The sequence below is a fragment of the Brucella anthropi ATCC 49188 genome (assembly GCF_000017405.1).
GTDB classification, from domain to species: domain Bacteria; phylum Pseudomonadota; class Alphaproteobacteria; order Rhizobiales; family Rhizobiaceae; genus Brucella; species Brucella anthropi.
Genome location: NC_009669.1, coordinates 1 through 56,571, shown reverse-complemented (window position 1 = coordinate 56,571; position 56,571 = coordinate 1). Strand labels below are relative to the sequence as shown.

Below are 56,571 nucleotides of genomic sequence, written 5' to 3'. Positions count from 1 at the left end.
CCGGGCCATCTTGTTCGCCAAGGCGACGGCCGCGACCATGCGAGGCTTGCGCCCGACAAGCTGTCCGAGCCAGTTGTCCGGCATGACGCCCTTTCGAATGATCCAGCGAATCCGGCTCATGGCACCGACGATCAGCAGCTTACGGATATCAGTCTGGCCCATTTTGCTCACCCCGCCATGGCGCTGTTTGCCGCCCGTCGATCGCTGCCGCAGCACGAGGCCGAGCCAGGCGGCAAAGTTCCTGCCGCTGGAGAAGGTCCGGAGATCGGGAGCAAACGCCATCACAGCACCGGCCGTCACCGGTCCGACACCTGGCACCGTGCACAGACGCCGCATCTTAACGTTTTCCTTCGTAGCGTCCCTCAGCTTGAGGGACAGGGCGTCGATCTTCGCCGTAAGAAGATCGATCTGATCTAGATAGAGTTGAGCCATCTCCTTGACGGTGTCGGGGATCTCGGTCGTCCCGTCCTCCAACAGGGCCGCTGCCTGTTTGAGATGGGCCGGCCCTTGCGGGAAGACCAGACCGAACTCGGCCAGGTGGCCCCGCAGCGCATTGATCAGCTGCGTGCGCTGGCGGACGAAGCACTGGTGGGTTCGGAATGTCACCGCTCGTGCCTGATGTTCGGCGCTTTTCACCGCGACGCAATGCATGTTCGGGCGCAGCACGGCTTCGGCGATCGCCGCGGCGTCTGCCGCGTCGTTTTTCTGCCGCTTGACGAACGGCTTCACATAGATGGGCGGAACGAGCCGGACATCGTGGCCGCTGCTCTGCGCTACGCGCCCCCAATAGTGGCTGGTCGCACAGGCTTCCATCGCCACGATGCACGGCTCCTGCGCGTCCAGCATCTGCATCAGCTTTGCGCGGGAAACCGTGCGATTGAATAGAACCGCCCCACCCCGATCGGTGCCACAGACCTGGAAGCTTCGCTTGGCGAGGTCGATCGCCAAAATATGCACGTCTGACATAGTGTCCTCCTTCGAATGTGCCGCAGCGGCGAAGATGGCATCATACGACGCCGCTCGAAGGGGCATCCACCGCATCAGTTCAGTTTGTGAGATAGGCTGGTGGCTATGAAGGCCGCATCTGCACGTTACAAGCACCACCGTTTCCCATCTGAGATCATCGCGCACGCTGTCTGGCTGTATTATCGGTTCCTGCTGAGCCTCCGTATGATCGAGGAAATGCTGCTGGACGAGGCATTTCAGTTTCCTACGAAACGGTCCGGCGCTGGGGCAGGAGGGCTTATGCGCGTGACCTGCGCCGCAAGCAGCCATCTGTCGAGCACTGGTCGCATAAGGTATTGAACAACCTTGCGGAGAATTCGCACGTGCCGCTTAGAAAGCAAGCATGGTCAATGCAGGGCTTTCGGTCACCTGGAAGCCAGCAGCTTTTCATCTCGATCTTCTCCGCTGTCCGCAGCCTTTTCGTCCCGCCTCGCTCACAGCGCTCCGCTCTCGGCATTCGCAGTCCTCGCCTGCGCGCCATGGCCGAATGGAACTCTGTAACCAGCGGCAGCTGAAAACAGCGCCACCAATCCAATCGCGTCCCGATCTCGTTAACGTGACATTGCCCAGGCCTCCAAACTGCTCAAAATCTCTGAAGACGGACACACTGATTTGAAGATTTTTCTTCTGAATATTTTAGACGATGAGGTATTTTTCTCAAAAATTTGTGTTTTCCTGCTCAGAATGCGCGCTTGTGCGGTCGAAGCGGAATTGTCTTGCTTCCGTGAATTCTGTCGAGAATATCCAAGAACACTTTTATTCTATAGCTGGGAGGGCGCAGCGAAGACGCAATCGCACAGCCAGTGTGCTGGAATTTCGGGCTGTCGAAAGCTTCAACCAGGCTGAACCGCTTCTCGATCAACTGGGCATAGTTCGTCGGCAGCAAGCCCTGATAATGCCCGGTCGCAATCATCGCAGCCACGGAGTCCAGGCCGGTTGCTTCGGGCCCCCTTTGATAGCGCCCGATCCTGAGCGTTTCTTCGACATAAGGGTGTGGCCGATAGACCAGCGGAAGATGCTCTATCTCCGCATCCTTGACCCGGTTCGAGACGAATATGCGGTGAATTTCCGTGTAGAGCGGCAAGTAGGAGAGGTCGCGATCCCCTCGATAGTTCCCGCGGATGATCAGGTCGACACGCCCGTCTCTCAGCGCGAGTTCCAGCTCGGGGAATGTCATCACGTAAATCTGAGGTTCGACATTCGGAGCCCGGTCCCGCATGGCCTCCAATGCTTCAGGCAGCCTGCAGCCTGGATGGGTCAGTGTGTGCTCCCCGAGGCCAATCGCCAGCCGCCCCGACAAGACGCCGTGTACCGCATCGATCTCCGGGCGGATGCGGCTCAACGCCTGTAACGCAGCGGAAGCCAGGTCGAGCGCAACTATGCCTTCCGCAGTCAACCGGAAGCCGCTTGGCCCGCGTTCGCACAATTTCACGCCAAGCCGCTCTTCGACCTCCCGGACATGGCGACTGATCGAAGGCTTGGACATCGCCAGCTTTTTCTCGGCAGCCGCGAAGCCTCCTGCCTCCGCCACCCCGCAGAACACCCGAAGAGACCGCAGATTACGTTCATCAAAGTCAAGTTTCCTCATATTTGGAAGGTATTGAAAAATGAAACTTAGGCAACAAAAAAATCGCTTTTCGAAATGATGATACCTTCATAACATTTCCTCGTAGCCGGCTGCTGATCGGAAGGCTGCCCCACCCTGATCGCGACTTGAGAAGTAAGTTGCGAATGAAAAGTATTCCATAGGAAGAATTCGATGGCGCATACGCGAATCCGAAAATTCAATACAAAAGAAACATACCCTGAACAGAAGATCGATAATGATCTGTGTCAGGCGGTTGTCGCTCGTGGAACCACGGTATACTTGCGTGGCCAGATCGGTCAAAATTTGGATACTTCCGAATGTGTTTGTGTCGGTGATGTCGCCGGGCAGACAGAGCAGGCAATGAAAAACATCGACATGCTGCTCAAGGAATGCGGAAGCCAGCTCGATCATATCTGCAAGCTGACCATCTACATTTCCGATCCGCGTTACCGGGAGGATGTATACCGTGTGGTCGGCCGTTGGCTGAAGGGTGTATTCCCAGTCTCGACCGGCATCGTCGTCACGGCGTTCGCACGTACCGAGTACCTGGTTGAGGTGGACGCCACGGCCGTCATCCCGGACTGAGCGCATGCCTCGGAGGAGGAGAGTGTTGCCGCAGGGATAACCTGCGGCATCGTAGCAAGACCAAAAATCAATAAAGGGGAACTTATCATGAAGACCAAACTATTCATCGCAGCCATGGCCGCGTTGGTCACCTCATTCGTGGCCGCGCCCGCGTCCGCGGATATGCTCGACGACATCATCGCAAGAAAGACGATCCGCGTTGCGGTTCCTACCGATTATCCTCCGTTCGGTTCTGTCGGAAGCGATATGCAGCCGCAGGGCATGGATATCGACATGGCGAGGTTGATCGCAAAAAGCCTGGGCGTCGAAGTCGAGCTTATCCCGGTAACGGCACCGAACCGCGTGGCCTATCTGCAGACTGGCAAGTCGGACCTCACCATCTCGTCCCTCGGAAAGACGGAAGAGCGGGCCAAGGTCATCGATTTCAGCATCGCCTATTCTCCATTCTTCGATGCCGTGTTCGGCGCCAAGAACCCGCCTATCGAAAAGCATGAGGACCTGACCGGTCATACCATCGCGGTGACCCGCGGTTCGATGCAGGACCAGGAATTGGAAGAGCTCGCACCGGGTGCCGTGGTGAAGCGGTTCGAAGACAACAACAGCACGATAGCAGCATTCATTTCCGGCCAGGTGGCGATGTTTGCCTCCGGCACGCCGGTTGCCGCCGCCATCAAGAAGCGCTCGCCCGATCTCGATCTCGAGCTGAAGATCGTTCTGGCAAATTCGCCGTGCTATGTCGGTGTCGCGAAGGGCGAAACGCGCCTTCTGGAGAAGGTGAACTCCATCATTCGCGAAGCCAAGGCCAGTGGCGAAGTCGACCGCCTGTCGCTCCAGTGGCTGGGTGCACCGAGCGGCGACCTGCCTGAATAACAGCGTTCTGGACCTGTCTCGTTTCCGGTTCTCGCAGGAATGATCGTGGCGATGAAAGCTTCCCGCAATGCTTCGGCATTGCTTGCTGAATGGGCAAGCAATGTGCGCACATCCGATATCCCCGACAAGGTCAGGGCCGTTGCACGCACCTGTGTGACGGACACTATTGGGGTCGCCATGGCGGGAACTGCTTCGCCGGTTTCGTCCCTGGCGCGACAGGTCGCGCTGGAGAATGCGGGCCCCGGCTGGGCCGATATTCTGGGGGCGGGAACGAAATGTTCGGCATCGGCGGCAGCGTTCTGCAATGGCGTTACCGCCCATGCGCTCGATTTCGACGACAATTGCTATGCTGGCTTCGTCCATGGCTCCGCCATTATCGTTCCCGCAGCGCTTGCCGTCGCCCAGGAGCGGGATTTGACGGGGGCTGACCTCGTCACGGCCATCGTTGTCGGTGCGGAATGCGAATATGCAGTGGGCGCGGCTGCCGGGGTCGATCTTTACGAAAAAGGGTGGTGGACGACCGGCCTGATTGGCCCCATAGGCGCAGGTGTCGCTGTCGGGCGGCTCCTTGGGCTGGATGCAGAGGCGATGCAGTCCTGTATCGGTTTTGCGGTTGCCGGTGCCGGCGGTACGAAAGCCTGTTTCGGAACGGATGCGAAAGCCCTGATGGCCGGGGCGGCGAGCGAAGCGGGCGTGAAGTGGGCACTTCTCGCTTCCCGCGGCGCGAATGGTCCGGTCGATGCATTTTCGCATGTGGCGGGGTTTGCCAACCTCTTCAACAATTCGATCTTCAACGTCGAGGAAGTTGCCCGGCTGGGTACCGACTGGCGCCTTGTCGAGCCGGGCATCGACATCAAGAAGTACCCGGTATGCCTGTCCTCCCACGCCGCGATCGACGTTGTTTCCGGCATTGTGAGGCGGGAGGGCATTGCCGCTGCCGATATTCAGGAAATCGTCTGCGACGTGCCGCCCGTCGTCGTGGCCAATCTCATCTATGTTTCTCCGGAAACAGTGAGGGAAGCGCAATTCAGCATGGAGTTCGCTTTGGCCGCGGCCGCGTGTTTCGGCGAACTCGGTCTCGACCAGCTAAAGCCGGAAATACTGCACAGCGAAGAGGTTCGGGCGCTGATGGCGCGCGTCCGTATGCTCAGCGGGCCCGACTGGGACCTGCCGCGCCGTATCGCTGCTCCTGAAGGAGCCTCGATCCTGCTGACGCTGAAGGACGGACGCCGGTTTTCAGGCTTTTGTTCGCATGCCCCCGGAACGGCGGCGAACCCTCTGCCTGCCGAAGAGATCGAGACAAAATTCCTAGGCGGCACGCAAACCGTCCTGGGTGCCCGTCCCGCCCGCGATCTCTTGCAGGCGCTCAATCTTCTCGATGCGGATGTACCGGTTCGCGATCTTTTAAAACCCGTTTTCCCGGGAGCACAGAAATGCGGCTGATCCAAACATGAGTCTATCGAGTTTCATCGACGTTCTGTCAGCATGGCCCAGTCTTCTCAACGGGCTGGTGATGACCATCGTTATCACGGCCGTGGCCTCCTTCCTCGGTGTTTGCCTGGGCACATTGTGTGCCTGGGGAAGCCTGAAAGCTCGGAAATTCCTGCGGATCATCATTCGCTGTTACGTCGAGTTCACGAGGAACACGCCGTTCCTGGGGCAGATATTCTTCATCTTTTTCGGGCTGCCTACGCTGGGTCTGAAAATGAATAGTCTGACTGCCGCCATCGTGGCGATGACGTTCAATCTCACGGCCTATGCCTGTGAAATCATTCGGGCGGGGATCGAGGCAACGCCTCGAGGTCAGTTCGAGGCCTCAGACGCCTTGGGGCTGAAGCCGGTTCAGACCTTCTTCCTTGTGGTGATCCCGCCCGCATTCCAGCGAGTCTGGCCAGCCATGACGAGCCAGCTCGTGATCATTCTGCTCGCTTCGGCGCTGTGCAGCCAGATCTCGGTCGCTGAGCTTTCGTATGTCGCCAACGTCATAGCAAGCCGGACCTTCAGGAACTTCGAAGCCTATATCGTCGTGACGATCCTCTATCTGTTCCTCGCCATCTTCTTCAGGAAGCTGTTGGTTTGGGTCGGGCACCAGTTCGTGTTTGGGCATTTCGGAACGGTGGGGCAACGATGATCAGCGATTTCTCGACCTGGGATATTTTCCGGAATCTCATCGCGGCTGTGCCCTGGACGCTCTATCTTTCGTTGATTGCCTTTGCCGGTGGGGCCTCGCTCGCCCTCCTTCTTCTGGTCTTGCGGCTCACCTATCCTCGTACCCTGTCCCGGCCGATCAGCCTCTATGTGAGCGTTTTCCAGGGCACGCCTCTGCTCATGCAGCTGTTCCTGGTCTATTTCGGGTTGGCGCTGATCGGGTTGCAGACAACGCCGCTTCTGGCAGCCAGCCTTTGCCTGTGGATTTATAGCAGCGCCTACCTGACCGAGACCTGGTATGGCTGCGTGCTCGCAATTCCCAAGGGGCAGTGGGAGGCGTCCTCGAGCCTCGGTTTGAAAAGCTGGCCGCAGATGCGGCTCATTATTCTGCCGCAGGCCGTGCGCATTTCGGTGCCGCCGACGGTCGGAATCCTGGTGCAGGTCGTCAAGAACACGTCGCTTGCCTCCATCGTTGGTTTCGTGGAGCTGACGCGGGCCAGCCAGATGATCGCAAACGCTACCTTCGAGCCGTTCCTGGTCTATGGCGCGGTGTCGCTCATCTATTTCGTGATCTGTTTTTCGATCTCTCTCGGCGGCAAATGGGTCGAGGAGAGGACGAAGATTGCATGAGCCGCCGCGCTTTTGAAAGCCAGTGAACAACGCAATTTTCCTGTCGGGCGGTCATCTCGACCCGCCGGGCACTGGACGACTTATGTGAGGTATTGAACCAAATGGAACCTGCTCTTGTTACGGCCAAGGCTGGCGCGCCGAAATTCCGATCGGACACCGGCGGTGCCGGGGCGGCCATAGAAATCTTCAACATGAACAAATGGTTTGGGGATTTTCAGGTTTTACGCGACATCAATCTGACGGTCATGAAGGGCGAACGCATCGTCATCGCCGGGCCGTCCGGTTCCGGCAAGTCGACCATGATCCGCTGCATCAATCGCCTGGAAGAGCATCAGAAAGGAAGGATAGTTGTCGGAGGCATCGAACTCACCGACGATCTGAAGAAGATCGATGAGGTGCGCCGGGAAGTCGGCATGGTCTTCCAGCACTTCAATCTCTTCCCGCATCTGACGATCTTGGAAAACTGCACGCTCGCCCCGATTTGGGTGCGGGGGATGTCGAAGAAGGCCGCGGCGGAAGTGGCCATGCACTATCTGGAACGGGTCAAGATTCCAGAACAGGCAAACAAGTATCCGGGGCAGCTTTCAGGTGGGCAGCAGCAGCGTGTCGCCATCGCCCGCTCGCTTTGCATGAAGCCTCAGATCATGCTGTTCGACGAGCCGACATCCGCTCTTGACCCGGAAATGGTCAAGGAGGTGCTCGACACGATGGTCTCGCTCGCCGACGAAGGCATGACCATGCTTTGCGTCACGCATGAAATGGGTTTCGCCCGTCAGGTCGCTGACCGGGTGATCTTCATGGATGAAGGCAGAATCGTCGAGGAGAATGCCCCGGCCGAGTTTTTCGACAACCCGCAGCACGAGCGGACAAAACTCTTTCTCAGCCAGATTCTTGGGCACTGAATACAGCAATGACGAGGCAGCGCGCGGTCATCGCCCTCAGCGGTGAAACGCAGGAGCCTGCCTGGACAATTCAAGGAGGAAATTATGCCGCTTACAATCCCCGCAAAGGCCGAGCACCGGACGTTCCTGTATTCGGAGCCATGTCTCGATCTGGATGCGCTCTCTGCCGATATCGCCTATCTGGGAATTCCCTATGGGGCGTCCTACACCTTCGGCGAAATCGCCAATGACCAGAGCCGCGGCGCTTTGGCCATGCGCCGGGCGACCGACAGAATCCTCCGCTCGATAGAGCGATACGATTTCGACCTTGGCGGCCCGATGTATGACCATCGACCCATTCGCGCAGTCGACTGCGGCGATGTATATGCCGATCCGCGCGAGCATGGGGATCATCTGCAGCGTGCCGAGGAGGTTGTCCGCAAGATCGTGGCTTCGGGTGCGCTGCCGATCATATTGGGTGGCGATCACTCTATTCCCATACCGGTTATCAAGGCGCTCGACACGGAGGGGCCGATCACGCTCATCCAGCTGGATCAGCACCTTGATTGGCGTGAGGAAATCAACGGCGTTACGCAGGGCCTGTCCAGCCCGATCCGCCGGGCATCCGAGATGGATCATGTCGGCGAGATTTTTCAGATCGGGCTGCACGCAACCGGCAGCGGGCGTCAGGAAGAGTTCGACGCAGCGGAAGCCTATGGCGCACATCTCGTATCGGCCTATGATCTGCATGATCACGGTGTCGAGCCTGTCCTGGACATGATCCCTGATGGCGGTCGCTATTACATTACGGTCGATCTGGATGCCTTCGAGCCTGGGGGCGCCCCCGGCGTCGCCGCGCCATGTGCCGGCGGCATGACCTTCCTGCAGGCGCGCAAACTGATCCACGGTCTCGTCAAGAAGGGCAGGGTTGTCGGGATGGATGTCGTGGAGATCACGCCTGCGACCGACGTCAATCAGATTACCTGCATAACGGCGGGGCGCTTGATCGTGAACCTGATCGGCGCGGCGGTGCGCGCCAACTATTTTGAAGGTCGCGCCGGCAAGAGCGGCGTGTGAAGGCCTGCAATCCGGACGGTCTCCTGGAGTTGGAAAACCCAAATGAACGCTGTTGAGATACTTGACCAGTTGATCGGCTTTCCGTCGGTCGTCGGAACAGGCAATGGCGACATAGTCGACTGGATTTCCCGCTATCTGGAAAGTCACGGCATCACGGCCTCGGTCCTGCCCGGCCCGGAGGGCGACAGGTCTAATCTCTTTGCGACCATCGGGCCGGCCGATCGGCCCGGTTACATTTTCTCGGGCCACATGGATGTGGTTCCCGCCGGTGAGGCGGAGTGGTTATCCGATCCCTTTTGCCTGAGAGAAGAGACCGGTCGTCTTTATGGGCGCGGTACAACGGACATGAAGGGGTTTCTTGCTGCGGTCCTGGCAAGCACCCCCATGCTTCAATCATTGAAATTGGAGCGCCCCATTCATATCGCCTTCTCATATGACGAGGAGGCAGGGTGCCGTGGCGTTCCTCATATGATATCGAGATTGCCGGAGCTCTGTGCAAAGCCCGTTGGCGCAATCATTGGCGAGCCCAGCGGCTTGCAGGCGGTTCGTGCGCACAAGGGCAAGGCGGCTGCTCGGGTGACAGTGAGGGGACGTTCCGGTCATTCGTCGCGCCCGGATCTTGGTGTGAATGCAATCCACGTCATGACCAGGGTTATGGCGAAGGCTGTCGCAGAAGCGGAGCGCCTGACGCAGGGCCCTTTCGAGGAGACCTTTGCACCCCCTTATTCCTCCTTGCAGATCGGCAGGGTGGGAGGGGGACAGGCGCTTAATATCATCCCCGAACTTTGCACGGTCGAAATTGAGGCCCGCGCCATATCTGGAGTTCGACCGGAAGAGCTGTTGCAGGCGGTTCGCGACGAGGTGGAAGCGCTTGCGGACAGCGGCATCGATATAGAGTGGACACCGCTGAGTGCTTATCCCGCACTGTTCCTTTCCCAAGACACCTCGCTGGTTGCCCTTCTGGAACAGGCCACCGGCAAGCCATCGCGCGCCGCTGTGAGCTTTGGAACCGAGGCAGGGCTGTTTCAGGGCGCGGGCATCGACGCCATCATCTGCGGCCCAGGTGACATCGACCGTGCACACAAGGCAAATGAATTCATCGAGCTGGACGAACTGATGGCCTGCCAGAGATTGATCGAGACCCTAGGCAGAACCTGTACCGGATAACGCCCGGCGTCACGAAACTATTGATAGCAGAGCTGCAGCCTTTCTGCTGCCGAAAGCAATGAAGGGAGGTGCTGTCGCAGGTCCGAGATTTTCATCCGGGCGCTCGGCGCCGCTATGGCCAATGCCAGCGCGGGCTTTTACTCCGCACCCCCACTTTATAATCGGCAAGAAAGTGCACAGGCTTTGGCCGAAAAGCTCGGCGTATGCAGACCGACACTGTATAACTGGAAAAACCAGTTACTTGGTCCGGAGGCTCCCGCAAGGCACTGCCAAGTTGTTTGATCTAGTTGTTTCCGGTATCGATGAGGCATGAAATTACCGAGTTCTTTTCCCCGGTTGAAGGGATTTCGTTTTCCGCGTGAGATTGTCGCTTATGCAGTATGGGCCTATTACAGGTTTGCGCTGAGCACGGCCGATGTGGAAGACCTGCTTGCCGAGCGCGGCGTCATTTTCAGCCGGGAAACCATTCGTCTCTGGATTAATCGCTTTGGTCGTCATTTTGCGGACTGTATCCGCAGGGATCGACCAAAGCCAAACGACAAATGGCACATTGATGAGGTCGTCATCACGATTGGGGGAAAGAAGTATTGGCTTTGGCGGGCCATTGACGCAGATGGCGATGTTCTTGATATTCTGGTTCAAACACGCCGTAACACAAAGGCTGCCAAGCGTTTTTTCACCAGACTGATCCGGCAATACGGTCAACCACGTGTCGTTGTGACGGATAAGCTGCGCAGCTATACCAAGCCAGTACAAAAAATCGCGCCAGATGCCGATCATCGTGCTCATAAAGGCCTGAACAACAGAATTGAAAATTCGCACCGCCTGAGCCGAAAACGGGAGAAAATCATGGGGCGGTTCAAATCGCCTCGTCAAGCCCAACGCTTCTTGTCAGCACACGATCAAATCAACACCATCTTCCGTCCTCGCCGCTATAATCTCACTGCTATCTCCTACCGCCATGCACGTACCGATGCATTTGCATTATGGCGTGACTACACGACCGAAATGACCGCTTGATAAACACAGGCGAAAGCTGCTCAAAGCCCTATTCAAACAACTTGGCAATGCCGCTGATTTTTATGATGGCTTGGCGGGGGAATGAGATGATGGAGGATAATACCATGACAGGCGAGCGCATTCAGAAGATTGCAGACAGTGTCATTCTCCGGGCTGTCGCTCGTGTTTCGATGGCGATGGCGTTACCTCTGGCCAGCCTGGTTGTTTATTTCGGTCTAAACTGGCTGGACAGTCGCTTTGAAAAGCAGGATACGGCAAGTCAGAATGCTATTGCGTTTCAAGTGTCGCGCATTGATCGCATTGAGAAGACGGCAACGACAGCGATTGACCAATCTACCAAGGTCAATGATCGCCTTACGATTGTTGAGACAAAGCAGGCCACGGCAGACGCCACCGCTGCCAAATTCCAGAATGATGCGCTGACAAGATTGGACCGCATTCAGGATAGCATGGTCGGAATATCGAATGCAGTAGCGGCCCTTACGGCAACCATGCAGGCGCGGGAAGATTACGAGCGACGAAAGTCGACGTCTCCACCCTGAATGATTTTCATTAAGCCCGCCCCGTCATTGACGTGGCGGGCTTTTTTAGGCTGTTACCACTTAACTCGGAATCCAGCCTGTCCCTTGAGGGAGTAGCTGTCACCAAAATTGTTGAGGCTGGTGTTGACGAGACCTTCGCCATAGATCGAATATTTGTCGTCGTTCCAGTTGTAGGAACCGCCAATTCCAAGCCCGCCCCACAGACGATCATTGCGGCTGGCAAAGCTTGTGCCCGCAACATCGACCTTCGTGCCTTCCAGGAACTCGTAATAGAGATTGGCAATGCCATAGACATGTGCACGATCAAGTTTGCCATTGGCATTCTGCCATGAGCTTTCATGATCAAGCGTCAGACCAAGACGACCTTGAAGACTGTCACCACGGTCAAGGCTGACCTGTGAGCCGAATGTATCGGCGAAGTCATCGAAATCAACGCTAGAATAGAAAAGCTGCGCCTGTGGCGTGAGCGACCATGCCTGATCGATCGCAATGCGCTTGCCACCTTCAATGGACAACGCATAGCCAAAGCCGTCATTGCCATCGACAAGGGTGCTATTAGCAAGTGTTGAGTTGAGATCGCTTCTGTACCATGTCAGTTGTGCCTGACCATCAAGGTAGAAGCCGTTTTCGCCATACCATGTCAGAGTTCCGCCAAAGCCATAGCCGTCGGTGGAGATTTCACCATCACCATGCACGGATTTCGTCTTGGTCTTGCCATGGGCATAATGCACGGTGACGCCACCGATCAGCTTACCGCTTTCGATTTCTGCCAGCATGCCATCAAGACCCGCCTGCAGCTTGAAGATGTTCTGATCATATTCGGTGGAAGAGGTGGAGAAGCGTGGCTCAATGCTGTTATGCGCGCCTTCGATACGACCCCAGACACCATTGCCCTCGATTGCCACTCCTGCTTCCTCAGGTGCGGCATAGGGCGTTCCCACCGGATCGGCACCTTGTGCAATCACTCGATTGCCATTGCTTGCCCAGAAGCGATTGCCGACACGCTGCTGCAAGGTGGGGACGCCATTCAAGCCAAGCAGCGATTGTGCATAGCTCTCATAGGTTGGAACGCCTGCTTGATAGAGTGGTTCGCTAGGAAGCGTAACAGGATCAGTTGGATCAACAGGATTGGTTGGATCGACAGGATCAACGGGATCAACGGGATCAACGGGATCAACGGGATCAACCGGTTTGATCTGTGAACGCAGATACCAGTCACCATCGGCCGGGCTGGCAACACCACCCTGATAAAGCTTGTAGGCATAGGCACCAGCAACAACAGCATTTTCACCTTCATGCACATAATCGCCTTGCAGCGAGAATGTACCATTGGATGCGCCACCAACTTCAATAATCTTGATGCCTTCAACCGTCTGCGCACCTTCGCCGCCGGCGTTGGTCACAGCGACATTTGTCGTGCCAGCAGTGTCACCCGTGATGACAAGCATGTCGGTTGTCGAACTGTCGTCACCAAGGGCCGTATCGAATGTAATCAAACCACCATTGCCGGTATAAGAGCCGTTTATTGTCAGGCGATCACCAGCCGTGCCGTCATAAAGACGAATTTCACCAGCTGTTTCCGCCAATACATTGCCCTGTAGAACGAAGTCTGACAGTGCGCCCGCTCCTGCTGTCGCATCCAGAATTGCAGCATTGGCAATATTCAACTGCGTGAATGTTGCCGTGGTTGATGGCGTTGCACCACCTTTCTCCTGCATTATCCACTGAGCGCCATCTTGTACGGTGATTTCAAGAGTGGAAGGTGCCGCTTTATTGACCAAGCCGGTGATTTTACCATCGGAGACATTGAATGTAACAGCACTGGGAGACTGTACGGTGCCATTGACATTCAAAAGCCAGCCAGCTGATGCGGCCTTTAGGTCGCTGTTTACCCCACGTATGTTGAGACGGTAATCGTTTTGATTATTGGCCACATTGATCAGGTTCGCTGTCGTGGAGGCCGTTGTGGCAACCAGATCGTTGAACGACGTCACGGTCTGAGCCGTTGCTTGGCTAGCATTACCACTGATCGTAATAGCCTCACGGCCGGCGCTGATGGTCGTGCTGGATGTATCAGCATTTGCATCCAAAACAGCCCCTTGCCATATTATGTCGATAGCTGCATCATTAGCCGCTTGAAGAGTATCGATTTCCATATGGCCGGTTGAAAAAAGCCTGCCTTCTCCGGTACCGATGCTCGCAGTCTTGCCCAGCCGGATAGCATTGGCGCGTGAGGACGTGCTTTTGATTTTGATATTGCTGTTGTTCAGGTGAACTTCTGGCACAACGCCGTTATGCTCCGAACCTGAAATATAAATTCCGATGGCGTCATTGGATGTCGCATTGATGTCGATCGCCAGATCATTCTTGACTTCGACATAACCAGCCGACCCGTTTCCGGAATTCCCTCCAGCGCCCTGAATAACCCTTATGCCGGCTAGGAGAGGATACACATTCCATCCATTATTGGTCGACTGCATCTTAATGTTCATATTGTCGAAAATCGCTTTCGACTGATAACCGTTGAACGCCAACGTTTCCGCAGCATTTACAGTTGATCCAACGACAATGCCATAATGTTCAAACCTTTGGCCGAGGCCGAACGTGCTTCCGTCGTTCCCGTTTGGCAGATTAAGCATCGTAAGATTGAGACTGCCTATCGTCATGGTTCCGCCATGGCTGACGCCGACACCCGCCTTTGCGATATTGTCGCCTATCGGCAAAGATGCGTTGGCCGTCAGGTTCTCGATGGTCAGGTTAATGGTCCTGCCGCTCGCGTCGAATGTGGAGAATGCCGTCGGCGCAGTGCCATAGACAGAAATTCCCGTGCTTCCCTTCAATGTCGTCGTGAGATCGTTCTCGATAGTCATTGTGCGGTTGATGTTCTGGCTGTACAGGAGAAAGCCCGTGTTCCAGATGGAATTGTCTCCGATAGTTGCTGCGACCGAGGCAATCGAACACCCGCCATTATTGGTAGCGTTATTGGATGTGAAAGTGCCATTGGAATTTGATGCACATGGTGCGGACCAAGCTGCAGACGTGAAAAGGCTTGCACTGATAATTGCCGTGCTGGCCAACCATAGTTTTTTCATTTAAAACTTCCCGCGCCTGTTAGGTAAGTATCTCATCTTTGTATTCTTTTTTTTCAATTTAATCAATTAGCTGAAACTAATGCTTTATTAAATTATAGGTTGTGTGATTAGATTAACACACGTAGTTATTTGGCGTGATGGAATTTCGCGCACTAGAGCGCGTCCACTTTACTCGGGATCATATACGCATGATTTGAAGTAGTTGGCGCATCTGCAGGAGGCGGCAGGTCGCCTGGAAAATAGTCGGGGCGATACTCGCATCGGCGCAAAAGGATTGCGGGTCCCAGCGGTCAGAACTTCGGAAACCGAAGCCGCAATCGCGTTCGCAAGGCGGGTGGCAACAACCATGCCTCCCATACGGTTGACGGACCTTGTGGCCGATATCGACCGGATGACGGGCTTCAGTTCCTTGTTCGAGCACCTCCAGACCGGTCGGTCACCTTCCGATCTGCGGGTGTTTTATGCGGCGCTGATCGCCGAAGCCACAAATCTTGGCTTCTCGAAGATGGCGCATGCCTGTCCCGGCATCACGCGCCGCCAGCTACAGCAGATGGCAATCTGGCATTTTCGCGAAGAGACATTCGCGCTGGCGCTCGCCAAACTGGTTGAGGCTCAACACTCTGCCCCGTTCTCAACAGTATGTCAATCGGCGTTTAAACGGGACCCCTTATCGGCGTCCAAAAAGGGCTCTGACTCATATGTGGAACGGCCCGGTTAGCAAGGTGTTGGCAGCATGAATCTCCGTCGGACGGTGCAGTCATATGTCCGGCCTGTCAGCGCGGTCACTGACCGCTGGCCACGATGAGATCCGCGATGTCGATCGCCTAATCACTTTCTCGCGCTCGAAGGCGCATTGAGTCAGACGGTCTGATCGACATCGAGGTATCGCCCCTCGGGTTCATCACGCTTCGTACCTTGCCACTTTATCCCGACTCAGTAACGCCGGGAATTCTGTTTCTATGCCTTTGCCATCGCCGGCGCTTGGTATGTGCCGCCCTTGACGAGAAGCGCCCATATTGTGCGCGCCATCTTGTTGGCGAGCGCCACGGCTGCCACTTTGTAGGGGCGACGTGCCATTAATGACACCACCCAACCGGGCAGCTTAGAACCTCTGCGAGCCTGTTTCAGGATCGACGTCGCTCCGACAATCAGTAGCGTTCGTAACTGCTTGTTGCCGCGCTTCGAGATCTTGCCGAGCCACTCCTTCCCTCCGCTGGAGTTGCTGGGTGGCGTCGCCTTAACCTGACGTAGGACGCAATCATTTCTTTGTCCTGAATTTCAGGCTTGGATCGGCAACGCGATCTCACGCCAGGTGGCGCTGGCGAGGGCGCGGAGTGGGCGATGATCAGCGGCATTCAGGTGTTTTCGATGAAGTTGGAAAAGATTGGCAATTTGGCCGTGGGTTGAGACGAAACGTTGGCATTGACCTGCCGACTTGAACCGCATCATGCGTCGCTCTCGTCGTCGAACGGGAAGGTGAGAATTTTCTGCGAGGTTGTTGAGCCCTTTGTGCGAACGGTGTTCGATCCCCAGCATGATCTCTCGCTTTGCGGCGGAATAAGAACGCAGCTTGTCTGTCACCATCACGCGCGGCGCAAAGAGCTGGCTCGGGAAATCTGCACAGCGGGGATAAGTGGAGTTTCTGCCTGACTTCGGCTTAGATGCCGGGAACAGGAGAGACCATGACGAGACGACCGCGCCGGAACCATAGCCCGGCTTTCAAGGCGAAGGTGGCACTTGCCGCCATCCGAGGTGAGCAGACGCTGGTGGAGTTGTCCCAGCAGTTCGATGTGCACGCCAACCAGATCAAGCAATGGAAAGACCAGCTCCTTGAGGGGGCGACAGGTGTGTTCGGCGATGAAACGAAAGCGGAGCCGTCGGGTCCGACCATCGATGTCAAAACGCTGCACGCGAAAATCGGCGAACTGACACTGGAGAACGATTTTTTATCCGGTGCGCTCGGCAAGGCGGGATTGCTGGGCGGAAAGAAATGATCGACCGCGAGCACAAGCTATCCGTCGTGCGCCAGGCGAAGCTTCTCGGCTTCAGCCGTGGCAGCGTCTACTATCTGCCTCGTCCGGTGTCTGACGGCGATCTGGCCCTTATGCGCCGAATTGACGAATTGCATCTCGACTACCCCTTTGCCGGAAGTCGGATGTTGCAAGGGCTCTTGAGAGGAGAAGGTCTGGAGACCGGGCGGCGACACGTCGCCACGCTGATGAAGAAGATGGGCATCGAGGCGATCTACCGCCGCCCGAACACCTCGAAACCAGCGCCAGGGCACAAAATTTATCCCTACCTCCTACGAAAGCTGGCAGTCACCCGGCCCAATCAGGTCTGGGCAATGGACCTGACCTACAGTGCGCCTCGCCCCAGTCGGGGAGGCATATGACTGGAATGCAAAAGAGAAAGGAGGATGTGAGTGTTTGCCTGTCCCCTGCTGCGAGGGGACATGAGCCCAAGCGGCGGTGACCTGCCGTCAACTGGCAGGGTGACGTAGCCCGCAGGTAAAGGGGATTGAGGCGAAGCCGTTACGCCGAGATGGTTCCCGAGGCTGAAGTATTGGAAGGTTGAGGAACACGAACCGGTTAACCCGCATCTGAGGGCTGAAAGGTCGCCTTCGCCTACACGGCTTAACAGGCGGAATGCTGATGACGCTGCCGGACACATAAGTCGGCGGCATCCGAATACGGTCGTATATGTAGGTTGGTCGTATGGGATCATGGGGAGAATGCAGCCAGACCATGATATCGGCATCGACTTGCGGAACGCAAGGGAAAAGACTGCGACCGGCAGCCTCACCAATACGCAGACGTCCAGCATATGAACGAGGGAAGGCATGATGGAATGACAACGAAGTATTGCGTCGCAAGGGAGTTGACCCTGATGTCCATCATGTTGGCGGAGTTCCCGTAGTAGTCTGCGGCAGGGAAAGCCTGCCACATGGCGAAGGGGAACAGTTCAAACTGCTTGAAATGCAAACTACCTGACCAAGCGAGGTGAAGACCTTTGATAATCAGCGAAATGCAGCACAAGCTTGCAACATGGGCCGAGAGCGATCCAAACCGGCGGTTTGATCGGCTTCTTCGGCTGATTGCCAATCGGGAATGGCTTGCCGAGGCCGCTCGGATGGTTCTTGCGTCAAGTGGCGCACGAACGCCGGGTATCGACGGAATGGATAAGCAACGACTGCAGGTCAAACTGGATCAGCATCTTGAGGACCTGCGGACAAGTCTGCTGGAGGAGAGCTACCGCCCCCAGCCGGTCAAGCGCATCTATATCCCGAAATCGAACGGCAAGCGACGACCACTGGGTATTCCGACCCTGACGGATCGAATCGTTCAACGCGCCATACTGATGGCCATGGAGCCAATCTGGGAGAGCGATTTCCATCGTTTATCCTATGGCTTCCGGCCGGAACGGAGCGTGCATCATGCCGTCCGCACCGTGAGGATACAGCTTCAGGATGGTGCCGACACGACGAGGGGCCGCTGGATCATCGAAGGTGATCTGGCCAGCTACTTCGACACGGTCCATCATCGGCTACTTCTGAGATGCGTGCGGCGACGGGTGCAGGATGGACGGTTCGTCGATCTTCTCTATCGTTTCCTGAAGGCAGGCCACATCGACCGTGGCCTGTTCACAGCCTCAAGCGAGGGCGTTCCGCAAGGTGGCGTTCTGTCACCGCTCCTGTCCAACATCATGCTCCACGAGTTTGATATGTGGCTGGAGGCGAAATACCTGAGCAACAAGGCCCGCAAGGACCGCTGGGCATGGAACTTCGGCATCAAGCAGGGCCGCCCCATTACGGTTCGCGAGAACCGGCAATGGAAACCGGCTGTTGCCTATTGCCGATACGCTGACGACTTCGTCGTGATCGTAAAAGGAACCAAGGCTCAGGCAGAGGAAATCCGTGAGGAATGCCGGGCGTTTCTGGAAGGTGAGTTGAAGTTGACGCTGAACATGGAGAAAACTCATGTCACACACGTCAATGACGGCTTCGTCTTTCTGGGGCACCGGATCATCCGCAAGCGTGGGGCGCATGGACGGATGTCCATCGTCACGACGATACCCAAGGAAAAGGCCAAGGGGTTTGTTCGCAAGCTCACCGAAACCCTTTCCGGCAATCATAGTGTCAGTACGGTCGACATGATCGCCGGCCTGAACCGCCAATTGGTGGGATGGGCGGCGTTCTACAAGTTCACTGACTTCACGGCGTACGTCTTCCGGCGCATCGACCATGTCGTGTTCTGGAAAATGGCGCATTGGCTGGGACACAAGTACCGATCGCGCATCAAACCCTTGATGCGGAAATGGGTAAGGGTCCCGGAACCGGGCAAAGCGAAAACCTGGTTCGTGTATGGCCGCAGTGAACGCGGTGACCCTGTCGGGAAAGCACTGCAACGGCTTGTCTCAAGCCCCAAGGCGCAATTCCGGTGGCGCAATCCGGAGGGAAACCCATACATCTTCCGGCTTGAAGACCGCAGTACCGTCACGTCGCACTATCATGACGTTGCTATGGCCATGGGCCAAGCTTGAACGGAGAGCCGTATGCGCTGAAAGGTGCATGTACGGTTCGGGGAGGAGAAGCGCACCCGCGCTTCTTACTCCACTCCCCATGGCGCGGGGATTTGTCTATCTGTGCGCCGTCGTGGACTGGTTCAGCCGGAAGGTCTTGTCATGGCGGTTGTCGATCACGATGGAAGCAGCCTTCTGCATCGAGGCGGTGGAGGAGGCACTTGCCCGTCATGGCAGGCCGGAAATCTTCAATACCGACCAGGGATCGCAGTTCACCTCCATCGACTTCACCGCCGTGCTGAAGAGGTCACAGATCGCCATCTCGATGGATGGCAAGGGTGCGTGGCGAGACAATGTCTTCGTCGAGCGGCTCTGGCGTTCGATCAAATACGAGGAAGTCTACCTCCATGCCTACAAGACTGTGTCCGAGGCACGCGCTGGCATCGGCCGATATCTGAACTTCTACAACACCAGACGCCCACATTCATCCCTTGACCGGCGGACGCCGGATCAGGCCTACTTCAACGCGCTGACACCAATGATGGTGGCGGCATAATCGAGGCGGAAATCCACTTAGCGAAACGCCCGAAGCTGTTCAGACAAACCGAGATGGGGTATTCGGCTTGAGCCCCGCCTTTAACGATTGCGGATTGTAGAAGGGTGCTGCGCTTCTGTTGATGGTAAAACGAGGTCATGTTTTGCAACAGCCTCAAGCATCGGAAAGGAAGCGCAGCATGAAACATTATACTGGACTTGACGTATCGGTAAAAGAGACCGCCGTTTGCATTATCGATGAAGCCGGTAAGATTTGCCGTGAGGTAAAAGTATCGTCACATCCTGATGACCTGATAGTAGTTCTGAAAGATCCCAGGTGGCATATTGAACGTGTCGGACTTGAAGCTGGCCCCTTATCGCAATGGCTGTTTGAGACTCTGGCAAAAGCAGGCGTGCCAACGATTTGCATCGAGACTCGTCACACCAAGGCGTTTCTGAAGGCACAGCCGAACAAAACTGATCGTAACGATGCTCGCGGCATTGCCCAGATGATGCGCGTAAATCTGTACAAGCCTGTACATGTGAAGACATTGACGAGCCAGAAGCGTCGCGCCTTGCTCACGGCACGTCAACTGCTTCAAGAAAAAGCCATTGCCATAGAGAATGACATTCGAGGCCTACTGCGGAATTTTGGTTTAAAGGTTGGCCTGGCCGGTAAGATCACGTTTGAAGAACGGGTCTGCGAACTGGTCACTGGCTTTCCAGAGCTTGCGGAAATCATGGACGTTCTGCTGTCAGCCCGGACCAAACTACGCGATGAATTTAAAAAGCTGCACAAGAAAGTGCTCGAGTTGACCTCCCGGGATGAAATCTGCCGACTGTTGATGACTGTTCCCGGCGTTGGCCCTATTGTCTCTCTGGCCTTTGTGAGCACGATTGATATTCCGCAACGATTTAAAAACTCTAAGGCAGTTGGGCCAATCCTCGGATTAACGCCAAAGCTGAATGAATCGGGTGAGAGTAAACGAATTGGTCGGATCTCCTGCTGTGGTGATGCAATGATGCGTTCCTTATTATACGAAGCGGCTCAGACCCTCCTGACGCTTGTCAAGAAATGGTCGTGGTTAAAGGCTTGGGCAATGAAGATTGCCAAACGAGCAGGAAAGCAAAAGGCAATTGTCGCACTTGCCAGGCGACTGGCTGTCATAATGCACCGCATGTGGAGCGACGGAACCGAGTTTTGCTGGACTAGGAATGGCTTACCCGCTGCTGCGTGAACAGTAGCTGTATAAATATCCACATCGCCGTGGAGAGATGTCCTTCGCAGGACGATGGATGAGGTAAGTTCGTAGAGGTGGCAGTGCCGGTCGCATATGGTGATCAGGACGATACCGAGATTGGATACCTCATTCTTCTAACCCCATAGTGGAAGGGCCAACGCGCCGATTCCGGAGAGAAGCAAGAACCTGCGAAAGACTTTGAAATGCGGAGATTGTGAAATATCGAAGCGCTTGACTTTAGCTCGCCGAATAGAGAAGCCACCTCTATCACAATGACGCAACAACTCGAACGTCCTGGTCGATGCTAGCGACCTCTCCCGGATTTGCGGCCTGATCGACTACGGTGACGCGCTGCATGCGCCGATCATCGCAGAAGTGGCGATCTCCGCCGCCTATCCCGGTCTAGACCATGCCGACCCGATCGGCACGGCCGCCGCCATTGCCCGCGGCTTTCATGCGGGATATCCGCTGCTGGAAGAGGAAGTCGGCCTGCTCTACGACCTCATCGCCATCCGCCTCGTCACGTCCGTGACGATCTCCGCCTCGCGCCGCAGCCACATGCAGGACAACCCGTATCTCGCCATCAGCGGGTCAATCGGCATCGTAGCGGGAGACCCCTTATCGGCTTCCGCAAAGGGCTCTGACGCAATCTTGCTGCCATTGATTGCGCAACCCAGGCAATCACGCTCGGTGCCAACAAAGCCTATGACACGGAAGACTTTGTAAATGAATTTCTCTCGATGCGGGTGGCGCCGCAAGTGTGCATAACCCGAGCGTGCGTCCCTCGGTGAGCGAGGGGCGCACGACGCGCCATGCCGGCTACGGGGTCAGCCTTCACATCCGCAGGCAAATCGCGGAGGCGTTCGGCTGGATCAAGACCATTGCCCGCCAAGACAAGACGAAGTTTCATGGCCGCGACCGCGTCTGATGGGCCTTCACCTGCGCGGCTGCCGCCTATGACCTGGTGCGGTTGCCGAAACTGATGGCGGCGTCGCCATGAGCGCCGCCCCAGCCTACCGCCTGATCGGCCACTGGCGGATCGTCGAGGGCGATTCTAGCTACCAGCCGGTAAACTGCGCGAGATTTTCTTTCGAAACGTTTGGCAAATCCCATATAGCTTGGTCCAAACGGTCGAGCGCATCATGGATTTCGTCCTCCGTTATGGTCAACGGCGGCGTCATTTCCAGGACGTTGCTGTTCATGCCGACATAGTAAAGCACGACGCCGAGTTCGTATGCACGATAGATCAGCTTCGCCGTCTCGGTGCGCGCCGGTGCGCGGCTTTGGCGGTCGAGCACGAGTTCGACGCCGCAGGCGAGGCCCCGGCCGCGGATGTCGCCGATCAGGGGATGGCGTTCGGCGAGCTGTGCGAGACCGTCACGGAGCAGCTTTCCCTTGCGGTCCGCGTCCGCGGCAAGGTCTTCGCGGTCGATCGTCTCGAGAACGGCGAGGCCTGCGGCGGCGCAGACCGGATTGCCGTGCAGGGTCTGCATGGCAAATGCGCTCGCGCAGTCGAGGATATCGGCCGGTGCGATGACGGCGGAGAGCGGCAATCCGCCGCCGAGCCCTTTGCCGAGCACCAGAATATCGGGCACGAAGCCCTCATGTTCGAAACAATGCATGCGGCCGCTGCGGGCAAGACCCACCTTCACCTCGTCGCAGACGACGAGAATGCCATGGGCGCGGCAGATATCGGCAAATTTGCGCAGAAAGCCATTAGGCGGAACGATCAACCCGCCGTCCGACTGGATCGGCTCGAGGAAGGCCGCACCGATCGAGCCGGCCGGAACCTCAGCCAACTTCTCCCTGAGAAGCGTGAGGATGGCATCGCCGGTCGGGTCGTTCTGATAAGGGCGGTATTGATCAGGGTAGGGCAAAAGGATCAAGCCATCCGTCTTGGCCGCGCCGGCCTGAACGCTGTGGCCGGAAAAGGCCATCGATCCGATGGTGCAGCCATGATAGGCGCCGACGAAGGCGATGACGCCCGAGCGGCCGGTTGCCTTCGTCACCGCCCGATAGACGGCCTCGTTGGCGTCCGAGCCGGAATGGCCGAACCAGACCTTGTGCGTTCCGCGGCCGGGAAAGGTGGCGAGCAGCCGCTCGGCGAGCGTCACGGCCGGTCCGTTGGAGGCCGAGAGGATGCTTGCGCCGGCCGGATGGGCAATGGCGCGGGAGACCGCTTCGGCAAGAGCGGGGTGGCCATAGCCGAGGCTGGCGGCGCCCCAGGCGCCCGTCAGGTCGATGAGATGACGCCCAGCTTCCTCCACCAGCCGCGCGCCCTTTCCACCGGTAACGGCCAGCGGAAAGAACCGCAGCTTCTGCAGGCTGCCGATGGCGGCTTCGTCGCGCGTATAGAGACTGTCGGCCATCAGCCATGCTCCCGAAGAGCGGTTTCGAAGCACCGCGTAAGCCGGTCGCCCCATTCCTCGACACCGGCAAGCGTGTCGATCAGGTCATGGCGCACCTCGATCAACGCCCCGGCAAGCCCGCGGGCATCGGCATGGACCGGCACCGTATAGTCCTCGTCGGGGTGGATGTTATAGGGCTCGTTGTCGCCGATGGTCAGGGCCGCGTCGTGTTGCAGTTCGCGGATCAGCGTCTGGCCGAAACCGGTGGCCGCGCCATAGAGGATGCCGGCGTGCCAGGGGCGCTGCTTGCCGAAATAGACCGGCGTGAAGGAATGAATGCCGACGACGATGGGGCGCTTGCCCTCCGCCTGCAGGCGATCGAGGCGTCGCGCGACGGCTGCGGCGTAGGGGGTGAACAGCGTGTCGATGCGCTGCTGCCGCTCGGCCTCCGTCAGATCGAGATTGCCCGGGATTTCCGTCGTCTCGCTGATTTCGGGAATGGCCGAGGGCACGCCAAGCGGCCGGTTGCAGTCGATGACCAGACGCGAATAGTTGGTCATGAACAGTGGCGCATCGAGCGTGCGGCTGAGGTGCTGCGAAAGGGCGCTGACGCCGATATCCCAGGCGATGTGGCGGCGCCGCTCGGCCTCGGGCAGACCGAGATCGCCGAGCGCGCGCGGAATGCGGTTGGCGGCATGTTCGCACAGCAGCAGATAGGGCGAGGCGCCGTCGGGGTTGATCACCGCATAGGGCGGCGGCTCGTCGATGGCGAGCAGCGGACGACCGGGATCGTGCCGCCATCGGTTCTCGGGACGCGGGATGGTCTTGGTCGAGGTCATGGCCTGCCCACTCAATAAACGGCTGCGTAGCGTGCGCAGAGCGCCTCGGGCGAAAGCCCTTCGACAATCTCGATCTCCTTGCGCTTCATGGCGAAGTAGCAATCGAGGAAGTCCTTCGGGAACCAGCCGGTCACCACCTCGTCCGCGGCAAGCGTGTCGAGCGCTTCGGCAAGGCTCGACGGCAGGCGGCGGATGCCGAGCCGGACCTGTTCCTCGGACGAGAATGCCGAGGGGTCGGAATTGATCAGCGGCGGCTGTTCCAGCCCGGCGCGGATGCCCTCGAGGCCGGCGCGCAGCAGAACCGCCAGCGACAGGTGCGGGCTCGCGCAGGCGTCCGCTGCACGGTATTCCATGTTGAACTGCTTGGCCGGGTTGCTGCCGGGCAGGTCGAGCGTCGGGCAGATGCGCAGCGTCGCCTCGCGGTTCTTTTCGCCAAGGCAGGTATAGGCCGCGCTCCAGTGATGCGGCACGAGGCGCATATAGGACAGAACGGACGGCGCGGTGAAGGCGACGAGCGCCGGCAGGTGTTTGATGACCCCGGCGGCGAACGCGCCGGCGACCCTGGAAAGCCGGCCGGGGCGGGCGGCGTCGAAGGTGACGGGGTTGCCGTCGAGATCGGTGAAGCTGACATGCAGGTGCACGCCGTTGCCGACACCGTTGGGATCGGTCTTCGGCGCGAAGCTGGCATGCCAGCCGAAGAGGGCGGCGACTTCGCGCGTGACGGCGCGGATCGTCGCGCCGCGGTCCGCGGCGACGAGGGCAGGGGCGGGGCGGCAGGTGACTTCGAACTGGTCCTTGCCATATTCCGGCAGGAACATTTCCGGCTCGGCGCCGGCTTCCTTCAGCGCGGTCATCAGCAAGCATCCGAAGGGTTCGGCGCGGCGCTGGGCGCGCAGGCCGAAGGCGGGGGCGGCGGGCCAGTCGGCGCCGAGCACCTGGAATTCCTGCTCGACGGCGCTGACGACCTTGAGGCCGGCTTCCTTTTCGAACTGGGAGAGCGTCGCCTTCAGGAAGCTGCGCACGCAGCAATCCCAAGGCTCGCCCTTCAGGTCGGTAATGTCGGAATGGTAGAAATGCAGCGGCGTCTCATCCGGCAGGCAGGTGACGCGCGCCTTGCTTGCGGGATCGGCCATCAGGCGCAGGTCGCCGGCAGAGCCCCAGGGATTGGGATCCGCGATGAGGTCGAACGGCGTCAGCGCCAGGTTCGCCGGCACCCAGCCGACGCCCTTGCGCAGGTAGTCCTCGATTTCGGAGGCGGCGAAGCTGCGGCCGCGGGTGATGCCGGCGATATCCGTCGTGACGAAGGTCGCAAGTTCCGTCAGGCCGGAGAGCGTCTTGTCGTTCATGCTGTTCCCCTTTGAAGCGATCAGGCCTGGCCGAGCGTGGCAAGACGACGGACGACGGTCTCTGTGTCGGTGATCCAGCAATAGCCGGAATAGGCGCGCATCGCCGCGTCGTGCCGCTCCTGGCTGTAGGTGGCGCAGGCGTCCTCGACGACAGTCACCAGATAGCCGCGGTCGGCGGCATCGCGCACGGCCATGTCGACGCACTGGTCGGTGACGACGCCGGCAATGATGAGGTAACGCGTGTTGAGATTGCGCAGCACATAATCGATGTTCGTCGAGTTGAAGACGCCCGACGAGGTCTTGGGCAGCACGATCTCGTTGTCGATGGGCGCGAGCGCCGGGATGACCTGTCCTTCGGGGGACCCCTTCGGCACATGCATGTCGGAGAGCTTGTGGTCGAGCGAGCGGTCGCGGCCGTCCAGCGTCAGGCTTTCGATGATCGTGTGCAGCACGTTGCAGCCGGCCTTGCGGCCTGCCTCGAGAATGCGGACCTGATTGGGCACGACCATCTCGCGGAGGCGTCGGTGGTAATAGCTGTCGGCGTCCTGCGGATGGGTCGGATCGAGGTTCGGCTCGCACCAGATGCGCTGCATGTCGACATAGAGCAGGGCGGTCATGCCGTCCTCGTAGGCGCTGTCGCGTCGCAGCAGGTCCCTGCCGTGTTGCACTTCAATCGCAGTCATGTCTGTCCTCCAATGGGTGTCGGTTCGCCCGTCCGGGCGGAATGTCACTTGCTGCCGTCGGTCGGCGTGCCGTAGGCGTCCTCGGTAATGCCGTAGCTGCGGCGCAGCTCTTCCATGCGCTCGATGCGGCCGCGCGACTGGTTGGCAAGGCGCGCCGTCAGGCCGGCGATCAGCGCCTCGGTCTGGGCGATTGCGGGCACCATCGTGTCGTAGGGCGAGACCGTATCGACCGCCGCGGTGAGGGTGACCGAGGCGAATTCGGCGATCGGCGAAACCCAGCGGTCGGTGAAGAGCACGATGCGCGCCCCCTGCTTGGCGGCCTGGCGGGCAAAGCGGATCGTATCGATCTGGTAGCGACGGTAGTCGTAGACGAAGAGCACGTCGCGCTTGCCGAGATCGACCAGCCAGTCGACCTGATCGGCCTGGGTGCCGTTGATCCAGCGGGTCTCGCCGCGCAATTGCTTCATGTGCGACCAGAGCAACCCGGCGAGAAAGCCGCTGAAGCGTCCGCCGAGGCAATGGACGCGCATGTTCAGGTCGGCGGCGGCGTCGATGGCCGCCTCGAAGTCGTCGGGCGGCAGCATCTGCATCGAGGATTCCAGTGCATGGATGCTGGCGCGCAGGAAATACTGATAGAAATTCTCCTGCTCCAGCGAGGGCTTCCGCGTGTCGAGCATCGACAGGGGCGAACTCATCCGCTCCTGCACTTCGCCGAGCAGCGCTGTCTGGAATTCCGGATAACCGTCATAGCCGAGCTTGTTGGCAAAGCGCACCACCGTCGGATTGCTGACGCCGGCGGCGGCGGCCAGGTGCGCGACCGTGTTGAGGCCGGCTGCCGGATAGTTCGACAGCAGTTGCCGCACGATCTTCAGCTCCGCCCGCGTGAAGTCGATTTCCCCGTCCGTCAGGCGATCTCGAATGGCCATTGCCTGCCTCCCCCTCATGATCGGCGTCGCTGGCGCGATTTTAATTTTTTTACATTATTGCTAGCAGACAATAAAAAATGAAACAAGATTGACATATTGATTTTCTGGATTAACGTTTGTTGCGGGAACAGGCTCCGGAAAACGGCGCCACAAATTCGGGAGAATGCTGATGGTGCGCATAAGGCGCGGGACCGTCGTCGGGATCGTCGCGACGGTGCTCCCCCTGGTGGTCGCGGCCCTCGTGGCGAAGGGCTTTTTTCCCGGCGCGGGCGAACGCTTGGTCACGCTGTTCCTGATCAACGCCGTCGCCGTCATCGGCATCGGCATCTACAGCGGCAATTCCGGCATCATCTCCTTCGGCAATGTGGGCTTCATGGCCATCGGCGCCTACGCCTCCGGTCTCCTGACCATCAATCCGATCGTGCAGAAAACGGCGCTTCCCCATCTGCCGGAATGGCTCATGGGATGGGGCATGCCCTTCCTGCCGGCGCTTCTCGTTGCGCTTCTCGTCGTCGCGCTGGCCGCGATCGCCATCGGCATTCCGGTCGCCCGGCTCGGCGGTTCCTCGGCCTCGATCTGCACGCTGGGCTTTCTCGTCATCGTGCATGTCGTGCTCGTCGCTTCCAGCGATTTCACCCGCGGCAGCCAGACCTTCTTCGGCATTCCGCGCGCGGTGAACCTCTGGGTGGCGCTGCCCTTTGCGGTACTCGCCGTCGCCATTGCCCGCATCTATCGCGACAGTGCGGCGGGCATGAAGCTGCGCGCCTCGCGGGAGGACGATATCGCCTCGACGGCGGTCGGCGTGAATGTGCGTCTGCACCGTTTTCTCGCCTGGGTGCTCGGGGCAATGCTTTCCGGCGCGGCCGGCGTGCTGTTCGCCCATTTCATCGGCGCTTTCTCGCCGAAGGATTTCTATTTCAACCTCACCTTCATGCTTCTCGCCATGCTGATCCTGGGTGGCATCAGCACCGTCTCCGGCGCGGTGGTCGGCACCGCGGTCATCATGGTCATCGTGGAGCTCCTGAGAAAGCTGGAGGGTGGCGTCGATCTCGGCGTCTTCCAGCTTCCGACGGTCTTCGGCCTGACCGATATCGGCATCGGCCTTGCGATCCTGCTCGTCATGTACCGCCTTCAGGACGGGCTGCTCGGGGTGCGCGAACTCGACGAGCAGGTGCCGTTCCTCAAGCGTCTCTCTGCCGGCGCGGCGAAGCCTGCAACGGATGAGCCCGCGCAGGTCGCGGCGAGCCATGCGGGGACATTGCGGGTCGAAAATGTCGGCAAGCGTTTCTCCGGGCTGGTCGCGCTGGAAAAGGCCGATTTCGAAATCCGTCCCGGCCTCGTCACCGGCCTGATCGGCCCGAATGGCGCGGGCAAGTCGACACTCATCAACAGCGTCTCGGGCGTCGTGCCGCCTTCGACCGGCCGCGTGATGATCGATGGCACGCACGTGGCGTCCCTGCCGGTGCACCGCGTGCCGGTCTCGGGCCTTGCCCGCACCTTCCAGAACATCCGCCTCTTCAAGAACCTCACCGTCCTGGAAAACGTCACGGTTGCCGCAAGCGCCGTCGCCAAGGACCGCGATCCGGTGGATCTTGCCCGCGAGGCGCTGGCGGAAGTCGGCCTCGGCGAGGTTGCCGGTCAACTCGCCGGCACGCTCTCCTACGGCGCGCAGCGGCGACTGGAAATCGCCCGCGCGCTGGCGCTGAAACCCCGCTACCTGCTGCTCGACGAGCCCGCCGCCGGCATGAACCCGGCCGAAACACAGGAATTGATGACGGTGCTCGATCGCATCCGCACCAAACATCGCCTCGGCCTGCTGGTGGTGGAGCACGACCTGAAGCTGATCATGCGCCTCTGCGATATCGTCGTGGTGCTCAACAAGGGCCAGCAGATCGCCATCGGCACGCCGGCGGAGATCCAGGCCAACCCCGCCGTCATCGAAGCCTATATCGGCCGGCGCCGCTCGACCGCCCAGGAGACCAAGCCGGCAACCGGCGCTGCCCTGCCGGGTATCGATCCCCATGCCGCCGGCAACCCCGCATAACCGCCAGAGGAGTATAAAATGAAAACGACATTGAAGGCCCTTATCCTGTCCACGGCGCTCGGTGCGCTGGCATTTCCCGCACTCGCCGAGGACCTCGCCATCGGCCTCGCCACCGCGCAGACCGGCGCTCTCGCGCCCTACGACCAGCCATCGCTGAAGGGCCTGCAGATGGCCGTCGACGAAATCAACGCGGCCGGCGGCATCGCCGGCAAATTCCCGATCAAGCTGATCGCCAAGGATACCCGCTCGGATGCCGCGCAGACCGCGCTTGTCGCGCAGGAACTGGTCGACGAGGGTATCAAGATCCTGATCACGCCCTGCGATGCCGACCCGTCGATCGCCGCCGGCCAGATCACCCAGGCCGCGCAGATCCCGACCTTCTCCTTCTGCGCCACGACGCCGACCATGCCGCTCGCCGTTGGCGACTACATGTTCGGCAACTATCCGGCCGACAACGTTCAGGCCGCGGTGCTGGCGAACTACGCCAAGGAGAAGGGCTTCAAGACGGCCTATGTGCTGAAGTCGCCGGATACGGCCTATACGCTCAAGCTGCCGGAATATTTTGCCACCAGCTTCAAGGGCAAGGGCGGCGAGGTGATCGGCGAGGGCACCTACAGCATGGGCCAGCAGGACTTTTCCGCCGAGGTTACCAAGATCAAGGCCCTGAACCCGGCGCCCGATGTCATCATGACCGCAGCCTACGAGCCTGACTTCCCGGCCTTCATCCGCCAGCTGCGCGGTGCCGGCGTCACGACGCCGATCCTCGGCAGCGACGGCATCGATTCCCCGACGACCTTTGGCCTTGGCGCGCTGGTCGACGGCGTGGTCTTCACCACGGCCGGCTTTGCGACGGAGGGCAGCCCGCTCGCTGCCTTCAACGAGAAGTACAAGGCGAAGTTCGGCCAGGATCCGGACACCGTCTACATCGCCAACGGCTACGATCTCGGCAAGGTCATCGAGGCGGCGGTGACCAAGGCGGACAGCATCGAATCGACGGCCATTCGCGAGGCAATCGCCTCGCTGGAAAATGTCGAAGGCGTCACCGGCAAGATCAGCTATGCCGGCACGCAGGGCATGCCGCTGCGCTCCGTCTCGCTGGTGCGCATCGAGGGCGGCAACCGCTCGCTGGTCAACCAGGGCGTTCCGGCTGCCGAAGACGTTCCGGCGCCCTGACCTTGAAGCAGCGCCCTCCGGCGATGGCCGGAGGGCTTTCCCGTCCCGTATGGCTGAAGCGGATGTGCCCGATGATGCATGACAATCCCGACCAGAATCCCTTGCTCGACGTCAGCGGCCTCAAGGTCGCCTACGGGCCGGTCGAGGCGCTGAAGGGCGTCGATCTCAAGGTGCGCAAAGGCGAGATCGTCACCCTGCTCGGCGCCAATGGCGCGGGCAAGAGTTCGACGCTCAATGCACTCGTCGGTCTTGCCGCCAAGCGGGCTGGCTGCGTGACCTTCGCCGGCAAGGATATCTCGGCGCTGCCGCCGGAAATGATCGTGCGCATGGGCATGACGCTGACGCCGGAAGGGCGCCGCATCTTCCCGACGCTGACGGTCGATGAGCACCTGCTTCTCGGCGGCGCCATGCACAAGGGCAGGGGGCAGATCGACGCGGTGCGCGAAGACATGCTGTCGCGGTTCCCGATCCTCAAGGAGCGGCTGCACCAGAAGGCCGGGTCGCTTTCCGGCGGCGAGCAGCAGATGCTGGCGATTGCCCGCTCGATGATGTCCTCGCCGGATCTGCTGCTGCTCGACGAGCCGTCGCTCGGCCTTGCGCCGCAGATCGTCGACCAGATTTTCGAACTGATCGCGAGCCTGCGCGCGCGCGGACTGACGATCCTGCTTGTCGAGCAGAATGTCTCGCTGTCGCTCGAGATTGCCGATACCGGCTATGTCATGGCGAACGGCCGCATTGTTCTGTCCGGCTCCGCCGCCGAACTGCGCAACTCCACCGAAATCCAGGGCGCCTATCTCGGCGCGTGACCGGCAAGAAAGAAAACCATCCATGGACATGTTCCTGCAGCAACTGGTCAACGCGCTCAGCCTCGGCGGCACCTATGCGCTGCTTGCGCTCGGTCTTGCCGTCGTCTTCTCGATCATGGGCCTCATCAATTTCGCCCATGGCGAGCTGATGACCGCCGCCGGCTATGGCCTGTGCTTCGCGCTGCTCTTCGGTCTGCCCTTCGGTCTTGCCACCGTTCTGGCGATGGCGGTCGCCATTGCGCTGGTGTTGCTGATGGAGCGCACCGCCTTCCGCCCGGTCCGCGGGGCGAGCGGCACGACGCTGCTTTTGACGAGCTTTGCCGTCAGCGCCATCCTGCGCGTGCTGTTCCAGAATTTCATCTCGGCCCGCCCCAAGCCGGTGCCGATGCCGATGAGCCTGTCCGGAACGATCGAGATCGGCGGTCTGAATATCGGCGTCATCCAGGCGATCTCCATTCTCGTCACCGTCATCATGCTGGTCGGCCTGAACCTCTTTCTGCGCACCACCGTGCTGGGCCGTGCCATGCGGGCAGCGGCGGAGGACTTCGCCATCGTCCGCCTCATGGGCATCCGCGCCAATGCGGTCGTCGCCACGGCTTTCGCGATTTCCGGCCTGCTGGCCGGCGTCGCGGGCATCCTCTGGGTGGCGCAACGCGGCAGCGTCGATCCGCTGATGGGGTTCCTTCCGGTCCTGAAGGCTTTCATCGCGGCCATCATCGGTGGTCTCGGTAGCCTGTCGGGCGCCGTTGCCGGCGGTTTCCTGCTCGGCTTCATCGAGGTGTTCCTGCAGGCCTATCTGCCGGAGAACCTGATCAGCTACCGCGACGCCTTCACCATCCTGCTGGTCATCGCCGTCCTGTTGTTCGCACCGCAAGGTTTGCTGGCGCGCAAGACGATCGTGAAGCTCTGACTAAGCCTTCCCCCTCTGGTGGAACGCCCCCGTTCGGCCTCCGAAGGCAGACGAGAAAGCCGATGGAGCGGCCTTGGACTCCCACGCGGCGTGCTTTGGGCAATTCTGTCGGGAGAGGACGCCAAGTAAGACGTCGCGCACCGGCTCGGTGAAACTCAAACTCACCCGTAACACCGAAAACAAATCAGCTAACGAATCGGTTCAACTTTCCAAATTGAGCTAAGTTCTCGATAGGACTACGTTATTTTCGAAGCTGCTCGGGAGGTGGCTGGGAATGACGGTTGGATCGCCTTCCGCGAAGTAGACAAGGCTTAATGTGATGACTGCGACCGGTGGCGTGCATGGCGCGGCCGCGCGCTCGTCGCTGCGCTGCCTCAGCGGAGCCACTCCTCGAAATCATCCCCTAGCCCACTCTTCTCTTCGACGGGTGTGAAATCGGAACCTCAAAAGGGTGATTTTGACCCTGCAAGATCGCCTGCGAGACGATAGCGAGCTGCCGCGGTAAGTATCCCGCGGTAGCTGCCCAGTTTACGTCAGCGAGCGGGCGGCGCGTACATCAGGCCACCGTCGCTCCACAGCCGGTTCAAGCCGCGGTCGATCTTGAGCGGGCTGTCCTTGCCGAGATGGCGCTCGAAGATCTCGCCGTAATTGCCGACGGCGGATATCGCCTGGTAGGCCCATTTCGCATCGAGACCCATCGCCTTGCCGGCCTCGCTCTCGACGCCGAGGAAGCGCTTCTGCGCGACCGTGCCGCTTTCCAGCAGCGAGGCGGCATTCTCCTTCGTGATGCCCATCTCTTCGGCCTCGATCAGCGCAAACAGCGTCCAGCGCACGATCTTGAACCACTGGTCGTCGCCCTGGCGCACGGCCGGGCCGAGCGGTTCCTTGGAGATCACCTCGGGAAGGACGACGAAGCGGTCGGGGTCGTTCAGCGTCAGACGCTGGGCGTAGAGCGCCGAGGCATCGGTGGAATAGACGTCGCAGCGGCCGGTGTTGAAGGCCTGGATCGTCTGGTCCGGCTTTTCGAAGGCGATGACCTGGTATTCGATCTTGTTGGCGCTGAAATAGTCGGCCATGTTCTGCTCGGTCGTCGTGCCGGTTTCCGTGCAGACGGAGGCGCCGGAGATCTCCTTGACGCTCTTCACGCCGACTTCCTTGTTCACCATGAAGGCCTGGCCGTCATAGTAGTTGACGCCGACGAAGCTCATGCCGAGATCGGTGTCGCGCGACAGGGTCCAGGTCGTCTGGCGCGAGAGAAGATCGACTTCACCCGATTGCAGCGCCGTGAAGCGGTCCTTGGTGGACAGCGGCACATAGGCCACCTTGTCCGGGTTGCCGAGGGTGGCGGCAGCGACCGCCCGGCAAAAATCGACGTCGAAGCCGCCCCAGACGCCGTTCTTGTCCGGCACGGAAAAGCCGAGCACGCCCTGGCTGACGCCGCAGCGCACTTCGCCGCGCTCCTTGATGACATCGACCGTGCCGGCATGGGCCGTGCCGGCGGCAAAGGCTGCGGCCGCGAGGGCCAGAATTGTCGTCTTCATGGTGTTCTCCTCCTTGATTGGTTTTTTGAAAATCCGAAGTGATCCTGGTGGCGCGATCGAAGTGAACGTCTCGGACCTTGTGGTCGCCCGTACTGCCATTGGTGATTTCCAGTCCATGATCCGCTCGAAGACAGCGCGGAAGCTCGACGAGTGGTTGGAAGCCGCTAAGGACAGCTTGGTCGGATCGTTTGCCGGCGGCGTCGAAAAAGACCTCGACGCCGTCAGGAATGCAATCATATCACCGTGGTCAAATGGGCAAACGGAAGGACAGATCACACGCTTAAAGCTCATTAAGCGCCAGATGTACGGAAGAGCAAAACTCGATCTCCTGCAGGCGCGGTTGATCGGTGCGTCGTAGACCTGCACAGCAGCAAATGTGCGTCAGAGCCAGTTCTCAGCGCAAATCAACAGCATATCAGTCTGACCGGAGATTACATCTGGGCCCCGACGGACAGCCCCGATCTCAGGCCGCTCCGGCGAGAAACATCCATCCTCGCTGCATGATCACGATATGTTCTCAAATGTAGGACAGATTCACCACTTTCGTGTCGTGACGACGAAACAGCCTATGCCGCATGATCGCCCCACAAATCCTCATGCTCCCCAATTCGGGTGACTAGGCCCTTGACCCGCCCATCTAATCATAAGACTTCCAGCCAACATGCTCACTCCAATCGCGAGGAGGAGGGGGCCGGCGAACTCGTTGGCGACAATGCCCGATGCCGAAGAAACCGACAGCAGCATCAGGCTGAATTCTCCTCCATGGGCCAGGATGATCCCAGTGCGCCAAGAGGTCTGAAGCGACTCGCCGAATAGTCGGGCGACGACCAAAACGATCAGCGTCTTGCCCGCGAATATAATCGCGAGCCAGATCAGCACGACAGGCCATGCAGATGGAATGATCCAAAGTGGCAATTGCGTTCCGATGCCGACAAAGAAAATCCCGACAAACAAATCGCGGAAGGGCCGAATCTCGTTCTCGACAGCATGGCGCGCGTCACCCTCGCCGATAATCATGCCGGCCGTGAATGCAGCGAGTGCCGGAGAAAGACCGGCGGAGGCCGCGACAATCGCAGACCCGAGCGCAATGGTAAGTGCGAGGAGTTGGGCAAGCTCCGGATCGCCACGCGACGCTACCCAACGGGCAAGCACCTGCAACGGGCCACGGGCAGTGAACAGAGCTGCAACCAATGCCATTGCACTGGCGACGACCGTTATCACGCCATGTCCCTCGGCGGCTCCACTCATCGAATCGTGCAGAAGCAGGAATGCGACAGCTGCCAAGTCTTGAAACAGAAGCACTGCGATGGCCAAGCGCCCATGAGCCGATCCAAGAGCGTTCGCGCCTGCGAGCACCTTGAGGCACATGGCTGTGGATGACATCGCAACGGCCCCGCCGATGAGGATTGCGGAAACTGGTGCGAGATCGAAGACCAAACTCGCTACCAACGAAACCGTTATCGTCGTGACTGAAACCTGTACAGCCCCAAGACCGAAGACATGCTTCCTGAGTGTTACGAGCTTCTCGAAGGAGAATTCCAGACCAAGTGCGAACAGCAGGAGTACGACTCCGATTTCGCCAATACTGCTCAGGGCAGCGCTCTCCGCAATCAGGCCGAGGCCAGCGGGTCCAATGACTATACCGGCAAGAATGTAACCGACGATGCTAGGCACGCCAATCCGTGAACATATCGTCACGAGTACGAACGCGGCGCAAACCAACAAGGCCGCACTTTCGATAAATCCAGTCACGCCATGCATGTTCTTCTCCTGATATCATGTCGCAGGAAATGCCAATACTTGTATACTCTAAACGTGCGACCGCGCCCACTGCGCTATCTGCGCGGCAGGCATTACACCGCTCGTCCTCGCGATTTCCTTGCCGCCCCTGAACAAGATCATGGTGGGAATGCCGCGGATCCCGTAACGATCGGTGATCTGCTGTTCGGCTTCGGTATCGAGCTTGCCGAGACGGAACTGAGGTTCGAGCGAACGCGCCGCAGCCTCGAACTGAGGTGCCATCATCTTGCATGGCCCGCACCATTCCGCCCAGAAATCGACGAGCAGGGGCAGATCGGCATCGGCGTGTCGGTCGAAACTGGCGGCGGTCAGTGTGACTGGCCGGCCCTCGAACAGGGCGGCGCCGCAGCGGCCGCAGCTGGGGTTATCCGTCAGTCGTTCCTGCGGCACGCGATTGACGGAACTGCATTTCGGGCAAGCAACGGTGGGCATTCTGTTCTCCCTTTGAGTGTCGTTTCGGAGGGGCAGGTGCGTATTTCAGAATCCGCGGACAGCGATTTCAGTAAATCGCGGACACTTGTTTCGCTAATTCGCGGACAGTTCAGCCGCGGCGTTTTTCAGGCCTGTTGTTGATCAGACTTACGTTCTTTCGTTGTCCGCGCTGAGCGTTATGTCAATGCCGGATTTGGCTTTGCGCATGCTATCCCCTTCCAAATTGATGCGGTGAGCATTGTGCACGACGCGGTCGAGTATCGCATCGGCAACGGTTTCGACTTGGGCGATCGCCTTTCGACCGACATCGGCCAAGACCAACGTCTGGTCGTCGATTTCCGTGATCGGCTTTTGCTCGACGACCCTGATGAGTGAAGCCGCGGGCATTTGGCCGAGTTGCGGATCGATCGGGCCCAGCACGGAGTGGTCGCACATCACGATCTCGTCTGCGGCCAGAGCGATCAGCGTTCCCCCCGACATGGCGTAGTGCGGCACGAAAACTGTGACCTTGCCCTTGTGTCCCTGGATGGCGCGAGCAATCTGCGTGGCAGCGAGGACCAGTCCGCCGGGGGTGTGCAGCACGATGTCGAGCGGCATTTCGGCGTCCGTCAGCTGGATCGCGCGCAGGACTTCCTCGGAGTCGTTAACGTCGATGTAGCGAACCAGGGGAAAACCTAAAGCATGTCGCTGTTAACCGGATTCGGGATTCCCGTTTGGCTTGATCTGTGATTCACTTGTCTCATGGAAGGAGATGCACCATGGGCAAGCCGCATCCAATTGAGTTGCGTGAGCGTGTCGTTGCGTTTGTGAATGAGGGCAATAGTCACCGGGAAGCCGCTCGGCATTTCCGTGTTTCGCCTCGGTTCGTCAACAACATGATGATCCTGCATCGGTCATCCGGCTGTCTGGCCGCCGCCAGGCAGGGCCACCCGCCTGGAAGTGTGAAGCTTTTGGCTCATGGTGATTGGGTCCGCGAGCAGATGTCCGCCCGTGGCGAAACGACTTTGGACGAACTGTGCGTTGCGCTCGCGGAGCGCGGTATTGAAGTCCACCGCGCCACGGTCGGGCGATTTCTACACCGACTTGGGCTGAGCAATAAAAAAAAGCCTCAAGGCAAGCGAGCAGCGTAGACCAGAGATCGCCAAGGCGCGTGATCTTTGGATCAATCGCCGAAAGCGGTTCTTCAACAAGGCCTTGTCGCGTCTCATCTTTATCGATGAGACTTCCACAAATACGCGCCTGACAAAACGCACCGGATGGTCTACCAAAGGCAGGCGCTTTGCCGCCTATGCGCCCTTCGGAAAATGGAAGACACAGACCTTCATTGCCGGACTGCGCTGCCATGGCCTGACCGCGCCGTGGATCGTCGATGCACCGATGAACAGCCGCATCTTCGAAACCTGGATCGAGACACAGCTTGTGCCGACACTGTCAGCCGGTGATATAGTCATCCTCGACAATGTCGGCTTCCACAAAAGCCAGAAGGCTGAGCAACTGGTCAAGGCAAAGGGCGCTTGGTTTCTCTTCCTGCCGCCCTATTCGCCGGACCTGAACCCAATCGAAATGGCTTTCTCAAAACTCAAAGCACTTCTGAGAAAGCGAGCAGCACGCAGCTTCGACGCCATCTCAAAAGCACTTGGCGATATCATCAGTCTCTTCTCCATCAATGAATGCCAGAACTTCTTTAAGGCTGCTGGGTATGAGGCCGAATAAATGCGACACGCTTTAGGAGGTTCATCGTCTCCTGCCGATGGATCATCAGGATCACCCGGCTTCCGCGTATCCTCTCGATTTGAGCGATCTTCCGAGTGCGCATCGCCTCCAGATACTTCCTCTGCAGTGCCGGCTGCAGTGCGGAGACGATGAAGAACAGCCAGAGCAGTTGCATCAAATCCATGGATTTCCTTTTCCTTTCCTTCGCCCATCCGGCAGGAAGCCGTATATTCCCTCGTCGCGGTAGTAGTTGCGATAGGTGACTGCAGGCCTGCGTAGAATCGGACTAGGCCGCGTGGACGAACCGGCACAGGGGGGATTCCCCCGAGGCGGATGACGTGATTCGAGGCTGACCTCTGGAGAGGAGGTCGGCCTTGGTTCGGGATCGTTTGATGGATGCGGAGTGGGCGATCTTCGCCCCGTTCCTGACGGAGCAGTCGGCCCGCGGCGGCCGCCCACCGAAGGACCACCGGCGCACGCTGGACGGCATCTTCTGGATCACCCGAACCGGCGCGCCGTGGCGTGACCTGCCCGAGGAACTCGGGAAGTGGAACTCGGTCCACCGCCAGTTCCGGCGCTGGACCACCTCCGGCATCTGGGACGTGCTGTTGCAGGCGCTCGCCGACAGCGGCGGCGAGGCCGACATGCTCCAGATGATCGACAGCACCATCATCCGGGCGCACCACTGCGCTGCCGGAGGAAGGGGGGGACCCAAAGTCAGGCTCTCGGCCGCTCGCGCGGCGGCTTCTCGACCAAGCTCCACCTGCGTGCCAATGCCGATGGCCTGCCCATCAGCGTCGTGCTGACGCCCGGCGAGGCCCACGACCTAATCGCCTATGACGACCTCATGGCCGAGCGCGACAGCGATCCCGGCGTGCTGCTCGGTGACAGGGGCTACGACAGTGACCGCCTGCGGCAGGATGCGCGCGACCGGGGGGCCCAGCCGGAGATCCCGACCAAGCGGAGCCGCAAGGTGCAGCACAGCGTCAACCGACGCCTCTACGCCCTGCGTTCCCGCATCGAGTGCTTCATCAACCGTCTCAAGAACTGCCGCCGCGTGGCCACCCGCTACGACCACACCGCTTCCAGCTTTCTCGGCTTCGCCCTGCTCGGCTGCATCCGCTTATGGATCAGGTTCGTCCACGCGGCCTAATGGGGTGAAAAAGCATACACTCTTGAGCAAAGTGAGGGGCGCGACGCGCCCCTCTTACGCCCTATCCAGCGGTTTCAGAACAACTTGGACAGCTTTGCCTTGATTTCATCGAGCCAGCCTTTTCCGCCGCCTCCCCCAGCCGTCTTTTGCTTGACTTTCCTGAGTTCAGCATACAGGGGCTCAAAGTCCTTCTTCTTTCCATAGCCCAGCAGTTCTGCCATTTCCAACTGCTGCCGCGCTTCGTTCAAGAATGTCTCCAGGCGCTCATTGGACGCTTCGCTCCGCTGACTATCTTCTACCAAGGTCTCGGCGCGCTTCAGGAGCAGCCTGGCGCGCAGGGCGGGCAGCGGATGCACGCTGCGCGTCTCGACCAGCGTGCTGAGCGCTGCCTGCAGCGCGGCTTTGGCTTCTTCAATCTTGCCCTGATCGATCAGCGGCACGACTGACTTCACGGCTGCGGGATAGGACGCCAGAGGGATGTTGGTGACCGCGATCACGATTTCACTGGCCAGCAAAGCCAGCACGTGACGTGCCTGTTGCACCTCGCCATGTTTGAGGGCATCCAGCGCCTCGTCGGTCATCGCCTCAATGGTTTCCGTGTTGGCGAACAAGTCGTGCACGATGGTGCGCACATCAACGGGGGCCAGGGCAAGCGTGGGTTCGCGCGCAACAATCAGCTCCAGCTTTCCAGTCACTTCGGCCAGCATTGCCAATGCGCGTGCAGCGTCCTTGCCGTCAAGTGCGGCCAGCGCTGATTTGGTCAGCGCCAAGGCCGAGACGGCCTCATCGAGGACTTGTTTACGTTTGTCTGCCGCCTGCGAGCCCGTTTCCTTCTGAACCTCAGGCTGTACCTCCGTGACGACTTCAGGCTTGGCCTCTGGACTGACAGGAAGGCTGCTTACCGCGGCCTGTTCGTTTATTTCTTTGTTCGTCGCATTGGGATTCGATGTTTGCTCATTCATGGTGATATGCCTCGTATGAGTTAGTGAAAATAGGCGAATCTATTGGGGCTGACTGCGAACATCGCGAGACTGACCGACCGAACAGTCGGCCCCTTCATCACCTCAAAACAGCTTTTGGAGGCGCGTCTTCAACTCGTCGAACCATCCCTTGCCGCTTTTGCCACCAGCCGACTTTTGCTCAATGGACTTCACCTGATCGAAGATGGGTTTGAAATCCGCCTTCTTGCCATAACCCAGGATCTGCGCCATCTCGATCTCCGTGCGCACGGACGACAGCAAGGTGCTGAGCTCCTCGTTCTGCTTGGCATCGCGCTTGTCGGCCTCGGCCAGCTTTTCAGCTTTTGCCATCGCGGCTTCAGCCCGTAGCACGGGCAGAGGAAAGGCGACCGAGGTCACCACCAGCGTGTTCAGTGCTCGGGCGAGTTCCGCCTTGGCGTCGTCGATCTTGCCGCTGTCGATGAGCCGTACGGCCGACTTGATCGCTGCCGGGTACGTTGCCATCGGCAGGTTGTCGGTTTCGATCACGATTTCGCTGGCCAGATTGGCGACGATGGGCCGGGCCTTTTGCACCTCGCCATCACCCAACAACTCCCGAGACAACTCGACCGCTTTCTTCACCGTTTCCACGTTGGCGTGGATATCGTGGGTGATGACGCGTACATCGACCGGCGCCAAAGCAAGTTTGGCGTCGCGTGCCAATACCAGTTCCAGCTTTCCGCTGGCCAGTTCCAGCGCAGCGAGCGCCTCCTTGGTCTTCTTTGCATCAAGGAGTGTCAAAGCCTCCTGGCTCTTGGTGAGCGCCGTGATGGCGTCCTGAGTGAGCTCAGCACGCTTTTTTTCGGCTTCCCGGGCGGCCTTGTCATCTACCTGTGGCTGCGCCGCCTTGGATGCGGCAGAGGGTGCTGCAGCACCTGGGCTAGAACCTGCCGCCGATTGGGCCTGAGCCGGTCCGCTAAGTCCGACGACGACCGCCAGGGCAAGTGCGGAGAAGGTTGATTGGGGCTGTTTGATATTCATGATCTTGGGCTCCTAATTAAAGTTAGTTGACTGAGATTTCAATCTGTTTCGGTTTGGCTTGCTCGGCCTTGACAAGCCGCACTTCCAGCGCGCCGTCTTTCATCGAAGCCGTCACCTTGGTCGAATCAACGTTGTCAGGCAAGACAAAGTTGCGCACAAAGTGACCTGCCACTGAACTTTCATCCAGCGGCGATTAGAGTCTCGACCGTTTCTGTTACGCCGTTGGGCGCGGGTTGAGCAACGGGCGGAGACGCGAAGCCCTTATCGAGCGAAGCGTCGGAGCCGGTTGCGGTAAGGGTTCCGGCGAAGGCCGCCGGGGTCTGGTATCGGAGCGAGGAGTGCGGTCTCGCGGTGTTGAAGTCCTGCCTCCATTCGGCGATGGCGCTGCGGGCGTGGTCGAGGCCGAAGAACAGGCTCTCGTTCAAGAGCTCATCGCGCATCCGGCCGTTGAAGCTCTCGACGTAGCCATTCTGCATGGGCTTTCCGGGCGCGATGTAGTGCCACTCGACGCGATGATCCTTCGACCAGGCGAGGATCGCGTTCGAGGTGAACTCCGTGCCGTGGTCGGAGACGATCATGCCCGGCTTGCCGCGTCGGGAGATCAGGTCCGTCAGCTCACGAGCAACGCGGCGACCGGAGATCGACGTGTCCGGGATCGCTGCCAGGCATTCGCGCGTCACGTCATCGACGATGTTGAGCACACGGAAGCGCCGCCCGCAGGCGAACTGATCGTGCACGAAGTCCAGCGACCAGCGCGCGTTCGCCCTTGCCTCGACCAGGATCGGCGCCCGCGTGCCCACCGCGCGTCGCCGCGCCCGGCGCTTGCGCACCGTCAGGCCCTCCTCGCGGTAGAGCCGGTAGATCGAGCGCATGTAGCTGGCCGTCATCCCGTCGTCTTTCTTGCAATTGTCACACCCGTCCACGCCGGAGGATCAGAGGCGGGGAAGGATTCGAGCGAGGCTTCGAGGACCGGATCGAAACTCTCCCTGTCGCTGGTAGACGGGTCGGCCGTGCTCTCATGCTGGACGCCTCTTGAGAGGCGGCGATCGGGGCGGAACGGGACCCGGAATGCTCCCGGGGCATCGACGCCCCTGTGCAGCCGGTGGCGCGTCTCACCCGCCCAAGGGTTCGCCATCCGGGCTCCCCCAGCGTCCTCGCGCACGACATAATGCCAGTCCTGCCGCTCTGCGAAGTCCACGGCGCTGTCGCGATCCGGAAACTTCAGCCGGATCGGACGATAGGGATCGCCGCTGGACGTGTATCCCATCAGCGGCTCGATGTGGGGCGGGCGCGACGGCTCGAATTCCAGTATCCAGTAGTTGGGCCGCGGCGCCGATGTCATCGCGGAACGTGCCGGCCGGTAAATGATCGCGGTCGGAACGTCCCATGATCTCATGTTGGTCCCGGGTATCTTCGGCGGGAATGGTGGGCGATTGTGACCGCGCATGTCAGCTCTCCTGGGTGTCGGTTGATGCGAGAATGTGACGTTCGAGATCGTCGAGTTTTTCCATTCGTCTCGAATTCAGGCGAACGGCGTGTTCGATGCTCTGCGATGGAAAGGCTGCAGTGTGTAAGACGTCCGACCGCATCGCTATTGTGAGATCAGCGACGGCAGTCATTACACTTTCTCCGTCTGCGTCCGAGAGCGCGCCGTCGGCAAACCCGGATTGCAAGCTCTCCAGTACCTGCTCGAAGCTGGACACGACCCCTGCACTCGCGACCACAGCCAGCTTGTGGCTGAGAACACGCAGTTCATCGATCAGCTTCTCGTCGTGCCTTGCGGTCTCGACGATCTCCGCGACCTTCTCGATACAAGCCATGTAAATGTCGCATTGCTGCTGGAGGATGATGACCCTTCCTTCCTTGCGAAGCTCGAGATCGGTCTGGCGATTGAGAAGCGCCGCGGTCAGAATGATCGTCACGACAGCGCCGAGGAAGATGAGCGTCATCTCCTGCGCGAAAGGCAGTATGTCTTCGGCAAGATACATCGAACGAAAAACGAAAACGATGCCGATGCCCAAGGCAGCGGCCGCAGCAGCAAATGCCAAGTCAGGCAGGCGGTTCGACATCAGCACCTCGCATTTTCGGTGTCAGGTGGCATGCACGGCTTTGCATCGGCGTCCGGCGCCTCTGCGTCCCGGTGCCGCAGGAAGATTGGCGTCGGACCGCTGCCGAACGGATTGAAGCCGGTGCTCAGGCAACGGTCGAAGATCGTTTCGTCCCATCGGGTGAAATCGTCCTCCTCGCCGGCAAGTCGCCCGTCATCCACCACAGGGCACCTCACGCCTTTGCCGATGGGGGAGCGTTATCGAAGGCCGCACCGTCCGAACGATCCCCCTTGCGAAGCCGTAGCCCGAGGAGGATCATCATCCCCCCGAAGACCGCGGCGTAGAAGCCGATCAGCCAGCCGAGCGCGAGGAAGCTTTCGACCGGGCGCGTCAGCAGCATCCAGGTCACGACGACACCGAGAACGACCGAGAGAAGGCCGCTCAGGATCAGCCAGATTTCGCCGTTGATTTCCTTTCGCAGGCGGATCGCTGCCGCGATCTCGAGGGCACCCGAGAACACGGACCAGAATGCGATGCTGGCCCAGAGGAATGTCGCAAGCACAAGCGTCGCGACAAAAGGCGAGACAACCACGACGACGCCCGTGGCGATGCCCAGAATGCCGCTGAACATCAGCCAGCCCCAGCGATCGCCCCCGCGGATGTTGCGGACGGCGGCGACGAGGCCGAACACGCCATCGGCGAAGGCGAAAGCGCCGAAGACCAGCGTCAGAGCAAGCAGCGACTCCGCAGGCATGAGGAAGGCGAGAACCGCGATCACCAGCGCCAGGACACCGCGCAGCACGAACAGCCACCAGTTCCCGGACAGGCTGCCCAGCATGTCCTGCATCGTGTCGGATTGCTTTGCAGAGGTTGTCGTCATTGGTCCATCTCCTGTTCAGGTTTCAACTCAGTAGTGCCGATTGTCTCCGCGCCGGCCAGGGCGGCCGCCACGCGGCGGCGGTCCTCGACCGGTTGAGGCAGACACTGCGTCCGGGCAATTTCCCTTTCCACGGGCGCGCGCCCCGATGCCTCGCCGATCAACCCGGCTTCGACCAGCGTGCCGCGCAGTGTCTCCGCCGCGTTCTCTGCAATCTTCAACACTTCCGCCTCAGTGAGACCCAGGAGGTGCGCCGTCTCCGCGATCGTGGCGTCTTCCAGGTACATCCGATACAGGACGCGGCGCTCGACCGGAGCAAGATCTGCGATAGCCCGGTGCAGTGCCATGGCGATATCATGACGATCCACTTCGGTCTCGGGGTCTGTGCCGCCGTCGTCGGCGATGAGGTCCTCCAGCATCAGCACTTCGTCGGGCTGGTAGAACTCGAACATCGCCTGATCCGCCTCGGTCGGATCCTCCGCCGGGGCCTCGGGTTCCGCCTCGATGGAGGCGGCATCCTCGGGCACCGCGCGGCGCGCAGCCTGCGCCTCGGCCTCGACGGTCTCGAAGGCCAGCTGCGTCAGCCAGTCCCGGACGGAGAATTCGGTCGGCCGCCGCTCGAAGCGGTTGAGCCCGTTGAGGATCGTCGCATCGACGATATCGCCAACGCTCAGGTAGCCAGCCGGCACAGACCCGCTACACTCGAGATAGGTCAACTCGCGCCTGACTGTATCGTAGACCGTATCGAGATGATCCTCGATCAGGTCGAAGAAGAGTTGGCGCCGGTCCGCTTCCGCCGCATCCCGCGCGGGCGGCAGCGGGGCGCCGATCCGGCGCCGGCGGGCGGGACGCTTGTATTCAGGCTCGTGCTTGAGGCGCGCCACATGCCGATCGACCTGGTGGCGCAGGTCGGCAAAGGCCTTGCGCAGGACAGGCTCGATCTCGAATCCCTCTTCCCGCGCCGCGATCACGCCCGACGGCAGTTGCAGGCGCAGGCTGACTTTGATGCGCTTCTTGCCCCTCGTCTGCGAGGCAACGACTTCGAGCCGGACCAGATCCTCGCGAAAGCGCGCAAGGTGCGGTTCAAGTTGCCGCAATTCTTCCTCGATGACCTCAGGCGCGCGCTGTTGGCCGTGCCGGTCGAGATTGCGGAATGATCTAATGACGTTCATGCCGTGGACCTTCCTATAACTCTCCGAAGAGATGGTCCGGCGCGACCGATATCGCGCCGGGCCAGTCTTTTGCGCTGTCACTCGGCGGACTTGTCGTCCTTGGACTGCACCTCATCCCCAACGCTGGGCTTCGGAACGTCCGTCTTGTTTTCGGCAACTTCGCTGGGCTCCTCGATCCCGGCCTTGGCCTGATCGTCCGGGCTGTCGTCACCAATGTCCTTTACGATCTTTTCGAACACGACCCTCTGTTCGTCTTCCGACCAGGCGACGCGGACCTTGTCACCATCCTCGATCCGCCCGGAGAGCATCTCGCGGGCCAACTCGGTCTCCAACTGCGACCGGATCAGCCGGCGTAGCTCGCGGGCACCGAATTCGGGACGGAAGCCGACCGCGCCGAAGTGATCCACGACGCTCACATCGAGTTCGAGTTCGACGCCCTGGGTAAGGGCGGTCCGCTTCACCCGGTTGAGCTGCAACTCGACGATCTGGCGGATTTCCGACTGGTTCAGCGAGTGGAAGACGATGATCTCGTCGATCCGGTTGATGAACTCTGGCCGGAAATGACCGCGCAACACCTCCATCAGCTCGGACTTCTGCTTGGCCTCGTCGAACTCACTGCTGCCGCGTTTCGTGAGGTTGCGCTGGATGATGTCCGAACCGAGGTTCGACGTGGCGATGATGATGGTGTTGGTGAAGTCCACCACGCGCCCCTTGCCGTCGGTCAGCCGACCGTCGTCGAACACCTGCAACAGAATGTTGTAGACATCCGGGTGCGCCTTCTCGATCTCGTCGAGCAGCACGACCGAGTAGGGCCGACGGCGCACCTTCTCGGTCAGTTGCCCGCCTTCGTCGTATCCGACGTAGCCGGGAGGCGCGCCCACCAGCCGGGCGACCGAGTGGCGCTCGCCATACTCCGACATGTCGATGCGGATGATTGCGTCCTGATCGCCAAAGATTACTTCGGCGAGCGTCTTGGCCAGTTCCGTCTTGCCAACCCCGGTCGGCCCGAGGAAGAGGAATGTCGCGGTCGGGCCGCGTCCCTCGCGCAGTCCTGCGCGCGCCAGGCGCACCGCATCCGCCACGGCGCGGATGGCCTCTTCCTGGCCGATGACGCGCTCGTGCAGCTTCTCCTCGAGCTTGAGGAGCTTGTCTTTCTCCTCGGTGGTCAGCTCAGTGACCGGAACGCCGGTGATCTTCGAGACGATCTGCGCGACATGATCGGCGCGCACCTCGGCGGTCGCCGAAGCCTGATCGCGCTTCCAGATCTCCAGAAGCTCGTCGAGCTCCTTCTGCTTCTGCTCCAGCTCCTTCTTCAGTTCTGCTGCTCGGTCGAATTGCTTGCGGGCTGCGGCATAGTCCTGCTCGCGCTTGATCTGCGCGACCTCGGCTTCGAGTTCCTGCACGTCCACGGGCCGAGCAGTGGCCGAGATCTTCACCCGCGCCGCGGCCTGGTCGATCAGGTCGATCGCCTTGTCGGGCATGAAGCGACCGGTGATATAGCGATCCGAAAGCTCCGCGGCGGCGATGATCGCCTCGTCGGTGATCGTCACCTTGTGGTGGCTTTCGAGCGTGTCGCGCAGCCCGCGCAGAATCATGATCGTCTGTGCGACCGTGGGCTCGTCCACATAAACCGGCTGGAACCGTCGCTCGAGCGCCGCGTCCTTCTCGATGTATTTCTGGTACTCGTTGAGCGTCGTCGCGCCGATCAGGTTCAGCTCGCCCCGCGCCAGCGCCGGCTTGAAGGTGTTGGCGATGTCGAGACCACCTTCGCCGCCGCCCTGGCCGGCGCCGACGATGGTGTGCATCTCGTCGATGAACAGGATCAGGCTGTCCTTCTCCTCGGTGATCTCCTTGAGGATCTTCTGCACCCGCTCCTCGAACTCGCCGCGATACTTCGACCCGGCCACCATCGAGTTGATGTTGAGCTCGACCAGCCGCTTGTCGCGCAGCGCCTCGGGCACTTCGCCCGCGACGATCCGTTGTGCAAGTCCCTCGACGATGGCGGTCTTGCCCACGCCGGGCTCGCCGATCAGCACCGGGTTGTTCTTTTTCCGGCGGGCCAGCACTTCGATCGTCGTCTCGATCTCGCGGGCGCGGCCGATGACGGGATCGAGCTTGCCCTCGCGGGCGAGTTTCGTCAGGTCACGGCTGAACTGGTCGAGATCGGGGGTGTTCGACGGAGTCTCGACGCGGCCTTCCTCGGCTCCCTTGCCGACCACCTTCGTCACCTGCTGACGCAGCGCCTGCGGCGTCAACCCCAGCTTGCGCAGCATCGCCGCGGCCAGGCCTTCACCTTCCTCGGCAAGTCCGATCAGAAGGTGCTCGGGACCGACATAGGAATGGCCGAGTTCGTTCGAGGCGATGAAGGCCCGGTTCAGCGCGTCCTTCAGGCGAGGGCTTACGCCGATTTCGCCGTCCGTCTTGGCGTCTCCACGCTTCGCCTCCTTCTCGATCTGGCGGCGCAGATCGTCCACATCGACCTTGAACTGTTCCAGGATCGTCTTGACGACGTCAGACGAGGTCAATGCCAGAAGCAGATGTTCGGTATCGACCTCGCTGCGCCCGAATTCCCCGGCCTTCTGTGCTGCATCCTGCAGCAGCTTGTTGCCCTGTTCGCTCAGCCGGTCGGCGATGGTGCGTCCGCCGCCGCGCCGCGATCCGCGGCGCGGCGTTTCCTCCCCGAAGGTGGCATCCACGACGTCGTCCTCACCCGCGCCCGTGGCGCCCAGTGCACCACCCCGCAGCGGGCTGTCGCTGAACAGGCTGCCGAACCCGCTATCGCCGAAGAATTCGTCCAAAAGGGAATGTCGTCCGAACAGGGACTCCAGCGGCGATGCGCTGCGGCCCGACCGGCGCACCATTTCGCGGTAGTGCTGATCGCACAGCTCCATGTTCTGAACTTTGCCGTTCACCGAGGCGCGCACGCGCGCCGTCGCCGGGCGACCGCAAATATCGCAAGCTCCGTTTGCCATTCGTCTTCTCCGTTTCTTTATCCAGTCAGGGTTGTCCGCCGATCATCTGCGCCAGTGACAGTGTTACGCAGCGACCGCTTCCGTTCTTTTCACCTTGGACCCAATTGCCACCAGATCGGGCTCGTCCAGTGTCTCGCGTTGCAGGAGATCCTGCGCGGATTGCTCGAGCAGCGCCCGGTTGGCTTCGAGAAGCGAGAGGGTGCGCTTGAACACGCCATCCACGATGTCGCGCACCTTCGAGTCCATCCGCTCGGCAGTGGCCTCGCTGTAGCGGCGGTTCAGCCACGACGACTGGTCGCCGGTGCCGAGAAAGCCTGGCCGATCGGTGTCGTAGCTGACATGCCCGAGGTCTTCGTCCATCCCGTACCGCGCGACCATGGCGCGGGCGATATCGGTAGCCTTGACCAGATCGTCGGCCGCCCCGGTCGAGACATGATTGTAGATGATCTTCTCGGCCGCGCGCCCGCCAAGCAGGACTGCGATCTTGTTCTCCAGCTCCTCCCGCGTCATCAGGAAGCGGTCCTCGGTCGGGCGCTGGATAGTGTAGCCGAGCGCGCCAATTCCGCGCGGGATGATCGAGACCTTGTGCACCGGGTCCACCCCCGGCAGAGCCATCGCCACAAGCGCGTGCCCCATCTCGTGGTGCGCCACGATCTCGCGCTCGCGCGGGTTCAGAACGCGGTTCTTCTTTTCCAACCCGGCGATGATGCGCTCCACGGCATTGTTGAAGTCGTCCATCGTCACCGCATCGGCCTTGCGGCGCGTGGCGAGCAATGCTGCCTCGTTGACGAGATTGGCAAGATCGGCGCCCGAGAAGCCGGGCGTGAGCGCTGCGACCTTCTCGGCATCGACGTCCGGGGCGAGCTTCACCTTTTTCATGTGAACGCCGAGAATCTGCACACGTCCCTTCTTATCCGGCCGATCCACCAGCACCTGCCGGTCAAAGCGTCCGGCCCTGAGCAGCGCCGGATCGAGAATCTCCGGGCGATTCGTGGCCGCAAGCAGCACGATGCCGACTGATGGGTCGAAGCCGTCGAGCTCGGTCAGAAGCTGGTTCAGCGTCTGCTCACGCTCATCATGGCCGCCAGCGATCTGGCCGGAGGAGCGCGCCCGCCCGAGAGCGTCGAGTTCGTCGATGAAGATAATCGCCGGCGCGGATTTCCGGGCCTGCTCGAAGAGGTCGCGCACCCGCGCGGCACCGACGCCCACGAACATCTCGACGAACTCTGATCCCGAGATCGAAAAGAAGGTCACGCCGGCCTCACCCGCCACCGCGCGCGCCAGCAGCGTCTTGCCGGTGCCCGGCGGCCCAACGAGCAATATGCCTTTGGGGATATGTGCGCCCAGCTTTCCGTATTCGGCCGGGTTCTTGAGGAACTCCACGACCTCCTCGAGCTCGGCCTTGGCCTCGTCCACACCGGCCACGTCGGCGAAGCTGACGCCGGTTTCTTTTTCCATGTAAACCTTGGCCTTGCTGCGGCCGACCTGCATGAACCCGCCAAAACCCTGCTTGTCGGCGAACTTGCGGAACAGCAGCATCCAGATTCCGAAGAAGATAAGCGCTGGCGCCACCCAGGAAATCAGCGTGCCGAGAAAAGTGTTTTGCGGAACGCCAGTGATCTCGATACCTGACCGGTCTATCCGTTCCAGGATTGCGGGATTCACTACGGTCGTCACGAACTGCTTCTTGCCGTCGACCGGTTCGGCGAAGGTGCCTGTGATAGTGTCTGACCCGACCGCGACAGAGGAAATTTTCCCGTCAGCGAGATACTTCTCGAACTGGCTGTAGCTGATCGGTGCGACGGATTGCCAGCCGGCGATCAGGTTCTGGATGAAAAGCACGGCTATGAAAGCCACCACCCAGTACCAGATGTTATATTCGGTCTTCCTTTCCATGCCGCTTGTCCCTTTCACTGGCGCCCGAGCCGCGCCTTGATCCGCTCGAGCAGCGCCAGCAGGGCGCGCCTTTCGTCCGCCGACAGATCCTGGAAGATTTCATGTTCGAGCGCCGATTGCCGCGGCGCGAGTTCCTCCAGCATCGCCCGGGCCTTCGACGTTGCCGTGACGATCTGCGCCCGCCTGTCGTCGGGCGAGGGCGACCGCTCGACCCAGCCGCCCCGGACCATGCGATCGACGAGCTGGCCGGCTGTGGCCTGGCCGACCTCCAGCAGGTCGGCCAGATCGCCGATGGTCAGCCCAGGCGCATCCTCGACATGCGCCGCCGCCATCCAGGACAGGCGGGTCAGGCCGCTGTCGCGGATGTCTTGGTCGATCCGCTGCTGGATGAGCTGCGCGACCCGGTGGATCGTCGTCCCGATCAGCGCGATGTCCGAAGAGATCATGGTTATCCTTCCGCCGATTGCATGGTACACAGGAGAAACCGCCCCCCATCCAAAACGCAATGCACCCATCATACATGCTTGCATAATAAATGGAACGGCCTATCTTGATAGGCGTTCTCCGAACCCACATCCGGCCGGCACCGTTGCCCGGTCCCTCCATGCCGACGGTTCGGGGGTATCGATCAGCAACAGGAGGCCAGCAATGCTCTACCCGACATATCTGCGCCGCAGCGATCCCTTTGCGCTGATGCGCTCCATGATGCGCGATCTCGACCGCGGTTTCTGGCCGCCGTCCCGCGCGGCGTTCCCGGCGGTAAATGTCTGGCAAGGCCCTGAGGCCGTTGCAGTCACCGCTGAACTTCCCGGCATCGAACCGGGCGACATTGAAATTTCGGTCAAGGACAACGTCCTGACGCTGTCGGGCGAACGCAAGGCGCCCGAGGTTCCCGACGGTGCGCGCTGGCACCGCAACGAACGCGTTTACGGCAGGTTTTCCCGCACTATCCGCCTGCCGTTCGCGGCCTCGGATGACAAGGTCGAGGCGAGAATGACGAACGGCGTATTGCGGATCGTCATCTCCCGGCCCGAGGAAGAAAAGCCGAAGAAAATCGAGATCAAGGCAGCCTGAGAGGAGCTGGAACGATGAGCACCGACATCTCGCAAGCCGCCGAAAAGACGCCGACCGACTCGCCTGAGACCACCGGCGGCGGACGCATCTACCGCCCGTTGACCGATATCGTCGAGACCGATCAGGGTTTCTCCATGATGCTTGAAATGCCTGGGGTCGCCGCCGATGCGATCGAAATCACGCTCGAAAATCGTGTGTTGACGATCCGCGGCAAGGTTGACCCGGTGCGGCCGAAAAACCTCGAACTTGCCTATGCCGAATATGGCGAGGGCGATTTCGAGCGTGCCTTCACGCTTTCCGAGGACTTCGACCCCGACAGGATCGAAGCCGAGATGCGAGGAGGCGTCCTAACTTTAACGCTCCCCCGGGCCCCTGAAGCGCAGCCGAAAAGGATCGCCGTCAAGGGCGCCTGAAAACCGAAGGAGACCATATCATGCAGATCAAAGACCTCATCCCCTGGGCGCGCAAGGACGGCGCGCCAGACGCCAAGAGCAGCGAAGACAACCCGATCGCGACACTCCAGCGCGAAATGAACCATGTGTTCGAGAACTTTTGGAACCGGGTCGGTCAGTTCGAATGGCCCTGGGGCAGCGGCGAAGCCAAATCCGACATGGTCGAGACCGACAACGCGATCGAAGTGTCGATCGAGCTGCCGGGCATGGAGATGAAGGACATCGAGGTGACGGTCAACGATGACATGTTGACTGTGAAGGGGGAGAAGAAGATCGAGCGCCAGGTGGAGAAGAAGGGGTATTACCTCTCCGAGCGCAGCTACGGCGCAATCTACCGGACAATTCCGCTCCCTCCCGGTGTGGATGGCGAAAAGGCGCAGGCATCCTTCAAGAACGGGGTTCTGACGATCAAGCTGCCCCAGACACCCGAGGCGCAGGCGAAGATCAAGCGTATCGATGTCAAGAACGGCTGATTTGCCACATTGGGTGTCGCCGGTTTGCGGCGTCCGCTCAGCTCCGTTTGATATCACGCCGTCTGGTGAGCCCCGGGGAGCCTGTTTCTCCGGGGCGGCTTTCGAGGGGGAATGATGAAAGACCTGAAACGATCCGGGCTAACCCGTGAACAATGGTCGGCGATGACGCTCTATGAGAAGTTCGAACAGGTCGTCATTTTCGTCCTCAGCGCCATCATTGCGGTTATCGTCGTGGCGTCGGTTTGGGCGCTGATGCGCGAGGTCGTGAACCGGTTGGTCTTGGGAGCGTTCGACACGCTCGATTACGCCACCTTCCAGGTGGTGTTCGGAATGATCTTCACCGTTGTAATTGCGCTCGAGTTCAAGCGCTCCCTTCTTGTGGCGACAGAACGCAGCTTCGGCATTCTCCAGGTCCGCACGATCGTGCTGATCGCGCTCCTCGCGATCGCGCGCAAATTTATCATCCTCGACCTTGGCGAGACGGAGCCAGCCAAGATTGCCGCCCTCGCGGGCGCGGCTCTTGCGCTCGGAGCAGTCCACTGGCTGGTGCGCGATCAGGACCGGCGCGAAGAGCCCGGTGCTAAAAATGCCGAAGGCGATCAATGAGCCGAAGCGTTTTCGTTCGACTTGTTTCATCAACCTCTGCCGGTTGTCCCGGATCGACGCCTACGAGACCAAACAGGCTTAATTAAGAAGAGAGGGTGTTGTCACGTTAACTGGGCTACAGTTGCCTGCCTGACGGTTTGGGCGTAAATTTTGGCGATGCAGACATCAGATATCATCTTCAAGCGTCACCGTTTTCCGCCACAGATTATTGCTCATGCGGTGTGGCTTTATCTGCGGTTCAACCTTAGTCTGCGTGAAGTTGAGGAAATGCTGCTTGAGCGTAGAATCGACGTATCATACGAGACAGTTCGTCGTTGGATCGCCAAGTTCGGCCCCCAGATCACACGCAACTTGCGGCGGCGTCAGGCGCGCCCCGGCGATATTTGGTATTTGGACGAAGTGGTCGTCAAATGCGCTGGAGAAAAATTCTGGCTTTGGCGTGCGGTTGATCAACATGGCTCCGTTCTCGAAGAAATCTTGCAGAAGCGGCGTGATAAAAGGGCGGCAAAGCGACTGCTCGTGGCGTTAATGAAGCGCTATGGCTTTGCTCCCAAACGGATCATCACCGATAAGCTCCGCTCCTACGGTGCAGCAAAGGCAGAAGTGGCACCCGGCCTTGGCCATTGGTCGCACAAGGGCCTCAATAATCGGGCTGAAAATAGCCATCTGCCGTTTAGGAAACGGGAGCGAACCATGCAAGGTCATCGGTCACCTGGAGCGTTGCAACGGTTCGTCTCCATGCACTCAGCGACCCGCAATTGTTTCTCTGTTCCATCTCGTCGCCGAGCCGCACACACAATTCGCTACCATCGCCTCGAAGCTTTCGATGCATGGAAAATTGCGGCCTGTTTCGCATGAATATCTACGAGCCCCTGGTCTTTCCGGCCAGAGAAACTTAACGTGACAACACCCGGGAAAGTTCTGCCGCAATGGATGTGTCCGAACCTGTCAATCTCACTAATTGTGACCGCGAACCAATCCACATTCCAGGTTCGATCCAACCGCACGGCGCAATGCTGGTTATGGATCAGTCTGGCCAAAATCTCCTTTTTGCTTCTGCCAATATTCCATGCATAACGGGCTATAGAGGGGATTTGATCCCTGGCATCGCCATTTCTTTGATTGTTGGCGAGAAAAATGCCCATGATTTCCGTAATGCAGCCGCAAAAGCGAGAGAGCCGGGCTTGTCATCTGTCGTACTTGGCCTGCGCTTTCCAGGCAAATCCCTGCTCTTTGACGCTGTGATCCATACACACAAGGGAAGAACATTCGTCGAAATAGAGCCCTGCGCGGATCGTGGGCAAAGTGCCCGTCAGGCGCTTGATCTCACACGCAGCGTCATTCATCGCATTGGTCGCGAGGAAACGGTAGACAAAGCTGCAGCAACGGGCGTGCGCCTTGTAAGAGCAATGCTGGGTTACGACCGCGTGATGGTTTATCGATTTCTCCATAATGGAGCCGGTCGCGTCATCGCAGAGGCAAAGTCTCCCATGCTTTGCAGCTTTATGGGACAACATTTTCCGGCGTCGGATATACCGGTTCAAGCCCGGCGTCTTTATCTTATCAATACAATAAGGATGATTTCCGACACGTCCTATCAGCCGATCGCACTTTGTCCCTCACTGGCGGCAGACGAACCCGCTGTCGACATGTCCTTTGCACAGTTGCGTAGTGTTTCCCCGATCCATTGCCAGTACCTGCAGAATATGGGTGTCTCCGCTTCGTTGTCGATTTCGATTGTCGTTGATGGAGCATTATGGGGCCTGATATCTTGTCATCACGACAGCCCTAAAGTCACCCCTCTTCCCCTACGCATAGGCGCTGAACTGTTCGGGCAGTATTTTTCGTTACATATTGCCGATTGTGAAAGACGCAAAACATTGCAACTCACCGCGGACGCACGAGAAAAGCTCGACGCGATCGTATCCCAATTAAGCATCAGTGACGAAATTCGCGAGAGTCTGGGGGCACAACTCAGCCGGTTTTCCGAATTGGTTGGCGGCAACGGAGCTGCATTATGGATGAATGGGCAATGGCTTCAAAGTGGCGACGTACTCAACGAACATCAAACTCGCCAAGTGCTCGAAACCGCAAGCCGTCAATCACGACGCGAGCTTTGGGCAAGTCAGGAAATCAGGGCCCACTTGGCCGATTATGCCGGAAGCGTTGCAGGCCTGCTGGCAATACCACTTTCGATGGCGTTCAATGATTATCTTGTTTTGTTCCGCAACGAAGAGGCGCACGCTATCGAATGGGCGGGCGAGCCGGTGAAAACCACCGTTGAAACGCCTTTCGGCCCCAGATTAACGCCGAGAGGCAGCTTTGATACCTGGCGGGAAGAAGTTCGCGGGCGTTCAACGCCCTGGACAGCAACAGACCTTTCGGTAGCTCAGTCGATTGGCACCTATTTGCGTGACGTTAAACTTCGGCAAAATGAGTTGTCTGAACAGGAAAGAGCGAAAACCGAACAGCGACGCCAGGTGTTAAACGCCGAACTCAATCATCGTGTGAAAAATATTCTTTCTCTGGTGAAGTCAATCGCGCTTCAGACGGGAGCTAACGCGACAAATGTTGCTGATTACGCTCAAACGCTTGAAGGACGATTACGTGCGCTCGCATCGGCACACGACCTGTCTTTGGACGGCAAAAACGGCGGTTCGCTAGCAGATTTGCTCAAAACCGAGGTCAACCTTTATGGTGATGCCCCTGGTCGCATAACTCTGGAAGGTCCACCGGTTCATCTCGATCAACGCGCATTCAGCGTTATCGCCATGGTCTTTCACGAGATGATAACAAATGCGGCGAAGTATGGCGCGCTTTCAATTCCACAAGGACGCCTGACTATCAGGTGGAAACAGCAAGCCTCCGGCGACTGCGAGATTTTCTGGAGCGAGACCGAAGGGCCATCCGTTACTTGGCCCTCACAGACCGGATTCGGTAGCAAGCTAATTCGAAATTCTTTTGAGTACGACCTCCGCGGAAAAGCCAAGATCGAATACCACCGGGATGGACTTCGGGCACAGTTTTCTGTTCCATCTGTATATGTGACGCAATTAAACGACGAGTTGATCACGGCAGATATTCCAAAAGACATTGTCGAGAAAACCCACATGAATGGAATGAAGATTCTGGTCGTCGAAGATCAGAGCCTGATCGCCCTTGATATGGAAAACACCTTACGAGAATTGGGCGCGGAGCATATTCATCTTGCCTCGAGTGCACCAGAGGCATTCGAGATCATTGAACGATCCAAACCCCATCTTGCAATTCTCGATTTTAATCTGGGAGACCGTACTTCGGAGAATATCGCCGAATTGCTTCTGAAGCTGAAAATCCCTTTTCTTTTTACGACAGGCTATAGCGACAGGGTGCTCATCCCCGAAAAGCTTCGCGACGTAACCATCGTGCGCAAGCCCATAAGCAATTCAGCAGTCGCAGCGGCCATCAACTCCGTTCTTGGATAGAATATCCTGGCGGTTTTGCGGGTTGAGAGGGTGTTGTCACGTTAACTGGGCTACAGTTGCCTGCCTGACGGTTTGGGCGTAAATTTTGGCGATGCAGACATCAGATATCATCTTCAAGCGTCACCGTTTTCCGCCACAGATTATTGCTCATGCGGTGTGGCTTTATCTGCGGTTCAACCTTAGTCTGCGTGAAGTTGAGGAAATGCTGCTTGAGCGTAGAATCGACGTATCATACGAGACAGTTCGTCGTTGGATCGCCAAGTTCGGCCCCCAGATCACACGCAACTTGCGGCGGCGTCAGGCGCGCCCCGGCGATATTTGGTATTTGGACGAAGTGGTCGTCAAATGCGCTGGAGAAAAATTCTGGCTTTGGCGTGCGGTTGATCAACATGGCTCCGTTCTCGAAGAAATCTTGCAGAAGCGGCGTGATAAAAGGGCGGCAAAGCGACTGCTCGTGGCGTTAATGAAGCGCTATGGCTTTGCTCCCAAACGGATCATCACCGATAAGCTCCGCTCCTACGGTGCAGCAAAGGCAGAAGTGGCACCCGGCCTTGGCCATTGGTCGCACAAGGGCCTCAATAATCGGGCTGAAAATAGCCATCTGCCGTTTAGGAAACGGGAGCGAACCATGCAAGGTCATCGGTCACCTGGAGCGTTGCAACGGTTCGTCTCCATGCACTCAGCGACCCGCAATTGTTTCTCTGTTCCATCTCGTCGCCGAGCCGCACACACAATTCGCTACCATCGCCTCGAAGCTTTCGATGCATGGAAAATTGCGGCCTGTTTCGCATGAATATCTACGAGCCCCTGGTCTTTCCGGCCAGAGAAACTTAACGTGACAACACCTCGGACACGGTATCAGTTCGCCACGGGCCAAGAAAATTTTCCATGCTGCTATTGAAAACCTCTTGAAGCCACAACGTGCTGAATTAAATGATTATTGTTC

Annotated in this window: 48 protein-coding genes and 13 pseudogenes (1 of these 61 only partly in view); 34 read left to right on the top strand and 27 right to left on the bottom strand. The window is 59.4% G+C overall.

The annotated features are described in order from the left end of the window. A protein-coding gene (locus tag OANT_RS23275; protein ID WP_011982890.1) for an IS110 family RNA-guided transposase crosses the window boundary here: on the bottom strand, positions 1–966 show its 5' portion. Its footprint begins 48 nt before the window's first position; only the first 966 of its 1,014 coding nucleotides appear in the window; the start codon lies at positions 964–966; its stop codon lies beyond the left edge, outside the window. Positions 967–1,071: 105 nt separating this feature from the next. Between OANT_RS23275 and OANT_RS27000 the strand changes: the two are divergent. Next, positions 1,072–1,520 (top strand): annotated as a pseudogene (locus tag OANT_RS27000) (DDE-type integrase/transposase/recombinase). Between the two features lie 164 nt (positions 1,521–1,684). Here OANT_RS27000 and OANT_RS23265 read toward each other — a convergent pair. Continuing rightward, positions 1,685–2,593 carry a LysR family transcriptional regulator gene (locus OANT_RS23265; RefSeq protein ID WP_011982891.1) on the bottom strand — a complete coding sequence of 303 codons (909 nt, stop codon included), beginning with the start codon at positions 2,591–2,593 and terminating at the stop codon, positions 1,685–1,687. 171 nt (positions 2,594–2,764) lie between these two features. Here OANT_RS23265 and OANT_RS23260 point away from each other — a divergent pair, with 171 nt between their 5' ends. From OANT_RS23260 to OANT_RS23215, 11 genes and pseudogenes are all read left to right on the top strand, one after another. Further along, positions 2,765–3,178 carry a RidA family protein gene (locus OANT_RS23260; protein WP_009755751.1) on the top strand — a complete coding sequence of 138 codons (414 nt, stop codon included), beginning with the start codon at positions 2,765–2,767 and terminating at the stop codon, positions 3,176–3,178. An 87-nt stretch (positions 3,179–3,265) separates the two neighbouring features. Then, the gene (locus tag OANT_RS23255) at positions 3,266–4,048 is read left to right on the top strand and encodes a transporter substrate-binding domain-containing protein (RefSeq protein ID WP_011982892.1); all 783 of its coding nucleotides are present in this window, start codon (positions 3,266–3,268) and stop codon (positions 4,046–4,048) included. Between the two features lie 51 nt (positions 4,049–4,099). Next, entirely contained in the window at positions 4,100–5,491 is a 1,392-nt protein-coding gene (locus OANT_RS23250) for an MmgE/PrpD family protein (RefSeq protein ID WP_011982893.1), read from the top strand. Positions 5,492–5,498: 7 nt separating this feature from the next. Further along, on the top strand, positions 5,499–6,179 hold the full coding sequence (locus OANT_RS23245; protein ID WP_011982894.1) for an amino acid ABC transporter permease: 681 nt from the start codon (positions 5,499–5,501) through the stop codon (positions 6,177–6,179). Next, positions 6,176–6,826, top strand: coding sequence for an amino acid ABC transporter permease (locus tag OANT_RS23240; RefSeq protein ID WP_011982895.1), 651 nt, complete (start codon positions 6,176–6,178; stop codon positions 6,824–6,826). Before OANT_RS23245 ends, OANT_RS23240 begins: the two co-directional genes overlap by 4 nt. Before the next feature lie 191 nt (positions 6,827–7,017). Further along, positions 7,018–7,728 (top strand): amino acid ABC transporter ATP-binding protein, encoded by a 711-nt coding sequence (locus OANT_RS23235; protein ID WP_235823079.1) that lies wholly within the window; start codon positions 7,018–7,020, stop codon positions 7,726–7,728. An 84-nt stretch (positions 7,729–7,812) separates the two neighbouring features. Continuing rightward, positions 7,813–8,784 (top strand): agmatinase, encoded by a 972-nt coding sequence (locus tag OANT_RS23230; protein WP_011982897.1) that lies wholly within the window; start codon positions 7,813–7,815, stop codon positions 8,782–8,784. A 42-nt stretch (positions 8,785–8,826) separates the two neighbouring features. After that, entirely contained in the window at positions 8,827–9,951 is a 1,125-nt protein-coding gene (argE, locus tag OANT_RS23225; protein WP_011982898.1) for an acetylornithine deacetylase, read from the top strand. Between the two features lie 153 nt (positions 9,952–10,104). Continuing rightward, positions 10,105–10,212 (top strand): annotated as a pseudogene (locus tag OANT_RS27455) (helix-turn-helix domain-containing protein); the annotation flags it as partial. A 48-nt stretch (positions 10,213–10,260) separates the two neighbouring features. Beyond that, a complete protein-coding gene (locus OANT_RS23220; protein ID WP_011982899.1) occupies positions 10,261–10,971 on the top strand; it encodes an IS6 family transposase in 711 nt (236 codons plus the stop codon). Between the two features lie 86 nt (positions 10,972–11,057). Then, a complete protein-coding gene (locus OANT_RS23215; protein WP_147284756.1) occupies positions 11,058–11,513 on the top strand; it encodes a hypothetical protein in 456 nt (151 codons plus the stop codon). 53 nt (positions 11,514–11,566) lie between these two features. Here the strand turns inward: OANT_RS23215 and OANT_RS27370 are convergent, their stop codons facing one another. After that, entirely contained in the window at positions 11,567–14,605 is a 3,039-nt protein-coding gene (locus tag OANT_RS27370; protein ID WP_011982901.1) for an autotransporter family protein, read from the bottom strand. Between the two features lie 211 nt (positions 14,606–14,816). Between OANT_RS27370 and OANT_RS25960 the strand changes: the two are divergent. After that, a pseudogene (locus tag OANT_RS25960) lies at positions 14,817–15,239 on the top strand (Tn3 family transposase); the annotation flags it as partial. A 323-nt stretch (positions 15,240–15,562) separates the two neighbouring features. Here OANT_RS25960 and OANT_RS25955 read toward each other — a convergent pair. After that, positions 15,563–15,838, bottom strand: a pseudogene (locus OANT_RS25955) (transposase); the annotation flags it as partial. Positions 15,839–15,883: 45 nt separating this feature from the next. Then, a pseudogene (locus OANT_RS25950) lies at positions 15,884–16,213 on the bottom strand (DDE-type integrase/transposase/recombinase); the annotation flags it as partial. 74 nt (positions 16,214–16,287) lie between these two features. Here OANT_RS25950 and OANT_RS25945 point away from each other — a divergent pair. The 6 genes and pseudogenes from OANT_RS25945 to OANT_RS25935 form a co-directional block, all read left to right on the top strand. Further along, positions 16,288–16,964: pseudogene (locus OANT_RS25945) on the top strand (IS3 family transposase); the annotation flags it as partial. 650 nt (positions 16,965–17,614) lie between these two features. Then, positions 17,615–19,144, top strand: a complete 1,530-nt coding sequence (ltrA, locus tag OANT_RS23190) for a group II intron reverse transcriptase/maturase (protein WP_010661544.1) — start codon at positions 17,615–17,617, stop codon at positions 19,142–19,144. Positions 19,145–19,208: 64 nt separating this feature from the next. Continuing rightward, positions 19,209–19,679 (top strand): annotated as a pseudogene (locus tag OANT_RS23185) (IS3 family transposase); the annotation flags it as partial. Positions 19,680–19,857: 178 nt separating this feature from the next. Continuing rightward, the gene (locus tag OANT_RS23180) at positions 19,858–20,895 is read left to right on the top strand and encodes an IS110 family RNA-guided transposase (RefSeq protein ID WP_011982904.1); all 1,038 of its coding nucleotides are present in this window, start codon (positions 19,858–19,860) and stop codon (positions 20,893–20,895) included. Positions 20,896–21,151: 256 nt separating this feature from the next. Further along, positions 21,152–21,486: pseudogene (locus tag OANT_RS25940) on the top strand (phosphotransferase); the annotation flags it as partial. A gap of 89 nt (positions 21,487–21,575) precedes the next feature. After that, positions 21,576–21,898 (top strand): annotated as a pseudogene (locus tag OANT_RS25935) (IS5/IS1182 family transposase); the annotation flags it as partial. 58 nt (positions 21,899–21,956) lie between these two features. On the opposite strand, the gene OANT_RS23170 reads toward OANT_RS25935, so the two are convergent. From OANT_RS23170 to OANT_RS23150, 5 genes are read right to left on the bottom strand one after another with little or no spacing between them, the layout of a single operon-like run. After that, complete coding sequence (locus OANT_RS23170) at positions 21,957–23,267, bottom strand: aspartate aminotransferase family protein (protein ID WP_011982905.1); 1,311 nt, start codon at positions 23,265–23,267, stop codon at positions 21,957–21,959. Continuing rightward, entirely contained in the window at positions 23,267–24,085 is an 819-nt protein-coding gene (locus tag OANT_RS23165) for an N-formylglutamate amidohydrolase (RefSeq protein WP_011982906.1), read from the bottom strand. Before OANT_RS23165 ends, OANT_RS23170 begins: the two co-directional genes overlap by 1 nt. An 11-nt stretch (positions 24,086–24,096) precedes the next feature. Further along, positions 24,097–25,431 carry a glutamine synthetase family protein gene (locus OANT_RS23160; RefSeq protein ID WP_011982907.1) on the bottom strand — a complete coding sequence of 445 codons (1,335 nt, stop codon included), beginning with the start codon at positions 25,429–25,431 and terminating at the stop codon, positions 24,097–24,099. Between the two features lie 20 nt (positions 25,432–25,451). Next, complete coding sequence (locus OANT_RS23155; protein WP_011982908.1) at positions 25,452–26,114, bottom strand: cysteine hydrolase family protein; 663 nt, start codon at positions 26,112–26,114, stop codon at positions 25,452–25,454. A gap of 44 nt (positions 26,115–26,158) precedes the next feature. After that, entirely contained in the window at positions 26,159–27,040 is an 882-nt protein-coding gene (locus OANT_RS23150; RefSeq protein WP_011982909.1) for a MurR/RpiR family transcriptional regulator, read from the bottom strand. Between the two features lie 169 nt (positions 27,041–27,209). Between OANT_RS23150 and OANT_RS23145 the strand changes: the two genes are divergently transcribed. The 4 genes from OANT_RS23145 to OANT_RS23130 all read left to right on the top strand — a co-directional run bounded on the left by OANT_RS23145 (position 27,210) and on the right by OANT_RS23130 (position 31,973). Further along, positions 27,210–29,084, top strand: coding sequence for a branched-chain amino acid ABC transporter ATP-binding protein/permease (locus tag OANT_RS23145; RefSeq protein WP_011982910.1), 1,875 nt, complete (start codon positions 27,210–27,212; stop codon positions 29,082–29,084). Between the two features lie 18 nt (positions 29,085–29,102). Continuing rightward, positions 29,103–30,257 carry an ABC transporter substrate-binding protein gene (locus OANT_RS23140; RefSeq protein WP_011982911.1) on the top strand — a complete coding sequence of 385 codons (1,155 nt, stop codon included), beginning with the start codon at positions 29,103–29,105 and terminating at the stop codon, positions 30,255–30,257. A gap of 71 nt (positions 30,258–30,328) precedes the next feature. Beyond that, a complete protein-coding gene (locus OANT_RS23135; protein WP_235823057.1) occupies positions 30,329–31,063 on the top strand; it encodes an ABC transporter ATP-binding protein in 735 nt (244 codons plus the stop codon). 22 nt (positions 31,064–31,085) lie between these two features. Continuing rightward, on the top strand, positions 31,086–31,973 hold the full coding sequence (locus OANT_RS23130; protein ID WP_011982913.1) for a branched-chain amino acid ABC transporter permease: 888 nt from the start codon (positions 31,086–31,088) through the stop codon (positions 31,971–31,973). A gap of 533 nt (positions 31,974–32,506) precedes the next feature. On the opposite strand, the gene OANT_RS23125 is transcribed toward OANT_RS23130, so the two are convergent. Continuing rightward, positions 32,507–33,514: an amino acid ABC transporter substrate-binding protein gene (locus OANT_RS23125; protein ID WP_011982914.1), complete on the bottom strand. Its 1,008-nt coding sequence runs from the start codon at positions 33,512–33,514 to the stop codon at positions 32,507–32,509. Positions 33,515–33,566: 52 nt separating this feature from the next. Between OANT_RS23125 and OANT_RS23120 the strand changes: the two are divergent. Next, positions 33,567–33,872 (top strand): annotated as a pseudogene (locus OANT_RS23120) (transposase); the annotation flags it as partial. Positions 33,873–34,108: 236 nt separating this feature from the next. On the opposite strand, the gene OANT_RS23115 reads toward OANT_RS23120, so the two are convergent. The 3 genes and pseudogenes from OANT_RS23115 to OANT_RS23105 form a co-directional block, all read right to left on the bottom strand. Continuing rightward, positions 34,109–35,275 (bottom strand): cation:proton antiporter domain-containing protein, encoded by a 1,167-nt coding sequence (locus OANT_RS23115; RefSeq protein WP_011982915.1) that lies wholly within the window; start codon positions 35,273–35,275, stop codon positions 34,109–34,111. 48 nt (positions 35,276–35,323) lie between these two features. Further along, a complete protein-coding gene (trxC, locus tag OANT_RS23110; protein ID WP_011982916.1) occupies positions 35,324–35,746 on the bottom strand; it encodes a thioredoxin TrxC in 423 nt (140 codons plus the stop codon). Positions 35,747–35,902: 156 nt separating this feature from the next. Next, positions 35,903–36,424 (bottom strand): annotated as a pseudogene (locus OANT_RS23105) (SDH family Clp fold serine proteinase); the annotation flags it as partial. A gap of 80 nt (positions 36,425–36,504) precedes the next feature. On the opposite strand from OANT_RS23105, the gene OANT_RS27245 reads away from it, so the two are divergent. Together OANT_RS27245 and OANT_RS27240 are read left to right on the top strand one after the other, a co-directional pair. Beyond that, positions 36,505–36,876 (top strand): winged helix-turn-helix domain-containing protein, encoded by a 372-nt coding sequence (locus OANT_RS27245; protein WP_011982874.1) that lies wholly within the window; start codon positions 36,505–36,507, stop codon positions 36,874–36,876. A gap of 64 nt (positions 36,877–36,940) precedes the next feature. Further along, positions 36,941–37,459 (top strand): IS630 family transposase, encoded by a 519-nt coding sequence (locus tag OANT_RS27240; RefSeq protein ID WP_011982875.1) that lies wholly within the window; start codon positions 36,941–36,943, stop codon positions 37,457–37,459. Here the strand turns inward: OANT_RS27240 and OANT_RS23090 are convergent. After that, positions 37,431–37,643, bottom strand: coding sequence for an SDH family Clp fold serine proteinase (locus OANT_RS23090; protein ID WP_011982917.1), 213 nt, complete (start codon positions 37,641–37,643; stop codon positions 37,431–37,433). The genes OANT_RS27240 and OANT_RS23090 overlap by 29 nt on opposite strands. Before the next feature lie 208 nt (positions 37,644–37,851). On the opposite strand from OANT_RS23090, the gene OANT_RS25925 reads away from it, so the two are divergent. Then, a protein-coding gene (locus OANT_RS25925) for an IS5 family transposase (protein ID WP_235823078.1) occupies positions 37,852–38,612 on the top strand; the annotation gives its coding sequence in 2 pieces (ribosomal slippage) (positions 37,852–38,158 and positions 38,158–38,612; 762 coding nt in all). A 74-nt stretch (positions 38,613–38,686) separates the two neighbouring features. Here the strand turns inward: OANT_RS25925 and yfdX2 are convergent. The 12 genes and pseudogenes from yfdX2 to OANT_RS23025 all read right to left on the bottom strand — a co-directional run bounded on the left by yfdX2 (position 38,687) and on the right by OANT_RS23025 (position 50,002). Then, positions 38,687–39,574, bottom strand: coding sequence for a heat resistance protein YfdX2 (gene yfdX2 / locus OANT_RS23075; protein WP_011982919.1), 888 nt, complete (start codon positions 39,572–39,574; stop codon positions 38,687–38,689). A gap of 102 nt (positions 39,575–39,676) precedes the next feature. Then, positions 39,677–40,591 carry a heat resistance protein YfdX1 gene (gene yfdX1, locus OANT_RS23070; protein ID WP_011982920.1) on the bottom strand — a complete coding sequence of 305 codons (915 nt, stop codon included), beginning with the start codon at positions 40,589–40,591 and terminating at the stop codon, positions 39,677–39,679. A gap of 22 nt (positions 40,592–40,613) precedes the next feature. Beyond that, positions 40,614–40,757 (bottom strand): annotated as a pseudogene (locus tag OANT_RS25920) (Hsp20/alpha crystallin family protein); the annotation flags it as partial. Positions 40,758–40,770: 13 nt separating this feature from the next. Beyond that, positions 40,771–41,469: pseudogene (locus OANT_RS23065) on the bottom strand (IS3 family transposase); the annotation flags it as partial. Positions 41,470–41,474: 5 nt separating this feature from the next. Continuing rightward, on the bottom strand, positions 41,475–41,987 hold the full coding sequence (locus OANT_RS23060) for an NADH dehydrogenase ubiquinone Fe-S protein 4 (protein ID WP_011982922.1): 513 nt from the start codon (positions 41,985–41,987) through the stop codon (positions 41,475–41,477). Positions 41,988–42,039: 52 nt separating this feature from the next. Then, positions 42,040–42,660 carry a hypothetical protein gene (locus OANT_RS23055; protein ID WP_011982923.1) on the bottom strand — a complete coding sequence of 207 codons (621 nt, stop codon included), beginning with the start codon at positions 42,658–42,660 and terminating at the stop codon, positions 42,040–42,042. Continuing rightward, the gene (locus OANT_RS23050; RefSeq protein ID WP_235823056.1) at positions 42,660–42,860 is read right to left on the bottom strand and encodes a hypothetical protein; all 201 of its coding nucleotides are present in this window, start codon (positions 42,858–42,860) and stop codon (positions 42,660–42,662) included. Before OANT_RS23050 ends, OANT_RS23055 begins: the two co-directional genes overlap by 1 nt. An 11-nt stretch (positions 42,861–42,871) precedes the next feature. Then, entirely contained in the window at positions 42,872–43,519 is a 648-nt protein-coding gene (locus OANT_RS23045) for an HdeD family acid-resistance protein (protein ID WP_011982924.1), read from the bottom strand. Next, entirely contained in the window at positions 43,516–44,688 is a 1,173-nt protein-coding gene (locus OANT_RS23040; RefSeq protein ID WP_011982925.1) for an RNA polymerase sigma factor, read from the bottom strand. The genes OANT_RS23045 and OANT_RS23040 overlap by 4 nt, the downstream gene beginning before the upstream one ends. Before the next feature lie 77 nt (positions 44,689–44,765). Continuing rightward, positions 44,766–47,660, bottom strand: a complete 2,895-nt coding sequence (locus tag OANT_RS23035) for an ATP-dependent Clp protease ATP-binding subunit (RefSeq protein ID WP_011982926.1) — start codon at positions 47,658–47,660, stop codon at positions 44,766–44,768. A gap of 63 nt (positions 47,661–47,723) precedes the next feature. After that, positions 47,724–49,556, bottom strand: a complete 1,833-nt coding sequence (ftsH, locus tag OANT_RS23030) for an ATP-dependent zinc metalloprotease FtsH (RefSeq protein WP_011982927.1) — start codon at positions 49,554–49,556, stop codon at positions 47,724–47,726. A 14-nt stretch (positions 49,557–49,570) separates the two neighbouring features. Beyond that, positions 49,571–50,002: a MarR family winged helix-turn-helix transcriptional regulator gene (locus OANT_RS23025; protein ID WP_011982928.1), complete on the bottom strand. Its 432-nt coding sequence runs from the start codon at positions 50,000–50,002 to the stop codon at positions 49,571–49,573. A gap of 202 nt (positions 50,003–50,204) precedes the next feature. On the opposite strand from OANT_RS23025, the gene OANT_RS23020 reads away from it, so the two are divergent. From OANT_RS23020 to OANT_RS22990, 7 genes are all read left to right on the top strand, one after another. Further along, positions 50,205–50,630, top strand: a complete 426-nt coding sequence (locus OANT_RS23020) for an Hsp20/alpha crystallin family protein (RefSeq protein WP_011982929.1) — start codon at positions 50,205–50,207, stop codon at positions 50,628–50,630. Between the two features lie 14 nt (positions 50,631–50,644). Continuing rightward, on the top strand, positions 50,645–51,043 hold the full coding sequence (locus tag OANT_RS23015; protein ID WP_011982930.1) for an Hsp20/alpha crystallin family protein: 399 nt from the start codon (positions 50,645–50,647) through the stop codon (positions 51,041–51,043). Positions 51,044–51,063: 20 nt separating this feature from the next. Continuing rightward, positions 51,064–51,555, top strand: coding sequence for an Hsp20/alpha crystallin family protein (locus OANT_RS23010; protein ID WP_011982931.1), 492 nt, complete (start codon positions 51,064–51,066; stop codon positions 51,553–51,555). A gap of 114 nt (positions 51,556–51,669) precedes the next feature. Further along, the gene (locus OANT_RS23005) at positions 51,670–52,161 is read left to right on the top strand and encodes a phosphate-starvation-inducible PsiE family protein (RefSeq protein WP_011982932.1); all 492 of its coding nucleotides are present in this window, start codon (positions 51,670–51,672) and stop codon (positions 52,159–52,161) included. Between the two features lie 156 nt (positions 52,162–52,317). Next, positions 52,318–53,019, top strand: coding sequence for an IS6 family transposase (locus OANT_RS23000; protein WP_011982786.1), 702 nt, complete (start codon positions 52,318–52,320; stop codon positions 53,017–53,019). Positions 53,020–53,090: 71 nt separating this feature from the next. After that, positions 53,091–55,625: an HWE histidine kinase domain-containing protein gene (locus OANT_RS22995; protein WP_011982933.1), complete on the top strand. Its 2,535-nt coding sequence runs from the start codon at positions 53,091–53,093 to the stop codon at positions 55,623–55,625. Positions 55,626–55,716: 91 nt separating this feature from the next. Beyond that, complete coding sequence (locus OANT_RS22990; RefSeq protein ID WP_011982786.1) at positions 55,717–56,418, top strand: IS6 family transposase; 702 nt, start codon at positions 55,717–55,719, stop codon at positions 56,416–56,418. Positions 56,419–56,571: the final 153 nt, after the last annotated feature.

Excerpts from the sequence above, each read along its gene's own strand:
- OANT_RS23165 (WP_011982906.1), bottom strand. The coding sequence starts at position 24,085 with ATGACCTCGACCAAGACCATCCCGCGTCCCGAGAACCGATGGCGGCAC.
- OANT_RS23090 (WP_011982917.1), bottom strand. The coding sequence starts at position 37,643 with ATGGATTTGATGCAACTGCTCTGGCTGTTCTTCATCGTCTCCGCACTG.
- OANT_RS23115 (WP_011982915.1), bottom strand. The coding sequence starts at position 35,275 with ATGCATGGCGTGACTGGATTTATCGAAAGTGCGGCCTTGTTGGTTTGC.
- yfdX1 (WP_011982920.1), bottom strand. The coding sequence starts at position 40,591 with ATGAATATCAAACAGCCCCAATCAACCTTCTCCGCACTTGCCCTGGCG.
- OANT_RS23015 (WP_011982930.1), top strand. The coding sequence starts at position 50,645 with ATGAGCACCGACATCTCGCAAGCCGCCGAAAAGACGCCGACCGACTCG.
- OANT_RS23125 (WP_011982914.1), bottom strand. The coding sequence starts at position 33,514 with ATGAAGACGACAATTCTGGCCCTCGCGGCCGCAGCCTTTGCCGCCGGC.
- OANT_RS23245 (WP_011982894.1), top strand. The coding sequence starts at position 5,499 with ATGAGTCTATCGAGTTTCATCGACGTTCTGTCAGCATGGCCCAGTCTT.
- OANT_RS23215 (WP_147284756.1), top strand. The coding sequence starts at position 11,058 with ATGATGGAGGATAATACCATGACAGGCGAGCGCATTCAGAAGATTGCA.
- OANT_RS23140 (WP_011982911.1), top strand. The coding sequence starts at position 29,103 with ATGAAAACGACATTGAAGGCCCTTATCCTGTCCACGGCGCTCGGTGCG.
- OANT_RS23060 (WP_011982922.1), bottom strand. The coding sequence starts at position 41,987 with ATGAGATCATGGGACGTTCCGACCGCGATCATTTACCGGCCGGCACGT.
- OANT_RS23025 (WP_011982928.1), bottom strand. The coding sequence starts at position 50,002 with ATGATCTCTTCGGACATCGCGCTGATCGGGACGACGATCCACCGGGTC.
- OANT_RS23005 (WP_011982932.1), top strand. The coding sequence starts at position 51,670 with ATGAAAGACCTGAAACGATCCGGGCTAACCCGTGAACAATGGTCGGCG.
- OANT_RS27245 (WP_011982874.1), top strand. The coding sequence starts at position 36,505 with ATGGGCAAGCCGCATCCAATTGAGTTGCGTGAGCGTGTCGTTGCGTTT.
- OANT_RS23235 (WP_235823079.1), top strand. The coding sequence starts at position 7,018 with ATGAACAAATGGTTTGGGGATTTTCAGGTTTTACGCGACATCAATCTG.
- OANT_RS23000 (WP_011982786.1), top strand. The coding sequence starts at position 52,318 with ATGCAGACATCAGATATCATCTTCAAGCGTCACCGTTTTCCGCCACAG.
- OANT_RS23260 (WP_009755751.1), top strand. The coding sequence starts at position 2,765 with ATGGCGCATACGCGAATCCGAAAATTCAATACAAAAGAAACATACCCT.
- OANT_RS23250 (WP_011982893.1), top strand. The coding sequence starts at position 4,100 with ATGAAAGCTTCCCGCAATGCTTCGGCATTGCTTGCTGAATGGGCAAGC.
- OANT_RS23055 (WP_011982923.1), bottom strand. The coding sequence starts at position 42,660 with ATGTCGAACCGCCTGCCTGACTTGGCATTTGCTGCTGCGGCCGCTGCC.
- OANT_RS23130 (WP_011982913.1), top strand. The coding sequence starts at position 31,086 with ATGGACATGTTCCTGCAGCAACTGGTCAACGCGCTCAGCCTCGGCGGC.
- ftsH (WP_011982927.1), bottom strand. The coding sequence starts at position 49,556 with ATGGAAAGGAAGACCGAATATAACATCTGGTACTGGGTGGTGGCTTTC.
- OANT_RS23045 (WP_011982924.1), bottom strand. The coding sequence starts at position 43,519 with ATGACGACAACCTCTGCAAAGCAATCCGACACGATGCAGGACATGCTG.
- trxC (WP_011982916.1), bottom strand. The coding sequence starts at position 35,746 with ATGCCCACCGTTGCTTGCCCGAAATGCAGTTCCGTCAATCGCGTGCCG.
- OANT_RS23265 (WP_011982891.1), bottom strand. The coding sequence starts at position 2,593 with ATGAGGAAACTTGACTTTGATGAACGTAATCTGCGGTCTCTTCGGGTG.
- OANT_RS23135 (WP_235823057.1), top strand. The coding sequence starts at position 30,329 with ATGATGCATGACAATCCCGACCAGAATCCCTTGCTCGACGTCAGCGGC.
- OANT_RS22990 (WP_011982786.1), top strand. The coding sequence starts at position 55,717 with ATGCAGACATCAGATATCATCTTCAAGCGTCACCGTTTTCCGCCACAG.
- OANT_RS23035 (WP_011982926.1), bottom strand. The coding sequence starts at position 47,660 with ATGGCAAACGGAGCTTGCGATATTTGCGGTCGCCCGGCGACGGCGCGC.
- OANT_RS23010 (WP_011982931.1), top strand. The coding sequence starts at position 51,064 with ATGCAGATCAAAGACCTCATCCCCTGGGCGCGCAAGGACGGCGCGCCA.
- OANT_RS23150 (WP_011982909.1), bottom strand. The coding sequence starts at position 27,040 with ATGGCCATTCGAGATCGCCTGACGGACGGGGAAATCGACTTCACGCGG.
- OANT_RS23020 (WP_011982929.1), top strand. The coding sequence starts at position 50,205 with ATGCTCTACCCGACATATCTGCGCCGCAGCGATCCCTTTGCGCTGATG.
- argE (WP_011982898.1), top strand. The coding sequence starts at position 8,827 with ATGAACGCTGTTGAGATACTTGACCAGTTGATCGGCTTTCCGTCGGTC.
- OANT_RS23220 (WP_011982899.1), top strand. The coding sequence starts at position 10,261 with ATGAAATTACCGAGTTCTTTTCCCCGGTTGAAGGGATTTCGTTTTCCG.
- OANT_RS23040 (WP_011982925.1), bottom strand. The coding sequence starts at position 44,688 with ATGAACGTCATTAGATCATTCCGCAATCTCGACCGGCACGGCCAACAG.
- OANT_RS23155 (WP_011982908.1), bottom strand. The coding sequence starts at position 26,114 with ATGACTGCGATTGAAGTGCAACACGGCAGGGACCTGCTGCGACGCGAC.
- yfdX2 (WP_011982919.1), bottom strand. The coding sequence starts at position 39,574 with ATGAATGAGCAAACATCGAATCCCAATGCGACGAACAAAGAAATAAAC.
- OANT_RS23255 (WP_011982892.1), top strand. The coding sequence starts at position 3,266 with ATGAAGACCAAACTATTCATCGCAGCCATGGCCGCGTTGGTCACCTCA.
- OANT_RS23145 (WP_011982910.1), top strand. The coding sequence starts at position 27,210 with ATGGTGCGCATAAGGCGCGGGACCGTCGTCGGGATCGTCGCGACGGTG.
- OANT_RS23240 (WP_011982895.1), top strand. The coding sequence starts at position 6,176 with ATGATCAGCGATTTCTCGACCTGGGATATTTTCCGGAATCTCATCGCG.
- OANT_RS23160 (WP_011982907.1), bottom strand. The coding sequence starts at position 25,431 with ATGAACGACAAGACGCTCTCCGGCCTGACGGAACTTGCGACCTTCGTC.
- OANT_RS23180 (WP_011982904.1), top strand. The coding sequence starts at position 19,858 with ATGAAACATTATACTGGACTTGACGTATCGGTAAAAGAGACCGCCGTT.
- OANT_RS22995 (WP_011982933.1), top strand. The coding sequence starts at position 53,091 with ATGGATGTGTCCGAACCTGTCAATCTCACTAATTGTGACCGCGAACCA.
- OANT_RS23170 (WP_011982905.1), bottom strand. The coding sequence starts at position 23,267 with ATGGCCGACAGTCTCTATACGCGCGACGAAGCCGCCATCGGCAGCCTG.
- OANT_RS23230 (WP_011982897.1), top strand. The coding sequence starts at position 7,813 with ATGCCGCTTACAATCCCCGCAAAGGCCGAGCACCGGACGTTCCTGTAT.
- OANT_RS27370 (WP_011982901.1), bottom strand. The coding sequence starts at position 14,605 with ATGAAAAAACTATGGTTGGCCAGCACGGCAATTATCAGTGCAAGCCTT.